Consider the following 57671-nt stretch of genomic DNA (forward strand, 5'->3'; position numbering starts at 1 on the left):
GCAGTAGCCGACCCGCAGCCCGGCCAGCGCGTACGCCTTGGAGAAGGTCCGCAGGACGACCACGTTCGGCCGGTCGCCGAAGAGCGCGAGCGCGTCCGGCACCACGGCCGGATCGGCGTACTCGTGGTAGGCCTCGTCGATGACGACCAGCACGTGCCCGGGCAACTCCTCGACGAAGGCCCGCAGGGCGGTCTCACCGATGGGCGTCGAGGTCGGGTTGTTGGGGTTGCAGACGAACACCAGCCGGGTCCGCTCGGTGACGGCCGCCGCCATCGCCGGCAGGTCCTGGACGTGGTCGCGCAGCGGCACCCGCACGGGTACGCCGCCGGCCACCGTGGTCAGGATCGGGTACGCCTCGAACGACCGCCAGCCGAAGACGACCTCGGCGCCCGGCGTGCACACCGTGAGCAGGATCTGCCCGCAGACCTCGGACGACCCCGCCCCGACGGCGACGCGGTCGGTGCTCACGCCGTGGCGGGCGGCGAGCGCCTCCAGCAGGCGGCGGGCGCCCATGTCGGGGTAGCGCGACAGGCCCCCGGTCAGCTCGCCGAGCCGGGCCGCGACGCCCGGCAGCAGCCCGTACGGGCACTCGTTGCTGGCCAGGACGACGGCCCCGGGCACCTTGCGGCCCGGGACGTAGGACTGCAGTTCGAGCAGGGACGGGCGTAGCCGCACCACGTGACTCTCCTTCTCTGCCGGTGCTCACACGTGGGCGAACAGGATCGCGGGGTCCTCGACGCAGTCGGCCACGAAGCGCAGGAACCCGCCCGCCGTGCCGCCGTCGCAGACCCGGTGGTCGAAGGTGAACGACAACTGGGTGACCTTCCGGGGCACGACCGCGCCGTCGACCACCCACGGCCGGTCGATGATCCGGCCGATGCCCAGGAGGGCCGCCTCGGGGTGGTTGATGATCGGGGTGGATCCGTCCACGCCGAAGACGCCGTAGTTGTTGAGCGTGAACGTGCCCCCGGTCATGGCCGCGGGCGGCAGCGCGCCCGAGCGGGCCAGGCCGGTGAGCCTGGCCAGTTCGGCGGCGAGCTGGGCGGTCGTCATCAGGTGCGCGTCCCGGACCACCGGCACGACGAGGCCGCGGTCGGTCTGGGCGGCGAACCCGAGGTTGATGTGCCCGTGCCGGACGATCTCGGCCCGGCCGGTGTCGACCGAGGAGTTCAGCTCGGGGAACCGCCGCAGTCCGGCCACGCAGACGCGGGCCAGGAGGGCGAGCAGGCCGATGCCCAGGCCGGGGCTGGACCGCCGCAGGGCGTCCCTGACCGCGAGCAGGCCGGTGGCGTCGGCGTCCACCCAGGTGGTGGCGTCGGGGATCTCCGTGCGGCTGCGGCTCAGCTTGTCGGCCACCGCCCGGCGCACACCGCGCAACGGAATCCGCTCCCCCACCGCTTCGAGTGACTCGGGGGTCTCGGGGGTCTCGGCGGCCGTGGTGATGGCCTGCTCGACGTCGCGGCGCAGGATCACACCACGAGGGCCGGTAGGGCTGATGGCGGCGAGATCCAGGCCGTGCTCCCGGGCGATCTTGCGGACGAGCGGCGAGATCACACGAGGCGCCTGATCAGGTGCGGAGGGCACGGCTTCGGGGATCTGCCGGGGGCGGGTGCGGCGGCGGCGAGAGCCCGTGGCGTGGGTGGTGCCGTATCCGATGAGGACATTTCCGGATCCGGCCTGTTCCTCCTCCCGGTAGCGGTCCGCGGCGGACGAGACGTCCGCCGGGCCGACCTCGATCAGCGGACGGCCCACCGCCAGCACGGCGCCCACCTCGGCGTGCAGCCGCAGCACCGTCCCCGCGTACGGGACCGGCACCTCCACGGCGGCCTTGGCCGTCTCGACCTCCACCACGATCTGGTCGACCTCGACCGTGTCACCGACGGCGACCTTCCAGTCGATGATCTCGGCCTCCGTCAGCCCCTCACCGAGATCGGGCAGCCGGAACACCTGAGCGGCGGCAGTGGTGGCCGTCATGACGCCTCCCCGGCCAGGTGCATGAGATCGGGCTCGTCCCCGAACTGCAGCCGATCGACCGCGTCGAGGACCCGGTCCACGTCCGGCAGATGCGAGTGCTCAAGGATCGGCGGCGGATAGGGGATGTCGAACCCGGCGACGCGCAGCACCGGCGCGGCCAGCGAATGGAAGCACCGCTCCTGTACGCGGGCCGCGATCTCCGCCCCCACCCCCGCGAACCCCTGCGCCTCCTGGATCACCACGCACCGCCCCGTCTTCCGTACCGACGCCACGACGGTCGCGTCGTCGAACGGAACGATCGTGCGCAGATCCACCACCTCCAGCGAGAGCCCGTTCTCGGCGGCGGCGGAAGCGGCCTGGAGCGCGACCTGCACGCTCGGCCCGTAGGCGACCAGCGTCGCGTCGCGGCCCTCGCGCCGCACCGCCGCCCGCCCGAACCCCGCCGCCCGCCGGTCCCCGAGGGCGGCCTCGTCCTTGGACCAGTACAGCCGCTTGGGCTCCATGAAGATCACCGGGTCGGGGTCGGCGATGGCGTCGCGCAGCAGCCAGTACGCGTCGTCGATCGTCGCCGGGGTCACGACCTTCAGCCCCGGCGTGTGCGCGTAGTACGCCTCGCTGGAGTCACAGTGGTGCTCGACCCCGCCGATGCCCCCCGCGTACGGAATCCTGATCACCATCGGCAGCGACAACCGCCCCCGGGTACGGTTACGCAGCTTGGCCACGTGCGACACGATCTGCTCGAAGGCCGGGTAGGCGAAGGCGTCGAACTGCATCTCGATCACCGGCCGCAGCCCGCCCATGGCCATGCCCACGGCCAGCCCCACGATCCCCGCCTCGGCCAGCGGCGTGTCGAAGCACCGCTCCTCGCCGAACTCCTTGGTCAGCCCGTCGGTGACCCGGAACACGCCGCCCAGCGGGCCGACGTCCTCGCCGAACACGAGCACCCGCTCGTCCTCGCGCAACGCGTCCCGCAAGGCGGCGTTCAGCGCCTGGGCCATGGACAACGTCGTCGTGCTCATGTCAGTCCTCCGTGGCGGTCAGCTCGGCCGCCAGCAGCGCCCGCTGCTCGCGCAACTGGGGTGTCGGCTCGGCGAAGACGTGGTCGAACAGCTCGAACGGGTCCGCCGCCGGGTCGGCGTTCATCCGCTCGCGGACACGCGCGGCGAACTCCTCGGCCACCTTGTGCGCCGACTCGACGGCCTCCGCGTCGAGCAGGCCGCGCCCGCGCAGGTAGGTCTCCAGGCGGGCGAGCGGATCGGCCGACTCCCACTGCTCGACCTCCTCGCTCTCCCGGTAGCGGCTGGCGTCGTCGGCGTTGGTGTGGGGGTCCATCCGGTACGTGTGCGCCTCGACCAGGAACGGGCCGCCGCCCGTCCGCGCGTTCCGCACGGCCGCGCTCAGCACGGCCAGCACCGCGACGAGGTCGTTGCCGTCCACCTGCTCGGACGGGATGCCGTAGCCGATCCCCTTGTACGCCAGCGCGGGCGCGGCGCTCTGCTTGGCCAGCGGCACCGAGATCGCGTACTTGTTGTTCTGCACGAAGAACACGACGGGGGCGTGCAGGACGGCGGCGTAGTTGAGCGCCTCGTGGAAGTCGCCCTCGCTGGTGCCGCCGTCGCCGATGAAGGCCATGACGACGGCGTCCTCGCCCTTGCGGCGCAGGGCCTCGGCCATGCCGACCGCGTGGATGGTCTGGGTGGCCAGCGGGGTGCACTGGGGCGCGACGCGCGTGGCGGCGGGGTCGTACCCGCAGTGCCAGCCGCCGCGCAGCAGCGTGAGCACCTCGACGGGGTCGAGGCCGCGCGCGACCAGCGCCACGGAGTCGCGGTAGGTGGGGAAGAGCCAGTCGCCGGCGCGCAGCGCGAGCACGCCGGCGACCTGGCAGGCCTCCTGGCCGCGGCTGGACGGGTAGACGGCGAGCCGGCCCTGCTTGGTCAGCGCGGTCGCCTGCCGGTCGAAGCGGCGGCCCACGACCATCTGCCGGTACGCCTCCAGCAGCCGCTCATCCTCCGGGACCGCGTAACCGGCGGGCGGCTCCACCTCCGTGCCGTTCTCGGCGACGAAGCGCACCGGCTCGGGTGACGGCAGAAGACCATCCACCACCTGGGTCCTCGTGGACATGACGACGCCTACTTTCCTTGGACGTTTGACACCCAAAGCGTCCGCCCAGGTCACCATCTGTTCAAGACATCAGGCATGATGAGCGACAAATGGGTTTCTTGCGGGCTTCGGGAGGTCCGATTGTCGATCGAAGAGGGCGCTGAGGGCGGTTGGCCGGGACAATCGGCCAGCCGGCTGGACGGCGTTGATCGCGCGATCATCGCCGAGCTGCTGCGCGACGGCCGGATCTCGATGCGCACCCTGGCCGAGCGCGTGCACGTCTCCCGGGCCAACGTCTACGCCCGGATCACGCGGCTGATGGACGACGGGGTGATCACCGGCTTCACCGCCGAGATCGCCCCGCACAAGGCGGGCCTGGGCACGAGCGCGTACGTTTCGGTCACCATCGAGCAGAACTCCTGGCGCGCGGTGTCGGCCAGGCTGAAGGACACCCCGTACGTCGAGCACTTCGCGCTGGTCGGCGGCGACTACGATGTGCTGGTGCTGGTCAGGACGCCGGACAACGTGGTGCTCAGGCACGTGGTGCTGGAGCGCATCCAGGACATTCCGGGCGTGCGCGCCACCCGTACGTGGCTGGTGTTCGAGGAGGCTCGCGGCCGGGGCGTGGAGTGGCGGGCGTGAGGGTCAGCGCCCGCGCGACTCCTTGTACTCCCCGAGGAGCGCTTCGAGGCGCCGGACCATGAAGGTGTAGTAGTCGCGCATCTCCGCCAGGCGGGCGCGCTGCAGCTCGGGGAGATCGGCCGCGCGCTCCTGCGCGTTCTCGGCGAGAGCCAGCAGCTCGGTGGTCTGTTCGAGCTGGTGCTGCAGGCAGCCGATCCAGGCGTCTTCCCGCCATTCGTACACGTACTGGCGTGAACCCGGCTCCTTGAACCGGCGCACGGTCCCGCTGACCATCAGCAGGCGCGTCGTCTCCGACACCGAGCCCTTGCTCGCGTCGAGGGCGCTCTGCAGGTCGGCCATCGTCATCGGCGTCCGGCTCAGCATGAGGACGCCCGCGGCGCGGCCGGCCATCGGCGGCCAGCCCATCGCGCGGCCGATGTGCAGCCCGAAGTCGTCGATCAAGGGATTCACACCAGCCGACCTCCATTGTTCAGAAAAAAATGAATGTTCACTATTGACTGAACTTTCTGCCAGGGGCAGTCTACCGGCTAACAGCGGTTCGGGTCTGTCCGGAGCCGCGCTCCCTGAGCCGAACTCTGGAGGTTCGCCGTGACACGCACGGGCTGGGACATCATCGTCGTGGGAGCGGGGTCCGCCGGCGCCGCGCTCGCCGCTCGCTCCGCCGGGCGGGGCAGGCGCGTCCTGCTGCTGGAGGCCGGGCCGGACTATCGGCCGGCGGGGTTGCACGAGGCGTGGCGGTCGCCGAACCCCGTCCGCGCGCTGCTGGATCCGCAGGCCACCGAGGGCCTGGTCTGGATGGGCGTCAACTCCTCCCGCACCGACGAGCAGGCCCAGGCACCCTACTGGCGGGGACGCGGCGCGGGCGGCAGCTCGACCATCAACGGGCAGATCGCGATCCGGCCGCCGATGGAGGACTTCGACGACTGGGCCGCGGCGGGCTGCGCCGGCTGGTCGGCCAAGGACGTGCTGCCCTTCTTCGCGAAGCTGGAGGACGACGAGGAGTTCGGCGACGAGCCATACCACGGGCGGGGCGGCCCGACCCCGATCTTCCGGATGCCGCGCGAACGGTGGGGCGCGGTGGACGCGGCGCTGAGCGCCGCCGCGCAGGCCGCCGGGCACCCCTGGGCGCCGGACGTGAACGCGCCGGGGGCGATCGGGGTCTCGCCCTATCCGATCAACTCCCGCGACGGGCGCCGGGTCACGGTCAACGACGGCTACCTCGAACCGGCGCGGGCGCTGGCCGGCCTCACCGTACGCGGTGACGCCCTGGTCGACCGGGTCGTGTTCGCCGGTGACCGCGCCGTCGGCGTCCAGGTGATCGTGGACGGGACGGCGGTGACCGAGTACGCGGACGAGATCGTGCTCAGCGCGGGCGTCATCCACTCCCCGGCGATCCTGCTGCGCTCGGGCATCGGCCCGGCGGACGACCTGCGCCGCCTCGGGATCACCGTCCGCCAGGACCTGCCGGTCGGCCTCGGCATGCAGGACCACCCCATGGCCGTCGTCGAACTGCCGCTGACCGAGGAGGCCGCCATCAAGACGGCCGACGACCGCCACACCAACGTCTGCGTCCGCTACAGCAGCGGGCCCGGCGCCCCGCCGTCCGACATGATGTTCGTGTCGCTGAACCAGAACGTGCTGTCCATGGAGGCCGCCGACACCCGCTTCCCGGCGGGCGGCTTCGGCGTGTGGCTGAACCAGAACTTCTCGCGCGGCGTCCTGCGGCTGACCTCCGCCGACCCCCGCGACCAGCCCGAGGTCAGGGAGCGGATGTTGTCCGACGCCCGCGACCTGGAGCGGCTGCGCGCGGGCGTCCGCGCCCTGACCGAGCTGGCGCGCGGCCCCGAGGCCACCCCGATCCTCGCGGGCTCGGTCGAGCGCGGCAACAGCCGCCTGTTCGCGGTCCTGGACGACGACGCCGCGCTCGACGCCCACCTGCTCGCCACCGTGGTGGACGCCCAGCACGGCACCAGCACCTGCCGGATGGGCGCGCCCGGCGACGCCGCCACCGTCGTCGATCCGTCGTGCCGCGTCCTCGGCGTCGCCGGCCTGCGCGTCGTCGACGCGTCGATCTTCCCGTCCGTTCCGCGTGCCAACACCAACCTGGCGTCGATCATGGCCGGCGAGCTCATGGCCGACCGCATCTGAGGAGCCTTCCCGTGCGAACCCTGCGAAACCTGATCGGCGGCACCTGGGAGGACTCCCGGGGTGCCGAGTTCCACGACGTGATCGACCCGGCGACCGAGGAGGTCGCCGGCCGCTGCCCCAGCGGTTCACCCGAGGACGTCCGCCTGGCCGTGGACGCGGCCCTCCAGGCGCAGCCTGCCTGGGCCGCGCTCCCGGTCGCCGAGCGCGTGGACCGGCTGTCCCGGTGGGCGGACACCATCGCCGCGCACGCCGGCGAGCTGGCGGAGATCGAGTGCCGCGAGATGGGCAAGCCCGTCCCCCTCGGCCAGGCCTTCATCGGCGGCGCGGCTCAGTCGCTCAAGGTGGCGGCGGCCGAGGCCCTGGACTACGCGTTCGAGGAGACCATCGCGGAGAGCGGCACCACGATCGTGCGCTCCCCCGTCGGGGTGGCGGCGGTCATCGTGCCGTGGAACTTCCCCGTGCCCATGATCCTGGGCGCGCTCGGCCCGCTGCTGGCCGCCGGAAACACCGTCGTGCTCAAGCCGTCCGAGCGCTCGCCCATGTCGGCGGTGCGGCTGCTGGAGCTGATGGACCTGCCGCCCGGCGTGGTCAACCTGGTCCTGGGCGACTCCAGGGCCGGCGAGCCGCTGGTCGCGGACGAGCGGATCGGGCTCGTGCACTTCACCGGCTCCGTCGCGGCCGGTCGCCGGGTGGGCGCGCTGTCCGGGGGCCTGCTGCGCCGGTCGATCCTCGAACTCGGCGGCAAGGACCCCGTGGTCGTCGACGCGGGCGTCGATCCGGTCGCGACCGCCGCGGCCGTCGCGTTCGGCGCCTTCGCGAACTCGGGCCAGATCTGCACGTCCATGGAACGGATCTACGTGCATCAGGACGTCGCCGGCGCGTTCATCGACGCTCTGGTGGCGGCCGCGGGGACGTACACGCTGGGCGACGGGCGCGACGCGGGCACCGTGCTCGGGCCGCTGGTCGACCGGCGGCAGCGGGACATCGTCGTCCGGCACGTCACCGACGCCGTCGAGCGCGGCGCGACCGTCCTCGCCGGCGGGACCGTGCCCGAGGGCAGGGGCTTCTTCTACCCCGCGACCGTGCTCACCGGCGTGGACGACTCCATGCTGGTCATGACCGAGGAGACCTTCGGGCCGCTCGCCCCGGTCGTCGTGGTGTCCTCCTTCGAGGAGGGGCTGGAACGCGCGGGCGCGACGCCGTACGGGCTGGCCGCCACCGTGTACACCGGCGACCCCGCGCACATGGCCGCGGCCCGCCGCATCCCCGCCGGGGTCGTGTGGGTGAACCAGTGGCAGGGCGGCGGACCCGAGCGGCTGTACGAGCCGGCCGGCGACAGCGGCATGGGGGCGACCGGCGCACGCGCGGCCTACGACGCGGCCACCCGCCCCACCTCGATCCACACCTCGTAAGGCAGCCACACCTCGTAAGGCATCCACCTCGTAAGGCTCAGCGCCCTTCGAAGACCGGCTTGCGCTTGGCCAGGAACGCCTCGACCGCCCCGGCGTGGTCGGCGCTCCTGCCCAGGCGGGCCTGGGCCTGCGCCTCGGCCGTGAGCACCGTACCGAGATCGTGCTCCCATGCCTGGGCGAGCAGGAGCTTGGACTCGGCGTAGGCGGCGGTCGGCCCGGCGGCGAGCCGGGCCGCCAGCTCGCGGGCCGCCCCATCGACCTCCGCGCGCGGGACCACGCGGCCCGCGATCCCCCACTCGACCGCCTGCCGGGCGCGGAAGGACTCGCCCAGCAGGACGAGCTCCTGGGCCCGGCTCGCGCCGACCGACCGCGTGAGCGTCGTGGACAGCCCCGAGTCGCACGTCAGCCCGATCGCCGTGAACGCCGTGGCGAACACCGCCTCCTCCGCGAGGACCCGCAGGTCACAGGCCAGCGCGAGGGCCAGCCCGGCGCCGGCGCAGGTGCCGTTGACGGCGGCGACGACCGGCTTGCCCATCGTGGCGAGCAGCCGGATGATCGGCGCGTAGTCGGCCTCGACGGTGTCGAACGCGTGGCCCGCGTCGGCGCGCAGGGCGGCCGCGTGCTCGGCGAGGTCCTGACCGACGCAGAAGGCGCTCCCCGCGCCGGTCAGCAGCACGGCCCGGACGGTGTCGTCGGACGCCGCCGCCTCCAGTTCCCGCCGCAGCGCCGCCTTGAGGCCGGTGTCCAGCGCGTTGCGGCGATCGGGGCGGTTGAGCGTCAGCACGGCCACCGCCCCGTCACGCTCGGCGATGATCTCCATGTCAGGCCCCCGGCCAGGTCTTGGCGACGAGCGTCAGGACGTCGTACGTCGCGACCGTCTGGCCGTCCTGGTTGGTCACGAGCGCGTCCCAGCGGACCTCGCCGTAGTCGGCGCCGCCGCGCGGCGTGATCTGCTTGACGGTCAGCGTCACGTCGATGGCGTCACCGGCCTTGACCGGAGTGAGGAAGCGCAGCGCGTCGACCCCGAAGTTCGCCAGCACCGGCCCGGGAGCCGGGTCGACGAAGAGCCCGGCGGCCAGCGACACGACCAGATAGCCGTGGGCCACGATGCCGCCGAACAGCGGGTTGCGCGCGGCGGCTTCGGCGTCGGTGTGCGCGTAGAAGGTGTCCCCGGTGAACTCGGCGAAGTGGTCGATGTCCGCGAGCGACACCGTGCGCCTGGCGGAGGCGATCGTGTCGCCCACGCGCAGCTCCGCCAGCGACTTCCTGAAGGGGTGGACGTCCGACTGGGCGCGCGCGGCCCCCGTCGTCCACCGTCCGGTGATCGCGGTGAGCTGGTCGGGTGAGCCCTGTACGGCGGTGCGCTGCATGTGGTGCAGCACCCCGCGCACGCCACCGAGCTCCTCCCCGCCACCGGCCCGCCCGGGACCGCCGTGCACCAGGGTCGGCAGCGGCGAGCCGTGCCCGGTGGACTCCTTGGCGTCGTCACGATCCAGGACGAGCACGCGGCCGTGCCAGGGCGCCAGCCCGAGCACCACCGACCGCGCGACCTCCGGGTCGTGGGTGGCGAGGGAGGCGACGAGGCTGCCCCTGCCCCGGGCGGCCAGGGCGATCGCCGACTCGACGCCGTCGTAGGCGAGCACGGTGGCGACCGGGCCGAACGGCTCGACGTCGTGCGGTTCGGCGGCCCCGGAACGGGCGCGCAGCACGAGCGGAGCCATGAAGGCGCCCCGCTCCCCATCAGCCGGGGCCGCGCCGCTGAAGGCCACCTCGGCGCTCGACCGCAGCGCCTCGACGGCCTTGCGCACCTCGTCGCGCTGACCGAGGCTCGCCAGCGGGCCCATCCGCACGTCGGGGTCGCGCGGGTCGCCGACGGCCACCTTCTCCAGGCGGGCGGCGAGCGCCTCGACCACCTGGCCGGCGACGGTCTCGGGAACGAGCACGCGGCGGATGGCCGTGCACTTCTGTCCCGCCTTGACGGTCATCTCAGTGACGACGCCCTTGACGAACAGGTCGAACTCCGGGTCCTCCGGCCGTACGTCCGGCCCGAGAATCGAGCAGTTGAGCGAGTCGGCCTCGACGCCGAGCACGACGCCGCCGTCGAGCACGTTCGGGTGGCGCCGCAGGATGCCGGCGGTGTGCGCGGAGCCGGTGAAGGCGACGGAGTCCTGGATCGTCAGCTCGTCGAGCAGCGCGCCCGCGCCGCCGGCGACGAGCTGGAGCGTCCCTTCCGGGAGGATCCCCGAGGCGATGATCTGCCGGACGGCGAGCTCGGTGAGGTACGCGGTCTGGCTCGCGGGCTTGACGATCGTCGGCAGCCCGGCGAGGAAGGCCGGGGCCAGCTTCTCCAGCATGCCCCAGACCGGGAAGTTGAAGGCGTTGATCTGCACCGCGACGCCCGGCCTGGAGGTGTAGAGGTGCTGGCCGACGAAGGTGCCGCCCTTGCCCAGGCGCTCCAGGCCGCCGTCCAGGAAGACCGTGTCGTTCGGCAGCTCGCGCACGCCCTTACTGGCGTAGCTGAACAGGGTGCCGAAGCCGCCGTCCACGTCGACCATGGTGTCGCGCGCGGTGGCGCCGGTCCGTACGGACAGGGCGTAGAGCTCGTCCTTCCGCTCGACCAGGTGCTTGGCCAGCGCCTTGAGCAGGGCCGCCCGCTCGTGGAAGGTCAGGGACCGCAGCGCGGGCCCGCCGGCCTCGCGGGCGTGCCGGACCATCGCGCCGACGTCCAGCCCCCGGCTGGAGATGCGCGCGACCTCCTCCCCCGTGGCGGCGTCGAGCAGAGGTGCGCCGTCGCCGGCCGCCCGGAACCATCGTCCGGCGGCGTAGCTCTCCAGCAGTGCGCTCACATCGTCTCCTCTCGGCGGGGAGCTATTGCGCAACAGCCCCGACCCGTGCAACCGTAATACTGACCGAGCGATAAGTAAATATGACCCGACCGTCTCGGAGGCAAAGATGACGACGACTCCGGCGGAGCCGGAAGTGGACGAGCGGCTGCTGGCGGCGTTCGACGCGACCATCGCGCGGCACGACCGGATCGAGCCGCGTGACTGGATGCCGGACGCCTACCGCAGGACGCTCGTCCGCCAGATCGCCCAGCACGCGCATTCCGAGATCATCGGCATGCAGCCCGAGGGCGCCTGGATCGGCCGCGCCCCGTCCCTGCGCCGCAAGGCGATCCTGCTGGCCAAGGTGCAGGACGAGGCCGGGCACGGCCTCTATCTGTACTCGGCCTGCGAGACCCTCGGCGTCTCCCGCGCCGAGCTGACCGAACTGCTGCTCGCCGGGCGGCAGAAATACTCCTCGATCTTCAACTATCCGACGCCGTCCTACGCCGACGTGGGCACGATCGGGTGGCTCGTGGACGGGGCCGCGATCTGCAACCAGGTGCCGCTGTGCCGCACCTCGTACGGGCCGTACGGGCGGGCGATGATCCGCATCTGCAAGGAGGAGTCCTTCCACCAGCGGCAGGGCTACGAGCTGCTCATGACGATGATGCGCGGCACCGACGCCCAGCGCGCGATGGTCCAGGAGTCGGTGGACCGGTTCTGGTGGCCGGCGCTGATGATGTTCGGGCCGCCGGACGCCGAGTCGCCCAACAGCGCGCGGTCGATGGCGTGGGGCATCAAGCGCAACTCCAACGACGAGCTGCGGCAGCGGTTCGTCGACATGACGGTCCCGCAGGCCGAGGCGCTCGGGGTGACGCTGCCCGATCCCGACCTGCGCTGGAACGAGGAGCGCGGGCAGCACGACTTCGGCGAGCCGGACTGGGAGGAGTTCGCGGCGGTCGTGCGCGGGGACGGGCCGTGCAACGCCCAGCGCATCCGCCACCGCCGGGCCGCCCACGACGACGGCGCCTGGGTACGCGAGGCGGCGACGGCGTTCGCCACCCGGTCCAGCGAGGTGGCGGCCCGATGAGCGCCGACCGGCGGGAATGGCCGCTCTACGAGGTGTTCGTCCGTGCCAAGCGCGGGCTCAACCACGTCCACGTCGGATCCCTGCACGCCCCCGACGACACGATGGCCGTGCGGCACGCGCGTGACGTCTACACGCGGCGCAACGAGGGCGTGAGCATCTGGGTCGTCCGGGCCGACGCCATCACGGCCTCCAGCCCGGACGAGAAGGATCCCCTGTTCGCGCCGAGCGGCGACAAGGTCTACCGGCACCCGACGTTCTACGAGATCCCCGAGAACGTGCCCCACATGTGAACACCGCAGAAAGGCTGACCATCGTGAACGACGATCATGGCAGCATCTACGACGGCCTGATCGGCGGAGACTCCTCCCAGTGGGCGTTCGGCACCGATTTCGAGGACCCGCTGGCCGGTGTCGACACGACGGTGCCGGACGGCGTCGACCATGCCGAGCTGGCCGCGTACTGTCTCATGCTCGGCGACGACGCGCTCGTCCTGTCGCAGCGCCTGTCGGAGTGGTGCAGCCGCGCGCCGGACCTCGAAGAGGACATCGCGCTGGCGAACATCGCCCTCGACCTGCTCGGGCAGGCGCGCCTGCTGCTGGCGCGGGCGGCCGCCGCCGACCCGGGCGTCGTGCCCGCCCTCCCTGAGGGCTCGCCGGTGCCGGCTGAGGACGCGCTGGCGTTCTTCCGTGACGCCGGCCGGTTCCGCAACGTGCGCGTCGCCGAGGTGCCGAACGGGGACTTCGCGCACGTCGTCGTACGGCTGCTGCTGTTCTCGGTGGCCCGGCTGGCGCTGCTGGAACGGCTGCGGGCGAGCAAGGACACGGTCCTGGCCGCGGTGGCGGGCAAAGGGGTCAAGGAGTTCACCTACCACCGGGACTGGGCGGCCCGCTGGTTCCTCACGCTCGCGCGGGGCACCGACGAGTCGCACCGCAGGCTCCTCAGCGCCCTCGCCGCGCTGTGGCCGCTGCAGGCGGAGCTGGTCGCGCCGCATCCGGTCGAGCTGTCGCTGGCGCGCGCCGGTGTCGCCGTCGATCCCGCCGCCACGCGGGACGAGGTGGACGCGGTCCTCGACCAGGTCTTCGCCGCGAGCGGCGTCGCCCGCCCGGACCATCCGCCGCTGCCGGGCGGTGGCCGTACGGGGACGCACACCGAGGACCTCGGCAGCCTGCTCGCCGACATGCAGATGGTCGCCCGCGCACACCCGAGCGGGCGCTGGTGAGCCCCCGGGACCGGGCCACCGCGGTCGCCCGGGAGGTGCGCGATCCCGAGATGCCCATGCTCACCCTCGCCGACCTCGGCGTCCTGCGCGGGGTCGAGGTGGAGCGGGCGGCGGACGGCGGTGAGATCGTGGTCGCCGCGATCACCCCGACCTACACCGGCTGCCCGGCCATGGCGACCATGCGCGACGACCTCGTCCACCGCCTGAACGACGCCGGCTTCCCCCGCGTCGAGGTACGCGTCGTGCTCGACCCGCCCTGGTCCAGCGACTGGATCTCCGACCGCGGCCGCGCCGCCCTGCGCGAGGCCGGGCTGTCGGCCCCCGGCCCGGCCCGCCGGATCTCCGGCCCCGTGGCGCTCACGCTCGGCCCGGCCAGGACCGCCCCGCCCTGTCCGCGCTGCGGCTCGGCGGCCACCCGGCTGACCTCCGAGTTCGGCGGCACCGCCTGCAAGGCCCTCTACACCTGTGCCGACTGCCTTGAGCCTTTCGAGCACGTCAAGGAGATCTGACATGACCACGCTCGCGCCAGGACCCGCGCGGACCCGGGCGGCCACCGCCTTCCACCCGCTGACGGTGGCGGCGGTCGACCACCTGTGCGACGACGCCGCGGCGATCACGTTCGCGGTGCCCGACGAACTGCGCGAGGCGTACGCCTTCCAGGCCGGGCAGTCGCTCACCCTGCGCCGCGTCGTGGACGGGCGGGAGCACCGGCGCTCCTACTCGATCTGCGCGCCGGCCGGCGCCGCGCCGCGGATCGGGGTCCGCGAGATACCGGGCGGCCTGTTCTCCTCCTGGCTCGTCCGCGACGTGGTGCCGGGCACGCGGATCGAGGTGCAGACGCCGACCGGCTCCTGGCGGGCCGACCCGGCGCGGGGCGAGCGGCACCTGTGCGTCGCCGCCGGGTCGGGCATCACCCCGATGATGTCGGTCGCCGCGACGGTGCTGTCCCATCCCGGTGCCCAGGTGTCGTTGCTGTACGGGAACCGTACGAGCCGTACCGTGATGTTCGCCGAGGAGCTCGGCGACCTGAAGAACCGCTACGGCGCCCGCTTCCAGCTCGTCCACGTGCTCTCGCGCGAGCCCCGCGACGTCGAGCTGTTCTCGGGCCGGCTCGACGCGGACCGGCTGCGCCGCATGCTGACCGACCTGGTGCCGGTCGAGGCGTTCGACCACGTCTGGCTCTGCGGGCCGCTGCCCATGGTCGAGGACGCGCGGGCGGTGCTCACCGATCTCGGTGTCCCCGCCCGGAATGTCCACGTCGAGCTGTTCTACGTGGACGAGCCCCCGCCACAGCCGCGACGGCCGGAGCCGGGACTGCCGACCGGCGCGACCACCGTGCTGACGACGGTGCTCGACGGGCTGCGGTCGACCTCGACCGTCTCCCGGCAGACGACGCTCCTCGACGGTGCCCAGGCGACGCGTTCGGACCTGCCGTTCGCCTGCAAGGGCGGCGTCTGCGGGACGTGCCGGGCCGTCGTCCGCGAGGGCACGGTGGACATGCGCCGCAACTACGCCCTCGAAGAGCCGGAGGTGGCCGCCGGGTTCGTCCTGACCTGCCAGACGTTCCCGGCCGGCGAGAACGTCACCATCGACTACGACGCCTGACCAGGAGATCTCTGTGACCCAAGCCTTCGTCGTCTCCGGCGTACGGACGCCGATAGGCCGCTACGGCGGCGCGCTCGCCCACGTCCGCCCCGACGACCTCGCGGCCCTCGTCGTGGGCGAGGCCGTCACCCGCGCCGGGATCGACCCGGCCCTGGTGGACGAGGTGGTGCTCGGCGCGGCCAACCAGGCCGGTGAGGACAACCGCAACGTCGCCAGGATGGCCGCGCTCCTGGCCGGCCTGCCCGACTCGGTGCCCGGCTTCACGGTCAACCGGCTCTGCGCCTCCGGCCTCACCGCCGTCGCGACGGCGCGCGCCCTGATCGCGGCGGGCGACGCGGACGTCGTGGTCGCGGGCGGGGTGGAGTCGATGACGCGGGCGCCGTGGGTGACCGAGAAGCCGGCCAAGGCGTTCGCCAAGCCCGGACCGTCGTTCGACACCTCGATCGGCTGGCGGTTCACCAACCCGCGCTTCGACGCCGAGACGACCGCGTCCATGCCGCAGACCGCCGAGACGGTGGCGCGCCGCTGGAGCCTGAGCCGCGACGAGCTCGACGCGTACGCGCTGCGCTCCCACGAGCGGGCCGTCGCCGCCACCAAGGACGGCCGGTTCACCGGCGAGATCGTCCCGGTGCCGGTCGGCGGCAACGTCGTGGACGTGGACGAGGGGCCGCGGCCGGACACGACCCTGGAACGGCTGGCGCGCCTGCGGCCGGTGAACGGCCCCGGCGGCGTCATCACCGCCGGCAACTCCAGCTCCCTGAACGACGGCGCCGCGGCCGTCGTCGTGGTCAGCGAGCGCTTCCTCGACCGGCACGGGCTGACCCCGCGGGCCCGGCTCGTGGCGGCGGCGAACGCCGGAGTGCCGCCGGAGATCATGGGGATCGGCCCGGTCCCGGCGACGCGCAAAGTGCTGGAGCGTACCGGGTGGGGCGTCGGCGACCTCGACGCCGTGGAGCTCAACGAGGCGTTCGCCGCGCAGTCCCTTGCCTGTGTCCGCGATCTCGGCCTGGACCTCGACCGCGTCAACGCCGACGGCGGGGCCATCGCGCTCGGGCATCCCCTGGGCGCGTCCGGGACCCGGATCCTCGTGACGCTGCTCGGCCGGCTCGAACGTACCGGCGGCCGTCGCGGGCTGGCGACCATGTGTGTCGGCGTCGGTCAGGGCAGCGCGCTCCTGGTGGAGCGGCCATGAGCCTGATCGTCGAGGAAGCGGCCGACCGGGTCGTCTGGCGGCTCGACCGGCCCGAGGTCCGCAACGCCATCGACCGCGAGCTGGTCGCCGCGCTGCACGAGGCGTGCGCCGCCGTCGAGGAGGAGCCGCGCGTCGTCCTGCTCACCGGCGAGGGCCCGGCCTTCGCGGCCGGCGCCGACATCGCCCAGTTGCGCGAACGCCGCCGTGACGACGCGCTGCGCGGCATCAACAGCAAGATCTTCGATCGGATCCACCGGCTGCCGATGCCGACCATCGCCCTCATCGACGGGTACGCCCTGGGCGGCGGGGCCGAGCTCGCCTACGCCTGCGACTTCCGGATCGGCACCCCGAGCGCGCGGATCGGCAACCCGGAGACCGACCTCGGCATCATCGCGGCGGCGGGCGCGGCCTGGCGGCTCGCCGAGCTCGTCGGGGAGCCGCTGGCCAAGGAGATCCTGCTCGCGGGCCGGGTGCTCACGGCGGACGAGGCGCGGGCCGTACACCTGCTCAACGACGTCGTCGAACCCGCAGACCTGCTCGCCGCCGGACATCGGCTGGCCGACCGCATCGCCGCCCGCGCGCCGCTGGCGACCCGGCTGACCAAGGCCGTCTTCCACGCCCCGAGGGGCGCGCACCCGTTCGTGGACGACGTCGCCCAGGCGATCCTGTTCGAGACAGAGGAGAAGCGGACGCGCATGACGGCATTCCTGGAACGGCGACGGGAGCGGAACTCATGACCCTACTCGCGACCCTGCCACAGGTGGTCGGCGTCTTCGGCGGCGGTCGGATGGGGTCGGGGATCGCGCACGCGTTCCTGGCCTCGGGCAGCCGGGTGATCGTCGTGGAGAACGCCCCCGAGACGGCCGACCAGGCCGGGCACCGGGTGAGCGACAGCCTGGCCAAGGCCGAGGCGAAGGGCAGGCTGGGGGTCCCGCTCAAGGACGCCCTCTCCCGGCTGCGTACGACGACGGACGCGGGCGAGCTGGCCCCGTGTGAGCTGGTCGTCGAGGCAGTCCCGGAGGACGCGGCGCTCAAGGCCGAGGTGCTGGCCCTGGTCGAGCGGCGGGCGCCGGGCGTGGTGCTCGCCACGAACACCAGCAGCCTGTCGATCGGCGGGCTCGCCGCCGCCCTCGCCGCGCCGGAGCGCTTTCTCGGGCTGCACTTCTTCAACCCCGTCCCGGTGAGCGACCTCATCGAGATCGTCACCGGGCCCCGTACCGATCCGGCCGTCGTGACGCGAGCCCAGGGCTGGGCGGCCGCGCTCGGCAAGACGCCGATCACCGTCGCGGACTCGCCGGGCTTCGCGAGCAGCCGGCTCGGCGTGCACCTGGCGCTGGAGGCGATGCGGATGCTGGAGGAGGGGGTCGCGAGCGCGGCCGACATCGACACGGCGATGACGCTCGGCTACCGGCATCCGATGGGGCCGCTGCGGACCACCGACGTGGTGGGGCTGGACGTGCGGCTCGCGATCGCCGAACACCTGGCCCGCGAGCTCGGGCCCCGCTTCGACCCGCCCCGGATCCTGCGCGACCTCGTCACCGCCGGCCACCTGGGCCGCAAGACGGGTCAGGGCTTCTACACGTGGTGAGAGCCTGACACCGGCTCACTCGACGTGGTCCGCGCGCGACACCGGCGTGGTCCGCGCCCGACACCGGCTCACGCGACGTAATTCGCGCGACGCCGGCTCTCGCGACGTGATGAGAGCCGGCGTCAGCTCTCGTGGCGGGCCAGGCCGTTGAAGGCGATGACGGTGATGGCGTCGGCGACCATCGCCCGGTCGTACGCCCCATCCGGCCGATACCACTCCACCAGCGAGTTCACCATCCCGAACACCAGCCGGCTCACCAGCGCCGGCGGCACGTCGTCGCGCAGGGCGCCCTCCGCGACGGCGTCCGCGACGAGCGCGGCCAGGCGTTCGTCGAGCCACCGGCGCCGTTCCAGCGCCGCCAGCTCGACCCCGCTGTTGCCGCGCACCCGCAGCAGGAGCGTGACGGAGGGCTGGTGCGCCACGAGCACCTCGACGCTGCGCCGCACCACCTCACGCAGCCGCTCGTACGCGGTCACCCCGGCCCCGTCCTCGAAGGCCGCGGTGACGGCGGCGGTCAGCTCGTCGAGCGCGTCGTCCAGCGCCTGACCGAGCAACTGCTCCTTGCTCGTCACGTGATGGTAGATGGCCGGCTTCGTGAGACCGAGCTCCTTGGCCAGGTCGCCCATGCTGGTGGCGTCGTAGCCCTTGCGGTTGAACAGCTCCACGGCGGTGCGCAGGATGGCGGCCTGATCGTATCCGGGACGGCCACGCCCACGGCGCGGGGTCGGTTGGGCGGGGCCGTTCGTCGTCACGAAAGCAGCATCTCACGGCAGATCAGACGACCTGCCAGGCGCCGCATCATCACGGTCAGTCGGTGCTGAGGGGCCGCCAGTCGAGTACGGTCGCCGCCAGGTCCCGGATCGAGGCGAGCAGCCCGAGCCGAGCCGCGCGGATCTCCGGCTCCTCGGCCATCACCAGGATCTGGTCGAAGAAGTCGGTCACCGGGCCGACCAGGGCCTCGGCCACGTCCGCGAACTCCGCCAGGGTCCTGTCCCGCCAGGCCATCGCGTCCAGGACGCCGTTGAAGGCGCCGACGAGGGCGAGTTCGGCGGGCTGCGTGAGCAGGGCCGGGTCGTAGCCGGCGGAGGTGCCCTCCGGGACGATCCGGTACACCCGTTGCAGGGCCACGATCAGCTCCGTGAACGCCGCGTCCCCCGTCCGGGCGGCGAGCTCGTCGAGGGTCTCGTCGGCGTTCGCGGGCGCGTCCGCCAGCGGCATCACGGCGCTGACGAGCCGGTGGTCGGCTCCCGCGTCGAGGAGCTGGCGTTCGTAGCGGCGCATGACGAACGTGTGCGCGTCACCGACGGCCTCCGCCGGCACCTCCACGCCGCCGGCGGCGAGCTGGGCGGCCGCGGCCGCCAGTCCGGCCGAGACGGTGACCTGCCGCAGCTCCGGCATCGCCCGCAGGATGGCGAGCACGCCGAGGGCCGCGCGCCGCAGGCCGAACGGGTCGGAGCTGCCGCTGGGGCTGACGCCCACCGCGAACAGGCCGGCCAGCAGTTCGAAGCGGTCGGCCAGGGACAGCACCGCGCCGGGCACCGTCGCGGGCAGGGTGCCGCCGGAGGCGTGCGGCAGCTCCATCTCGTACAGGGCCTGAGCGACCGGCTCCGGCTCGCCCGCGTGGCGGGCGTACTCGCGGGCCATGGTGCCGGCCAGGCTCGACAGCTCGATCACCATCTGGGAGGCGAGGTCGAACTTGGCCAGCCGGGCCGCGCTCGCCAGCACGCCCTGCTCGGCGTCGGACAGACTGAGCAGCCCGGTTCCGGGGCTGGTGACGGCCGTGTCACCTGCGCCGGTGATGGCCGTATCGCCGACGCCGGTGAGAGCCGTGTCGCCTGCGCCGGTGACGGCCATGTCACCTGCGCCGGTGATGGCCGCGGCCGTCGCCGCCACCCGGTTCGCCCGGTCGGCCATCGAGCCGAGACGTTCCTCGAAGGCCAGCTTGTCCAGGGCGGCCTTCATCGTTTCCGGCTTCACCTGCAGGTCGGCCCGCCAGAAGAAGGCGGCGTCCTCGTAGCGGGCGCGCAGCACCGCCTCGTTGCCCGCGCGGGTCGCGGCGTGGTCGCAGGACCCGTTGGCCACGGCGACGAAGTGGGGCAGAAGCCGCCCTTCCGCGTCGCGTACCGGCAGGTAGCGCTGGTGCTTGCGCATGACCGTCGTCAGGATCTCCTGCGGCAGCTCCAGGTAGCGGGCGTCGAAGCCGCCGAGGATGGGCTCGGGCTTCTCCACCAGGTCGACGATCTCCTCGACGAGAGCGGCCTCCAGCTCCAGGTCGATGAGGCCGCCGACCTCGGCCGCCAGCTTCTGCGCCCCCGCGACGATCTGCTCGCGCCGGGCCGCCCGGTCGAGCACGATGTCGTGCCCGGCGAGGAACTCCGCGTATCCCGTGGCGCCGGGGACCGTGACGACCGGCTCGGGCGCCGTACGGTGCACCCGGGTGGTACGGCCGCTGAGCAGGGCCGAGACCGCGACCGGGACCTCCACCTCGCCCAGCAGCGCGAGCAGCCAGCGCACGGGACGGCTGTAGGAGAGACCGGGGTCGTTCCAGCGCATGTTCTTCTCGCCGCGCAGGTCCGTCACGACCTCGGCCAGAACCTCGCTGAGCACCTCGACCGCGCCCCGGCCCACGTCGGTCTTGACCACGCCGACGTACTCGACGCCGTCGATGTCGATCCGCCGCAGGTCGGCGACGTCCACGCCCTGGCCGCGGGCGAAACCGGCGGCGGCCTTGGTCGGCCGGCCGTCGGCGTCGAAGGCGGCGCTGACGCGCGGCCCGCGTACGGTGCGCTCGGCGTCGAACTCGGCGGGCGCGACGGTGTCGACGATCGCGACCAGGCGGCGCGGCGTGGCGAAGGTACGGATCTCGCCGTGCGTCAGGCGGGTGCCGGCCAGCTTGTCCGCCAGCGACCGGCGTACCTCGTCGACCGCGCGGCTGACCTCGGTGACGGGCAGTTCCTCGGTGCCGATCTCCAGCAGCAGCGTGGCCGGCTCGGACACCGCAGGCAGGACCTCCGGGAGGGCGGGCCGCGGCAGCGGTTCGACCGTGCCCAGCGGGTGGCCCAGTTCCTGGCGGCGCTCCTGCCACAGGGCGGCGACCTCGCGGGAGAGGGCGCGCATGCGGGCGAAGGACTTGGCGCGCTCGGTGGTGGAGACGGCGCCCCGGGAGTCGAGGACGTTGAAGGCGTGGGAGCACTTGAGCACGTACGTGTGCGCCGGCAGCGGCAGCCGGGCGTCGAGCATGCGGCGGGCCTCGCCCGCGTATTCCTCGAACAGCCGCCGGTTCGCCTCGACGGACGCCTCATCCAGGTAGTAGCGGCTCATCTCGTACTCGGACTGGCCGAAGACCTCGTCGTAGGACAGGCCGGGCGCGTAGGCGATGTCACGGAAGTGCGTCACCTGCTGCAGCGCCATGATGATGCGCTCCATCCCGTACGTGATCTCGACCGACACCGGGTCGAGGACCGTGCCGCCGGCCTGCTGGAAATAGGTGAACTGGGTGATCTCCAGCCCGTCCAGCCACACCTCCCAGCCCAGGCCCCAGGCTCCCAGCGCCGGAGATGCCCAGTTGTCCTCGACGAACCGTACGTCGTGGGCGTCGATGTCGATGCCGAGCGCGGCCAGGCTGCCCAGGTAGAGCTCCTGCGGGTTGCCCGGGTCCGGCTTGAGGATCACCTGGAACTGCGTGTGGGTCTGCAGCCGGTTGGGGTTCTCGCCGTAGCGTGCGTCGTCAGGCCGTACGCTGGGCTCCACGTACGCGACCCGCCACGGCTCCGGTCCCAGAACGCGCAGAATGGTCGCGGGGTTGAGCGTGCCCGCCCCGACCTCGGTGTTGAACGGCTGCACCACCATGCAGCCGCGATCGGTCCAGTATTTCGTCAACGCGAGCAGCGCGTCCTGCATCGTCAGCACGACGTAAACCTCGATGTTCATGCTCAGGGGGCCGGTCGGCCCGTTGACAGAGCAGTCTAGGGGGCGGCCGGGGTGATCCACCCGTCTCCTGAACCGTCCTCTACAGGCTGTAGAGTGAGCCCGATATCGGGCGAAAGGGTTAAAGCGTGCTGCGCTGGTTTCGAGTCGTGGCGGTGGCCGAGGCGTGTTCCTGGGCGGGGCTGCTGGTCGGGATGTTCTTCAAGTACGTGGTCGCGACCGGTGAGCTCGGGGTGAAGATATTCGGGCCCATCCACGGGGCGCTCTTCGTGCTGTACGCGGTCGGCGTGATCCTCGCGGCCCGCGAGGCCGGCTGGAGCCGGGGCGCGGTGGTGCTGGGGTTGGCGTGCGCGGTGCCGCCGTTCACCTCACTGTGGTTCGAACGCCGGATGGCGGCCCGCACGGCTGCCGCCCAGCCCGCCTGACCCACAGCGCCCGCCGATCTTCGGCGCTCTCCGAACGCCCGGCGGGCGGCGGGCGGCCCGTCGCTCGCTCCGCACAGCCGACCTGACGCTCAGCGGTCCCTCGGGCTCCCCGGACGCCGGACGGGCGGCTTGCCGCTCAGCGCTCTTCCCGCACCCCCACTCGACCGACCTGACGCTCAGCGGTCTCGGAACACCGCGCGGCCGAGGGGCGGAATGGCGCCGCAGGTGCGGAAGAACCAGCGGGACGTGGCTCGTGTCAGGGTGCTCGTGGTGATCGCGGCTTCGGTGTTGCGCACCACCTCGCGTACCGTCTCGAACCCGTGGCGCAACATGTCCTCCTCGTAGGCATTCAGCGCCTGGCGCAGTGGTTGCTCGCCACGGTCGGCCGCGGTGAGTGCGGCGCAGAGGCGGTGGGCGTCGCGCAGCGCCGCGTTGCCGCCGAGCCCGCCGACCGGCGGCATGTGGTGGACGGCGTCCCCGAGGCCGGTGACGTTGCCGCTCTCCCACCGGCCGAGCGGCCGCGCGGCGCTGAACCCGGTCCGGTAGAGGGTGTCCGGGGTCGAGTCCGCCAGGAGGCGGCGCAGGTCGGGGTGCCATCCGGCCGTCCGCTCGGTCAGCAGTTTCCGGGTCGCGGCCGGGTCTTCGTCGGTGAAGTCGGCCGGGAGCAGGTCGCGGTGCATGATGTACGCCCACAGGATGTAGTCGTCGTCATGCGAGCCGGCCAGCAGGTGCTCCGGGTCGAGGCCGAGTTCCCGGATGCGGTCGCCGAGCCTGGCGGTGATGGCCTCGGGGTCTTCCCGGGGGCGGAAGATCGCGGTGAACAGGAAGTCCTTGCGCGGCCAGAAGACGTTCCGGCCGGCGAGCAGCCGGTCTGGCAGCCACCGTCGGTTCTCCTCGGTGAGGAACAGCTTGCCGGCGACGGCCATGGCCGGCAGTTCGGTACGGCCGGCCGCCGGATGGAGCTGCGACCACACCCGGGAACCGACGCCGTCCGCCGCGACCAGGACGTCGGCGGTCGCGGTGGTGCCGTCGGCGAACTTCGCCGTGACCGTCCCGTCGCCCGACCGGGCGAAACCGGTGAACTCCTTGCCGAAGCGGACGACGTCGTCCAGACCGGCCAGCAGCAGCTTGCGGAGTGTGACGCGGCTGACCGCGTGGTCGCCGGTCGCGGGGTCGAGCGGGTCGCGGGCCGGGCCGTCCTGACCGATGAGGATGAGGGGCCGCATCCGCTCGTCGAGGAAGCCGATCCCGGGCCCTGGGTCGCCGGCGGTGGCCACCAGCACCTCCCAGAGGGCGGGTGGCAGACAGCCGTGCAGGCCGGTGCTCCCGGCCGCGTCGATGTTCAGCCGGAAGCCCTGGAGTCGTGAGTCGGCGGTGCGGTCGCGTTCGTAGACCGTGACCTTCACGCCGGCGCGCTTGAGGCCCTGCGCCAGGCAGAGCCCGCCGATCCCGCCGCCGATCACGGCGACGTCCAACCGCTGAGACATCATCAGGTTCCCACCTTTCGATAACGAGCGCGCTCGCCCCCAGGTCAGCCGGGGCCCGGCCCGAGTCAGGCCAGCCCGGATCAGCCCGGGGCCCGGCCCGGATCAGGCCAGGCCCGAGTCAAGCCGGCCCGGATCAGGCCAGCCCGGATCAGCCCCGGGCCAGGCCCGGGGCCAGGCCAGGCCCGGGTCAGATCAGGCCAGCCCAGGCCGGATCAGGCCAGGGTCGCTCGGGTCCGTCCAGGTCGGGCCAGGTCAGCCTCGGTCCGCGTCAGGCGGGCGGGCGTCCGTTCACGTCCGCTCGCATCGGCCCAGAGCCGCTCAGGTGCGGTCGGTCGCGAGCTCCGCCAGGAGGCGGTCGTGCCAGGCGACCTCGGTGTCGAGTCGCATCAGGGTGTGGTCGAAGGCGATCGCCTCCAACCGAGTCAGGTACGGCCCCGCCTCGGTGCGCAGGGTGCGCCAGAAGCGGAGTTGCTCGGCGTAGGCGTCGCGCCGACGCTGGGCGGCCGTGCGTAGGTCGTCGATGCCGATCTGGCCGTCGTGCAGGAGCACGAGCTGGATCGGGTCCGGTCGCAGGCTCGTGTCGGCGAGTACGGACCTGATCACCGAGACCAGTTCGTCCCGGCCCTTGTCGGTGATGCCGTACACCGTCCGGGCCGGCAGGTTGCCCTCCTGTTCCGTGCGGACCACCTCGACCACGCCCTCGTCCGCCATCCGCCGCAGCGCCCCGTACAGCGAGCCGGGTTTGACGTCGGCCCAGAGCTCGACCCGGTCGAGTTGCGCTTCAGAGCGGATCTTGTGGCCGTGCATGGGGCCGCCGTCGGCCAGGGCGCCGAGGATGAAGAGTCGAGTTGCTCGCACATGAGTACTCAAACACGACTATGGCTTACTACGCAAGAGTGAGTACTCAAAGGAGAGTAGTCATATAGGGGAGCGCTGGTCACGGAAGGGTGTCGGTGGCGAATACGGCGCGTGGAACGGTCCTTACTGGACGTGAGCAATACTCAGGTGTGGGAGGTTTTGACACAGGGTTGTCACGATCGCGGTAACGATAGGTTGCCGTCCCCTCATGCTCTGTTATGGTCCCGTCTTGTCCCTAATTGGGACACCCTTTACTCAACTGAGGAGGAACATGAGGAGCACGAAGAGGGCCACCGTCCTCGCCGCGGCTGTGGTGACCGCGACCGCACCCCTGCTGGCCCTCGCGTCCCCGGCGATGGCCCAGCAGCCGGCCACGACCACCCAGGCGGCTCAGGTCCCAGTGCTGGACTGGCTGTCCCTTGACGCGCTCAGCGGTACGGCGTTGGTGCAGCGTGTCAAGGAACTGCTGGGCAAGGGTTACGTCCCCACATCGCTGAACGTGACGAACGCGGCCAACCCGCAGTACACGTCCCTGTGGGTCAAGGACACCGTCAGCAAGGTGAACGTGCTGCAGGGCCTGTCCGCCACGGATCTGCCCAAGACCATCACCGACCAGGTGAAGGGCGGCTTCCAGCCCAAGCTGATCACCGCCACCGGCTCCGGCCCGAGCGCGGTCTTCGCGGCGGTCTTCGAGAAGACCACGCAGCTGGCCAAGTCGCAGCTGGCCATGAGCAAGGAGACCTTCACCAAGGTCAACGCCGAGTTCACCGCCGCCGGCTACAGCATCGCGTCCCTGGACGTGTACGGCACGGTCGAGAAGCCCCTTTACGCGGCCGTCTGGGTGGCCGGCGCCGCCACGGGTGGCGTCCAGGTGACCCTTGGTCAGACCGTGGAGGAGCGCGGCAAGGAACTGCTGGCGAAGGCCAAGCAGGGCCTGCAGCCGGTCGTCATGGCCGTCGAGCCGGGCAAGCTGTACAGCACCGTGTGGAGCAAGGGTAACGCGACGGGCCTGAAGGAATACCTGAACCTGTCGAAGGTGACGTACACGCTCAAGTCGACCCAGCTCAAGACGCTGGGCTACACGCCGAAGATCGTGAGCGCCGAGGACGGCGTCATCGCGTCGGTGTGGAGCAAGAGCTAAGAACCTCGAGCGTCACCGGTCGCGGGCTGCGATCTTGAGCTGAGTCCGGCACAGGAACAGTGTGCCGGACTCAGCTCTACCATACTGTGGGCCGGTGCTCCGGCGTTCACTGTTCACGCCGGGAGGAAGGCGAAGCAGGAGCCGGATCGGAAACGGCCGTCCCACAGGTGCGGGCGGACGTGAGCGCCTTGTTCCTCGCGCGGCATCCGTGCCGAGACGTCCTTGAGTGAGTTGACCGCGCCAACCCCGCGTGCGGCTGGGCCGGCCATGCCGGCACCAACTCCGCGATCAATATCAAGAACGCCGTCGGAACGCCGGTGTCAGGACGTGGAGACCACGGGACCGCCGGTCTGCGAAGCGTCAACCCCCGCGCGCCGCTCAACCGCGACACGACGGGAAAGTCTCCGGCCTTCAGACCGGGGAGGCGTTCAAGGTAGTGCAGTTCCGCCGTGACCGCGCAGTCCGGCGTACACGCGCGCCGCGTTGCCCGCGAGCACCGCCCCGGCCACGTCGTCGGGGAGCAGCCCGGCGACCGCGCGGGCGTTGGCCGCGACCCCGGGAACGCCGGGCCAGTCGGTGCCGAAGATCCATTTGCGGGCCAGGCGGGTCAGGTCGTAGCGGGCGTAGTACTCGGGCAGCCGTTTGGGCGGCAGCCCGGACAGCTCCAGCCAGACGGTGTCGTGGGACAGGGCCAGGAACGCGGCGGCGTCGTACCACCAGCCGCGCCCGCCGTGCGCGAGCACGATGTTCAGGCCGGGGAAGTCGCGCACGACCGGGATGAGGAAGGCCGGGTCGGCGTTCTCGTTGGCGGAGCCGGGGAAAGAGCTGGTGCCGCAGTGCACGACGAGCGGCACGCCTTGCTCTTCGAGTACGTGGTAGGCCGGATAGAGGGCCGCGTCGTCGCAGCGGAACCCGCCGTGGACCGGGTGCAGCTTGAGCGCCGCGGCCCCGAGGCCGAGTTGGCGGCGCACCTCATCGGCGATCGGGAAGTGCAGGTGCGGGTTGACGTTGGCGACCGGGCGGAACCGGGCCGGGTTGTGCTCGACGATCGGCAGCAGGTCCTCGAACGACTGTGTGCCGGTGGCCTTGGGACTGTACTCGCAGAACAGCAGCGCCATGTCCACGCCCTGAGCGGCGAAGTGGGCGTCCAGCAGGGCGGGACGCGGCCGGCCCTGAGCGTCCCAGACCTCCTCCAGGAGACCGTCCTGACCGAAGTCGCGGGCCCACCGCACCCAGGCGGGCTTGAGGGTGCCGAGTAGCGGCACATGTACGTGCGCGTCGATGAGCGGGAGGCCGTCGATCATGCGCGACTCCCGGCGTCGAGCTCGGCCATGGCCGGACCCGTCCGAGCGGCCATGGCCCGATCCGTTCGAGTGGCCATGGCCCGATCCGTTCGAGTGGCCATGGTCAGACCCGTTCGACGTCGTAGTCGCCCTTGCGGCCGGTGCCGTAGCGGCGCAGGGCGCCGTCGGGGCCGGAGGCGTTCGGGCGGATGAAGATCCAGTTCTGCCAGGCCGTGAGCCGGCCGAAGATCTTCGTCTCCAGGGTCTCGGGGCCGACGAAACGGTGGTTGGCCTCCATGCCGGTCAGCGCGTCGGGCGACAGCGAGGCGCGTTCCTCCAGCACGATGCGCAGCTCCTCCTCGAAGTCGATGTCGTCCAGGGCCATGGTGACCAGGCCGAGCCCGGCCGCGGCGGCGGCGTCCAGCGGCTCGCCGATCCGGGCCCGGACGGCGGCGAGGTCATCGACGTGGCCCCAGTACCGCGACTCCAGCCGGGACAGGCCGTTGCCCATGGGAAAGTCGCCGTCGTTGGACGGGCCGAGGACGAGGGTGGCGGGGATGGCGTCGGGGTCGCGGTCCTCGTAGACGCCCTCCAGCATGTACTGGCGGTCGGCGGCCAGGGCCAGCTCGGCGAGCAGCCCGGCGAAGGCGGTGCCTGGCTCGATGACGGCGATGAGGCTGCGGCTGGTGACGTCGAGGCGTTTGAGCGTGCGCTTGTAGTAGTGGCGCACCTCGTTGGCGAACCAGTCGCCGGCGACGTGGACCTGGGCGTCGTAGGCCAGCACCCGTTCGTGGTCGCCGGTGGCGCGCAGGACCCAGATGCCGAGGTCCGGCTCGTTGGTCCGCAGGTGCAGGATCAGGTCGTCGAGCGCCCGCGTCATGGCGAGCGGCCAGTAGCCGGCCCCCTGGGCGACGGGATCGGCGGGCGGGGCGTCGTGCGGCCCGGTCACGGTGATCTCGACGACGCGGTTCGGCCGGTCGATCCGCGCGGACACGTACGGATAAGTGATGCTGTCACCGTCGTCCTTACGATCGAGCGGCGTCAGCACCACACCCTGGGCGCCCTCGGGACGGCGGGACGAGGCCGCGGCCGCGGTGGCGCGCCGGGCCACCTCCTCAGGGAAGGCGCCCCGCGGCACGGTGGCGTCCACCAGCCCCCACTCGACGGCGGTCCGGCCGCGGAAGCCCTCGGACCTGGTGGCGAACACGTCGGCGCGGTCCTTGCGCACATGCCGCTTGTCCACCACCCGGGTCAGCCCGCCGGTGCCGGGCAGCACGCCGAGCAGCGGCACCTCGGGCAGCGAGACGGCCGAGGAGCCGTCGTCGATGAGGACGATCTGGTCGCAGGCGAGCGCTAGTTCGTAGCCGCCGCCGGCGGCGGTGCCGTTGAGCGCGGCGATCCAGGTCTGGCCGGAGTGCTCGGTGGCGTCCTCGATGCCGCCCCGGGTCTCGTTGGTGAACTTGCAGAAGTTCACCTTCCACGCGTGCGAGGACTGGGCGAGCATGCGGATGTTGGCCCCGGCGCAGAACATCCGGTCCAGGCCGCCGGTCACCACGACGGCCCTGACGCCCGGATGTTCGAAGCGCAGCCGCTGGACGAGGTCGTACAGCTCGATGTCGACGCCGAGGTCGTAGGAGTTCATCTTCAGCTCGTAGCCGTCGACCAGGCCGCCGTGTTCGTCCACGCGCAGCGTGACGGTGGCCACCGCCCCGTCCACCTCCAGCGTCCAGTGACGGTAACGGTCCGGCGAGGTCGCGAAGGTGACAGTCAATGCGTGCTCCGTTGAGACGAAGGGCTCTCTTCAATATTCGACTTGTACGGGATTTAGCGTCAAGGCTTTGTAGTATTTAATGTCACCCAGGAGACCCGCGGCGCTGCAGGCGTACCTAACCTGGAAGAATGCGCGTCAGCAAAGCGTGGAACGATGGGAGAACGACGGTGGAGCAGCAGCGTGAGAGGGTCTCGCCCAGCGCCCGCTCGCTGCTGCTGACGGTGCTCGGCGAGTTCGTGCTCCCCCGCCAGGGCGAGGCCTGGACCGGCGCCCTCGTCAACGCGCTCGGCGCCCTGGGCGTCGAGGAGAAGTCGGCGCGCCAGGCGCTCTCGCGCGTCGCAGACGAGGGCCTGCTGGAGTCGGTGCGCCACGGCCGCAAGGTGCGCTGGCACCTGACCGAGGCCGGCGACCGGCTGCTGCGCGAGGGCACCGAGCGCATCTACGGCTTCATGCGCAGGCCGCACGCGTGGGACGGCCGCTGGCTCGTCCTGACCGCCGGCGTCCCGGAGACCCAGCGCCGGCTCCGCCACCGGCTGCGCACCAAGCTCACCTGGCTCGGCCTCGGCTCCCCCTCCCCCGCCCTGTGGGTGATCCCCGACGCCACCAAGGAGGCCGCCGTCCGCGAGGTGATCCGCGAGCTCGACCTGGCCGACCGCGCCTACGCCTGGACCGGTCCGTCGGCGCGGATCGGCGACACCGCCAAGCTGATCAACGCCGCGTGGGACCTCGACGACGTGGAGAAACGCTATCTGAGCTTCATCGACGACTTCGAGGGCCGCGTGGTCACCTCCGACCGGGAGGCGCTGGTCGCCCAGTTGCTGCTGATCCAGGAGTGGCGGCACTTCCCGTTCCTCGACCCGGATCTGCCGGCCGAACTGCTCGACCACGACTGGCCGGGGCCCCGGGCGGCGGCCGTCTTCCACGACCTGCGCAACCGGTGGCACCGGCGGGCGCAGGCCGAGTGGGACCGGCTGGACGAAGAGGCGGCCGCCCGGCACTAGAGCAGCCCCTCGTCGGCCAGGTGCACGTAGTCGAACTCGACGGGCTGGTCGTTGATGCCGGTCTTCGGCGGGGCGATCCAGCCGGCGAACCTGCCGTACTCGTACTCGGGGATCATGAGGGAGGCCACCTGCTCGCGGTCGGCGTCCGTGGGCAGCCATTCGTCCGCCCGCGCCCGCCAGGCCGCCTCGTCGACGACCTCGCCATCGGGAGTGACGTGGTGGCCGGCGTACACGCCGACCTTGCGGTTGAAGCCCTCGTGCGGCAGGTAGAGGCGCTCGGACAGGCCGGCGTCCGCCAGGGCCTGGTTCCAGCGGCGCACGCCGTGGGAGCAGTCGGCGACGTACTCGTCGCGCAGGTCGAGGTTGAGCGCGCTGAGCAGCGGCACGGTCGTGGTCGTGATCCGCCCGTCCTCCACGTACCGCAGCTCGCGGGTGTCCTCCAGCAGCACGTGGTCGTCCTTGCGGCGGGTCTCCATCCAGCGGCCCTTGAGCCCGGAGGTGAAGTAGTTGCCGGCGTTGGTGGACCGCTCGGAGCCGAACAGGTCCATCGAGACCGAGAACTGGAAGTTCAGGTAGCGCTGGATGACGGCGAGGGGGATGCCGCCGTGCGGCAGGATGTCGGCGGTGCCGTGCTCGCTCATCAGCTCGGCCGTGCGCTCCAGCACCCGCTGCACGCCGGTGGTGCCCACGAACATGTGGTGGGCCTCCTCCTTGAGCATGAACTGGCAGGTACGCGCGAGCGGGTCGAACGCCGACTCCTTCAGGGTGCCGAGCTGGTATTTGCCGTCGCGGTCGGTGAAGTAGGTGAACATGAAGAACTGCAGCCAGTCGGTGGTCTGCTCGTTGAAGGCGCCCAGGATGCGCGGCGCGTCGAGGTCGCCCGAGTTGCGCTTGAGCAGTTGCTCGGCCTCCTCGCGGCCCTCCCTGCCGAAGTAGGCGTGCAGCAGGTAGACCATCGCCCACAGGTGACGGCCCTCCTCGACGTTGACCTGGAAGAGGTTGCGCAGGTCGTAGATGCTGGGCGCGGTGTTGCCGAGGACGCGCTGCTGCTCCACGCTCGCCGGCTCGGTGTCGCCCTGGACGACGATCAGCCGCATCAGGTCGGCCCGGTGCTCGCCGGGCACCTCCTGCCAGGCCGGCTCGCCCTTGTGCTTGCCGAAGTTGACCTTGCGGTCGGGGTCGCGCTCGGCCAGGAAGATCCCCCAGCGGTACTCCTCCATCGGCACGTGCTCGAAATGCGCCCATCCGTCCCGGCCCACCGCCACCGCCGTACGCAGGTAGACGTCCTTCGTCGGCAGGGCGGGCCCGAGCTGCCTCCACCAGTCGAGGAACTTCGGCTGCCAGCTCTCCAGCGCCCGCTGCAGCCGCCGGTCACCGGCCAGGTCCACATTGTTGGGGATGCGCTCGCTGTAGTCCACGCGGCTGAGCGGGCCGGTGGGATCGGGAGCCGCGCCGGTACGGGGGTCGGTGCCCATCGCTGGTCTCCTTTCGACGTTCTCTCCAATCTGCCACAGTTCGCTTGCGGAACGAAATACGTCTGTAGAAAATCTCGACCTGGCTACCGGCCGTTCCGACCTGCAGTCCTTTTCGGATCGATTACAGACTATTGACGCCGCAACACAGGTCTGTAGATTCTGGGCCCACCAGCCAGCGTGTGGCGCCGACGTTCAACTGCCAGGAGTCGCCATGGGTGTCCGCTCCGTTGTCCCGCGCACGTTACGACCGGCCCTCCTCGCACTGACAGGCGTTCTCGTGCTGTCCGGCTGCGCGGGTTCGAGCCTCGACCAGTCCGGCGGTCAGCAGGCCGGCGGCACGGTGAAGATCGGGTTACTGGTGCCGCTGTCCGGCGTCTACGCACCGCTCGGGGAGGACATGCGCAACGGCTTCCAGCTCTATCTCACCGAGCACGGCGGCAAGCTCGGCGGGCGTACCGCCGAGGTGGTCAGCGCCGACGAGGGCGAGGGCCCGCAGACGGGCGTCCCCGCGGCGCAGAAGCTGGTCACCCAGGACCAGGCCGCCGCCGTCGTCGGCGTGGTGAACTCCGCCACCGCGCTCGGCCTGCGGGATTTCTTCCACGAGTCGAAGAAGCCGCTGCTGATCGCCAACGCCGGCGCCAACGACATCACCGGCGCCCGCAAGTCCGCGTACGTGTGGCGCACCAGCTTCGCCAACGGCAAGGTCAGCGCGGCACTCGGCCCCGCCGTGGCGAAGGAGGTCAAGGAGGGCGTCTACCTCATCGCCGCCGACTACGCCGCCGGGCGGGAGATGGTCGCCGGGTTCCGCAGGACGTTCGAGGCGGCCGGCGGCAAGGTCGCCGGGGAGAAGTACACGCCGTTCGGCAAGACCCAGGACTTCCAGCCGTTCCTGTCGGCGATCCGCGGCTCGGGCGCCAAGGCCGTCTACGGTTTCTACGCCGGCGCGGAGGCGGTCAGCTTCGTCAAGCAGTACCAGCAGTTCGGCCTGGCCGAGAGCATCCCGCTCTACGGCACCGGGTTCCTGACCGAGGGCGGCGTGCTGGACGCGCAGGGCGAGGCCGCGGTGGGCGTGAAGACGTCCCTGCACTACTCCACGGAGCTCGGCACGCCGCGCAACAAGGAGTTCATCGCCGCCTACCGCAAGGCCTACGACGAGGCGCCGACGGTCTATGCGGTGCAGGCCTACGACGCCGCCGCCGTGCTCGACAAGGCCCTGGCCAAGGCCCCCGGCGGGAGCGGCGAGGAGCTGGTCAAAGCGCTCGGCGGGGTCGGTCCCATCGACAGCCCCCGAGGACAGTGGAGCTTCGACGCCGACCACGACGCCCAGCAGAAGTACTACCTGCGCGAGGTGCGCTCCAGCGGCGGCGCCGTGGTCAACGCCGTCGTCAGCGAGCTGGGCTGATGGCCGCCTACCTGGTGAGCGGGCTGAACGGCCTGGCGATGGGCTCGTTGCTGTTCGCCATCGCGCTGGGCCTGTCGCTGGTGTTCGGCATGATGGACGTGCTCAACCTCGCCCACGGCGCCGTCTACCTGGTCGGTGCGTATGTGGCGGTCGCGCTGGCCGCCGACGGCGGGAGCATGACGGCCTTCGTCCTGGCGGTGCTGCTGGCCGCCGGGGTGGGCGCCGCGCTCGGCGGCGTGCTCGCGGGCCTGACCCGGGCCACGCCGCGCCATCTCGACCAGGCGCTGCTCACGCTCGGCGTGTCGCTCGTCGTCGCCGAGTCGTTGTCCGTGCTGTTCGGCGACGACGTGCACGCGATCGCGGCGCCCGCGCCGGTCGACGGGAGCGTCGCGCTGTTCGGCGAGCCGTATCCGCTCTACCGGCTGCTGGTGATCGGGTTCGGCGTGGTGCTGGCCGTGGCGGTCTACGCGCTGGTCGAGCGGAGCCGGCTCGGCTCGGTGATCCGCGCGATCGTCGCCGACCGCGACATGGTGTCGGCCCTGGGTGTCAACACCGGCCGGGTGCTCATGGGCGTCTTCGCGGCCGGGGCCGGGCTCGCCGCGGCCGGCGGGGTGCTGGCCGGGCCGATCCTCGGGGCGCAGCCGGGCCTGGACGAGAAGGTGCTGCTGCTGGCGCTCGTCGTCGTGGTGATCGGCGGGCTCGGCTCGGTGCGGGGCGCGCTGCTCGGCGCGATCCTCATCGGGCAGGTGCAGGCGCTCGGCACGTCGCTGCTGCCGGAGTACGCGTCGTTCCTCGTCTTCGCGGCGATGGCCCTGGTCCTCCTGGTACGCCCGGCCGGGCTGCTGCCGGCGGTCCGCGCATGAGGGCTGTGGCGGCCGGACGGACGCTCGTGCTGACCGGTGGGGTGGTGATCGTCCTGCTGGCGGCGGCGCCGCTGGTGCTGGGCGCCTACCCGGTGACGACGATGACGCGCATCCTGGCCTTCGCCGTCCTGGTGCTCAGCGTCGACCTGCTGACCGGCGTCACGGGCCTGCCCACGCTCGGGCAGGCGGCCTACTTCGGGACGGGTGCCTACACGGCCGCCCTCGTCGGCATCCACCTGACCTCCGACGCCCTGGCGCAGGCGGTCGCCGGGCTGGTGGCGGGCCTGGTCGCCGCCGGGCTGACCGGCTGGGTCGCCGTACGGGCCGGGGGCATCGTGTTCCTCATGCTGACCCTCGCGATCGGCGAGTCGGCGCACCAGGTCGCCGACACGTGGCCGGCCATCGGCGCCGGGAACGGCCTGGCCGGGATGCCGCCGATCAGCCTCTTCGGCGGCCCGCCGCTGCCCGCCGCCGGGTACGTCTACTGGTGGGTGCTGGCGGTCGCGGTCACCGTCTACGCGGCGGTGGCCCTGGTGGTGCGGTCGCCGTACGGCAGGACGCTGCGCGGCATCCGCGACAACGAGCCCCGGATGCGGGCGCTCGGCTACCGTCCCGCGCTCGCCAGGTACGGCGTGTTCTGCCTGGCGGGAGCCGTCGCGGGCGCGGGCGGCGCGCTGTGGGCGGCGCAGGCCAGGTTCGTCTCGCCCGGCGATCTGGGGTTCGAGGTGGCGGCGCTCGCGCTGCTCAGCGTGGTGATCGGCGGGGCGGGCAGCCTGTGGGGGCCGTGCGCGGGCGCGGCCCTGGTGCTGCTCGTCCGCGACAACCTGTCGGCCTCCATCGGCGGGCACGGCCCTCTGGTGCTGGGGCTGGTGTTCGTGGCGGTGGTCTTCCTGCTGCCGAGGGGCGTCGCCGGGATCCGGCGTGAGAAAGGGCGGCTCTCGTGGCGCGGGAAAGGGCGGCTCTCGTGACGCCTCTGCTGGAGCTGCGCGGGCTCACGCACGCCTACGGCTCGCTCAAGGCGGTCGACGGTGTCGATCTGACGGTACGGCCCGGCGAGCGGCACGCCCTGATCGGGCCGAACGGGGCCGGGAAGTCGACGCTGTTCGCCACGGTGGCCGGGACCCTGGCGGCCTCAGGTGGCAGCGTGCTGTTCGACGGCCAGGACATCACGGGGCTGCGCGAGTCAGAACGGGCCCGCCGTGGCCTGCTGCGCACGTACCAGCACTCCAGTCTGTTCCTGGACTGCTCGGTGGCCGACAACGTCGCGCTCGCGGTGCAGCGGGTGCACCGGGTGGCGCATCGGCTCGACCGGGCCGCGTGGCGCTTCCGGCGTACCGAGGCCGAGACCGCGCGGCACCTCGAGGCCGTCGGGCTCGCCGGGCGGGCGAACGACCGGGCCGCCGACCTGTCCCACGGCGAGCGCCGGCAGCTCGAAGTGGCGATGGTGCTGGCCGCACGGCCCGCCCTCGTCATGTTCGACGAGCCCACGGCCGGCATGTCGGCCGCCGAGACCGAACGCTTCGCGGAGCTGGTCGAGAGCCTGCCGAGCGCCCTGACCCTGCTCATCGTCGAGCACGACCTGGACGTGGTGTTCCGCCTGGCCGACCGGGTCACCGTGCTGTATCTGGGACGGGTGCTGGCCTCCGGCCCGCCCGAGCGGATCCGGGCCGACGAGGAGGTGCGGCGCGCCTACCTGGGCGCCGCCAGGACCGACGAGCTGTTCACCGGGGATTTCTCATGACGGACGTGCTCACCGTACGGGACCTGCGCGCCGGTTACGCGGGCACCACGGTGCTCGACGGCGTCGATCTCACCGTGCCCGCGGGCGGGGTGGTCGCCCTGCTGGGCCGTAACGGCGCCGGTAAGACGACCTTCGTCCACACCGTCATGGGGCTGCTGAAGCCGTACTCGGGCGGCATCCGGCTCGGCGGCCGCGAGCTCGCGGGCGCGCCCGCGCACACCGTCGCCCGCGCGGGCATCGCGATCGTCCCGCAGGGCCGCCGCGTGTTCGCACCCCTGACCGTGGAGGAGAACCTGCGCCTCGCGGCCGGCCGCCGGCCCCTCGACCGGGTGTACGCGCTCATGCCCCGGCTCGCCGAGCGCCGGAACCATCGGGGCGACCAGTTGTCCGGCGGCGAGCAGCAGATGCTGGCCATCGGCCGGGCGCTCCTGCGCGAACCTCGGCTGCTCCTGCTCGACGAGCCGTCCGACGGGCTCGCGCCCACGGTCGTCGACCAGGTCGCCGGCGTGCTGGAGGGCCTGCGCGCGGAGGGCATCGCGGCCGTGCTCGTGGAGCAGGACCTGCACCTGGCCTTCCGGCTGGCGGATGAGGTCACGGTCATGCGGAAGGGCCGGATCGTGCACCGGTCCCCGACCGACGAGTTCCGGGCCGACCGCGCCCGCGCGCACGCCCTCCTCGGCGTCGGCTGACACCGGAGCGCCGAACCACGAGCGCTACCTGGCCGCCCTGGAGGCGGGAGTTGACCGGCCGCTTCCCGTCGGGTGAACTGAGATCGGGAGGGTCATGTCGCTGCGCGCACACGCGGTCCTGGTCGACCTCGACGGCGTGATCATCAATTCGTTCCCCACGACCAGCGCCGCCATCGCCGCGGTGGCCAGCGCCGAGCTCGGCCGGCTGATCTCGGCCGCCGACTGCCACCCCTACGCCGGTGGGCCGCCGCCCGACGCGCTGCGGCTGCTCGGGGTGGCGGATCCCGATCTCGCGTACGAGCGCGGCTTCGACGCCGCCATGCGGGCCGCGCTGGCGGAGACGGTCATCTTCACGGACGTCGTGGCCGCGATCACCGAACTGGCGCGGGCCGGCGCGTCCATCGCGGTGGTGACCGCGCAGGCGCGGCGGCGCGTCGGCATGCTGTTGCCGCCGGACCTCGCCGATCACATCGGCGTGGTGATCGCCCACGAGGACGTCGACCGGCCCAAGCCCGCACCGGACGGGGTACGGGCCGCGCTGCGGACTCTGGGCGTCCCGCCGGAGCGGGCGGTGTTCGTGGGCGACGCCCCGAAGGACATGCTGGCCGGCCGGGCCGCCGGGGTGTGCAGCCTGGGGGTGACGTGGGGCTTCCACACCGAGGAGGAGCTGGTGGAGGCGGGGGCGGACGGGATCGTACGAGATCCGACCGACCTCACCGCCCGGATCGTCCACCACCTCGGCCCGGCGTCCGGCGGGTAGTCACCGCCGTCCCCGCGCCCAGTCGTCGAGCGCGTCGATCAGCCAGCCGGCGTCGCCCGCGACCACGACCGACGTGCTCAGCATGGCCTCCCGCAGGTCCAGGCCGTGCGCCTCGGCGGTCGCCCCGGTGTGCCAGCTGTCGAACACCGCGTCGAGCAGCCCTTCGACCACCCACGCCTCCCCCGCCCCCGCGATGCGCCGCACCGGTTCCGTCCGGCGCAGCACGGTGTCGGCGAGGTCGCCGTACTGGGATCCGACGCGCCCGCCCCACCCGCCGACCAGCCCGAACAGCAGGGGCCGCAGCCCCGTGTCCAGCACGGGCGTCAGCCCGGTGCCGGCCAGCACGTCACTGCCGCAGACGATGACGTCGACGGCGCCCTCGGCGAGCAGCACCGGCAGGTCGGCGGACCTCGCCAGCACCACCCGCAGGTCGGGCTCGGCGAAGGAGTGCACCAAACGCCGGTCCGTCGGCAGCCGGTGGCCGAAGGCGTCGGCGAGAAACCGCCCGATCAGCCTGCGGTACGGCGAACCGGCCGAAACCCCCAGCCGCAGGGGACGATCCCGTGCCGCGCCGCTCCGGGTCCACACCGCGCCCCCACGATCGGCGGCATGGGCCGCGGCGACCGCCCGCAGGGCCCGGCCGAGCTGGACGCGGGCGTGCTCGTGCTGCTCGGGCGACAGCAGCGAGCCCCGGTTGCCCTCGATGTTGATGACGCGAATTCCGTTCTCACGGACCCACCCGACCAGGGCGCCGGGCAGCGAGTCGTCCGGAATGCCGGTCAGGTCCAGCCACGGCCGCCCCAGGATGCCGGCCGCCTCGCGCGCGGTGGCCGACCCCTCGGAACGGCGCGGATCCCAGGTCACCGTGCCGTCGGCGATGTACACCGTGGTCCAGGTGCGGTGCCGGTAGCTGTGGCCGCCGAGCACGGTCAGGTGGGCGTCGCCGAAGTCGTCCACTCCGCCGAGGATCCGCTCGGTGCGCTCGGTACGCCGCCCTTCGGGCAGCACGCAGAAGCTCGGCAGCCCCAGCTCGGCCGTCACGCTCAGCACGAGCTGGTTGACGCCGGTCTGCCCGCCCACCACGATGACCGGCCCCGCGGCCCGGCGTACCCGGTCGAACAGCCTCCCTTCCCGCTCGTCCGCGCTGGTGCGGCCGGTCAGGTGGCTGAAGACGGCGTTCAGATCGTCCTCGTGAGGGGGACGCGTCTCGCCTTCCGCCTTCCCGGCGGCGATCTCCGCCTCCCGTGCGGCCAGGTCGGCCGGGGTGCCCGCGAGCCGCGCCAGCAGGTACGCGGCGGCCGCGGCGGGCAGTCCGGCCACGTCCATGGGCAGCCACTCCGCGCCGCCGGTGCCGGTGTCGAGCCGGGCGAGGGCGGCGGGGTCGCCGATGACGTACGTGACGCGCCCGGCCGCCAGTTCGTCACGCAACCGGCCGCACGCGACGTCCGGCCCGCCGACCAGCACCGCCACCGGCACGCCGGGCGGTACGGGCGAAGCGAGCGCACCCGGCTCGACCAGCAGCAGATCAGGAGATCCCGGCACATCGAGGACCGCATCGAGGGCCACGCCGACGGCCGGCGGGGTCAGCGGATAGTGGTCGATCAGGCGTTGCCGGTGGATGGCGATGCCCCTGCGGCGCAGGTCGTCCACCGGAGAGGTGAGCGGTTCGCCGGGGTGGCGGCGGCGGGCGATCGCGCCGCTCCACCCCACCGTGCGGGGACGGGGCACCGGCCCGAGCCGGTCCACGATCTCGGCCAGCACGTCGCCGATGAGCCCGCCGGGCACCCACTGGCCGCCGTCGGGCCCGTTCTCCAGGCGCCAGGACAGTTCCCCGATCCCCAGGATGGAGCCCGCCACCTCAGCCCGCCCTTCCGCGTTCGATGGCGGCGCCCACCCGCCGGTCAGGAGGCAGCGCCCACCGGGCGGGGCCGGCCAGCAGCCGGCCCAGCGATTCCACTCCCGGGTCGTCCAGGAAGGTGGTGTCGGTGGTCAGGACCACGACGGCGGCGTCCGGCAGCAGGTGGACGCCGATCTGCAGGGCGAACCCACCCGTCGAGAAGCCGGCCCGCCAGGCGCCCTGCGCGGCCTCTTCGGCTCGCTCCGGCGCCTCCGTGCGCACCGCTTCCGATCCCGACTCCCGGAAGTGGAAGTCGACGACGGACTGCGCGGGCGTGTCGGCGGCGATGGCGGCGGTGCGCAGGGCGGCGGAGTCGTACCGGCACTCGCGAGAGGCGGCCCACAGCTCCCGCCCGCACCCGGCCGCCAGCTCGGCCACCGTCTGGTCCGCCTTGATGTCGACAAAGGCCGATCCCCTGCACATCATCAGCCCGATGTGGCGGAGTTCGTCGCGGGTGCGCCGGTTGGCGGCGAGCACCGCGGTCCATACGGCGGGCTGCCCGGTGACGGCCGACAGGGCCAGGCAGCTCAGCGTGAAGGCGGCCGCGGCCCGGGACACCCCCAGCGACGAGGACAGCGTCCGGATCACGGTGGCGAGCTCAGAGCTTCGCAGCACGAACGACGCGTTGGGCCCATCGGGCCAGATCGGATCGGGGTAGCGGCCCAGGGCGGCGACGGCGCGGCGGGAGCGTTCGACGACGGCGGTGATCGCGCGATCCGACCGGGCGACGCCCTCGGGCGAGGACTCCTCGGCCGTGAGCCGATCATGCAGGTCGAGCGCGCGGGACCGTCCGTCAAACTCCCGTCTCAGCTCCGCGGTCGCCCACCCGTCGAGCAGCCCATGGGCCACCTGGACGCGATGGAGATCGCCGCCCAGGGAAAGGAGCCGGACATTGCAGAGGGAGTCCGGCGGCGGTTCCGCCTCGCACGTCCGGAACTCGGCGACCGCGTCGTCCGCCGGGTGCACGTGGCGGAGAACGGCTTCACCCTCACCTCGGACGACCGTGGTACGGAGTGCGGTGTAGCGCCGGATCGCCGCCGTGACGCGCTCCATGATCTCGCCCCGGCCGCCGCGGAGGTCGATGTCCATCCTGGAGCGCCACTTGCTGTCGAAGACGATCCCGCGGGGCAGGTGCGCGGGCGCGTACCAGGCCACGTACGGCCAGTTGGCCCTAATCACCGGACTCGTCCCTTTCGACCGCATCGGCCAGGAACGCCGCCAGGTCGCCGGCCACCGGATGCAGCAGCACCCATTCCGGCGGCACCGTGATGGGCAGCCGGTCGCCGAGTTCGTCCGCGACGAGGACGGCGAGCATGGAGTGACCGCCCAGGTCGTAGAAGCTCGATTCAGGCGTGGCAGGGACCTCCAGCACCCGCTCAAAAACCTCCACGACCACGGTATTCATGATTTTTCGGGAAATGACCGATGATGGCATGGTGCATCCGATCTTCATCTCATGGAAGAACTGGCCGCGCGCTCGCGCGGAACTGGCCACGATGCTCGACGACGATTCCCTGACCCTGGTCGAGACCGCCTTCGACCTCGCGGAAACCTGGCAGGCCGGCCAGCGCCGGCCAGGCGGCGAGCCCAACACCGAGCACCTGCTGGAGGTCCTGGAGATCCTCACCCGCGGGGCCGGCGAGCGGGACGGTGAGGTGCTGGCCGCCGCCGCGGCCCACGACGTCATCGAGGACAGCGCGTGCACCCTGGACGTCCTCGAACGCGCGCTCGGCCCCGGCCCTGGCCGGCTGGTCGCGCTGCTGACCGACCCGGAGCCGCGGCCCGGCGAGAGCCCCGCCGACACCCGGCTGCGCTACCTGCGCGGGATCTCCACGGGGCCCGGGGAGGCGATCCGGATCAAGCTGGCCGACCGCTACAGCAACGTCCAGCGGCTGCACCTGCACCCGGATCCGGCCTGGCGGCGCCGCTACTACGCCGAGACGTGCGAGCACATCGTGCCGCTCGCGGCCGCTCACCCCTGGTTCGCGCGATGCTTCGACTCCTGGCGACGCCACTATTCCTCCTCGCTGGAAGCCTGACCTCAGACGCCCGGGCCCTTCATGGCGGCCTGGAACGCCGGGCCGAGACGGGCCGTGATGTCTTCGGCCGGCAGCCCGTGGCGTTCCATCGCCTGGCTCAGGAGGACGAGCGAGAAGTCCTGCCAGTACGGCGGCAGCTCGCCGTCGATCCGGCGCAGCAACTCGCCCACCGCGCGGCGGTCCAGCGTCACGGCGGCGCGCATCGTACGCTCGTGGTCGAGCAGCACGGCGACGTCCCGCAGCGCCGAGCCGCGCGGCATCGCGGCCATGACCGCGCGCGCCCGCCCCGGCTCGCTGCCGACGATCGCCTCCGCCAGCTCCACGTCCTCGTCGTAGATGTGCGACGAGATCGCGAACTGATGGTAGGAGCCCGGCTCCACCCCGACCTCAGCCGCGACGATCTCCGACACCAGCGAATAGAGGAACAGGTCGGCGGGCAGCACGCGGGCCGCGTTGCTGGAGCGCAGCACGGTCGTGGTGTGGAGCAGCCCGTCGCGGATGTGGAAGGTCGTCGACAGGATGCACGGAATGTCCCTGGACTGCCGGACCGCGTCCTCGGGATGGTAGATCGCCATGGTGGCCCGGCGCGAGGTGGCGTCCTCGCGCAGCGCCCTGATCACGCCGCGCAACTGGTCGACGCCCCGCCGGGGGTACAGGATGCGGGCGCCGTCGCACGATCCCGGCACGGTGAGCCCGTCGTCGGTGAAGCGCCGCGCGTTGGGGTCGTAGTACATGATGTCGGCCAGCCGGTCACTGCCGGACATCATCCAGGCGAACCGCCCGACCGCCGCCCGGAGGTTGAACCGGGTGTCGAAGAGCAGGCGGTCACGGGTGTCCGGCACGGTGAATCCGTGGTTGCGCAGCTCGGTCGTGCCGCGTTCGCTGCCGATGGACAGTCCGGTGCCGAGGACCACGCGGTCCCCCGACTTCAAGATGGTCTGCAGGACGTCGCGGAACACGGCGTCGAACGTCTGGTCGTCGGTCTGGTTCACGATCCTCACGTACCTCTCTGTCTCACCGGACCTGATCCTGTTCACACGGTCGCGCCAAGGATCGCGTCCACCACCCTGCCTGCCGTCACGCTCTCCATCAGCACGTGCGGCCGCACGTCGACACCCAGCCGGGCGCTCAGGCGTTCGGCGATCCGCACGGCCGACAGCGACGTGGCGCCCAGGTCGAACAGGTCGTCATCGAGGCCGGCCGGGACGCCGAGCTCCCGCGCCACCTCCTCCCGCACGGCCGCGACGACTCCGTCCCGGGTCAGGGGCCCAGGGCCGCGGGTACGGGGTGCGGCGGCCGTCAGCCGGTCCTTGATCTCGCCGAGCCGCACCTTGCCCAGTTCGGTACGCGGCAGCTCCGCCACCGGTAGCACCCGGCGCGGCACCTGGAGGTCGGGAAGCCGCCGGCGCAGGTCGTCCAGGAGAGCGGGCACGTCGCCGGGCCGGGCGAAGACGACGGCGGCGGCCACCTCGGTGCCCAGGACGGGATGGTCGAGCCCGACGACCGCCGCCTCCCGTACCGAGGGATGCTCTTCGAGGGCCTGGACGATCTCGCGCGCCGACACCTTCACCCCGCCCACGTTGAGGATCTCGTCGGCCCGGCCGAGCACGTGGACGATGCCGTCCTCGTCCACCCGTCCGACGTCGCCCGTCCGGACCTCCTCGCCGAGCCGCCGCAGGACGAGCTCGCCGGCCGAATGGGCGGGCGCGGGGGCGCCGCTCTCGTCGAGGACCACGACCTCGACCCCCGGCGGTACGGGACCGACGGCGGTGGGCTTGCCGGGGTCGTGTACGCCGCAGATGTTGGCCCACCGCGCCTCGGACAGGGTGTAAACGTTGAGCACGGTGGCCCCGGCGAAAAGCGCGGTGAGGTCGCGGAAGGTCGCGGGCGCCAGCGGGGCGGCGGAGCAGAACACGTGCTCGACGCCGTGGTCGCCGAGCGTACGGCCCCGGGTCGTGTCCACGAGCAGCCGCGCCATCGCCGGCACGAGTCCGATCCTGGCCGGCCGCAGGAACTCCACGAGTGCGGCGAACGCGCCGGGGTCGAACCTGCGCTGGGCCACGATCTCGACCTCGCCGCGCAGCGCCGCCCTGACGAGGGTCTGCGCCCACGCGCTGCCCGGCGGCAGCGCGTGCAGGTAGCGGGAGCGGCGCGGCGGAGGCGGGCGCTCGACGAGATCGGGCCCGAGCTCCGCGGCGATGACGCCCCGCGCGGAAACGGGCACGGGCCGGGGGGCTCCGGTGGTGCCGGAGGTGAACATGAGATCGGCGAGCTCATCCCGCGCCGCGTACGCCCTGCCCCCTGTCACTTGGATGCCCGTGTCCGGCGTGATGACGAGGGCGCAGCCGACGCTCGCCGCCGCGTCGGCGGGGGCGTCCTTGTGGATCGGTACGCAGACGAACCCCGCCCGGTAGACCGCGGCCACCGCCACCGCGTAGCCGAGCCAGTCCCGGCCGGTGTACGAGAGGCCGGCCGCGTGCCCGGTGCCGGGAGCCGCGGCGGCCAGTTCGCCGGCGAGCGCGCGGGAGGCGGCGTCCCAGCCGGCGTAGGTCAGCGTTTGGCCGTCGTCGGTCCTGAAGGCGACCTCCTCGGGCATCGTGGCGGCGCGCGCGACGAGTGCCCGGTCGACGAGTTCCGCGAAGCGGGTCATGAAGGAAGCCTCCTCAGCAGGGCGAGCACCGCCGGTTCCGCGCCGGCGAAGCGGTGGTCGCCGCGATACGGGTGCACCTCCAGGCCCGCCCCGGCGTGACCGGCCCAGCCCGTCAGGTCACCGCCCGGGAGCTGGGGATCGTCGGAGCCGGCGAAGAGTCGCACGGGGCGGTCCAGGGGAACGTGGCTCGCGGGCGTGTAGGAGTTGGCGACGTCCAGGTCCGCCCGTACGCCGCGCAGCACCAGGTCCAGCAGGCCCGGCGAGCGCAGGATCTCCGGCGGCGGGGCGACCAGGGCCTGGTAGACGCCCAGAGGGTCGTCGGCGGGAAACTTCACGGCGCCTCCTGGGCCTGGATGGCCGATGACCCACACCTCCCGCAGGTCGTGACCGCGACGCCGGAGCGCCCGCGCCACCTCGAACTGGACCAGCCCGCCCAGGCAGTGGCCGAGCAGGATCGTCGGCGCCGGGGGCAGGGCCGCCACCGCGCCGGTCAGCCGCTCGGTCAGCTCGGCGAAGTCGTGGATCGGGGGCTGCCCGATCCGGCTCTCCCGGCCCGGCACCCGCACGCCGCGCACGGCCGCTCCGGCGGGAGCCCGCCGGGCCAGCCCGGTGAAGACCGCCGCCCCGGCGCCGAGTCCGGGCAGGCAGAGCACGCGGCACGTGGCGGCCGCCTCGTCGCAGGGCGAGAACCAGCCGGCGTCAGGCATGGGCGCCGGCCTTCAGGGAGAAGGCGGGAACGCGGCCCATCAGGGCGGCCGGGCCGAACCTGCGGGCTCTGCGTTCGAAGTCCGCCTCGGTGATGAACCCGCGGTCCATGAGGGTCAGCGCGTCCACCCGTCCCCACCGCCGGGCGAAGAATTCTCTCAGCGCGGGCCAGGAGATCCGCTGCTCGGTCACGCCCGCCCGGGTGGCGAGGTCACGGCCCAGGCGCAGCGCCCCGGCCGTGCGATGCCGTAGGTCCTCGAACGCCGTCTCCCGCCGCAGCCCTTCGATGAGCGGTTCGACGAGGGGGATGCCCGGCGGCCGTCGCGCGGCCCGTACCAGGATGCGGGCGGCCATGGCCTCGTAGGGCCCGTCCCTTTCCTCCTCGTGCGTCCAGTCGGCGAGGTTCGCGACAGGCAGGATGCCGAGGCTCTCCGCCCGCGCACAGGCCAGGCGTTCCAGCCGCGCCACGTCCACAGTGGGCTCTCCGGCGAGCGCGGCGAGGGTGTGGCGGTGGTGGAAACGCGGGTAGTCCGCGGCGAAGAGCCGGCAGTAGGTGAGCACGTCCACGTCCGTCACCGGGACTCCCCCGACGTCGGTCTCCCTGGCCTCCTGCAGCCATTCGTGCAGGAATGAGGTGACGGCGACGGAGGACGGCCTGGCCGTTACGGCGGGGACGAGGCGGAGCAGCCGTTCGGCGTCCGCGCGCTTGACGTCGGTGGCGAAGCTCATGAACCCGTGCGCCGCCTCGGCCAGCACGCCCCGCCGCATCGCGGCCTCGGCGATCGACGCGTAGGCCCGGTCGCCGAAGGGCAGGCTCCGCGCCGCCTCGACCAGCGCGCACTCGTCCGTACGGCTCAGCGCCCCACGCCACCGAGCCCGCCGGGCCGCGAACCGTACGTTGACCAGAGCGACGCTGTGCTGCGCGTAACCCGTCTCGGCGGGCCCGTGGAGCACGGCCACCTCGTCATCGGCCTCCAGCAGCCCGAGCGAGAACAGCCGGTAGACCACCCCCACCCCCCGCATCCCGAAGGAGTCGAGCTCGGCCGCGCGCAGGGCGCCCATGCTGCCGGCCCCCAGCACCGCGACGCCCCGCGACAGCAGGTAGAGGATCTCCTTGTGGCGCACGGCCGCCGACCGGTAGAAGACCCCGTCGATGATGGCCACGACGTCACCGGGGTCGAGGTCGAGCCGGAGCAGGTCGCCGTGCGCGACCGGCGGGTGCACCCGTGCCCCGGGCAGGAGGGCCTGGACGCGGGCGGCCGGCACCGTGGGGCCGGCGAACACGTGGTGACGCGTCAACGCTTCACCCCTCTCTCTGCGGCCGGGTCTCCTCGGCGCCCAGGGGGTTGCGCATCCCCTGGACGACCACCTTGACGACCGAGACGGGTTCCGCCGGCAGGTCGACCACGATCGGCTCGACGTGCCGCACCCGGGCCAGGCGGTCGGTGAGCAGCGCGACGTCGTCCGCCAGACGAGCGGTCGAATCGTCGGACAGGCAGAAGGGAACCCGGGGACCCGGCGGGTCGGCGGGCGGGCGGGGTGCGCGGTCGGCCTGCAGGGAGTAGACGCGCGCCGACAGGTCCTCGCGGCTGCCGCTGATCGTGGCCAGCCGCACCTGGGCGGCCTCGGTGAGAGCGCGGGAGAGCGCGACCGCGGGGTCGAGGTGACAGCCGGACCCCCGGAACAGCACCGGCAGGGACGGGCTCCAGATGTGGGCCTCGTAGCAGGGGACGCCCAGGTCGTGGGTGGCGTCGAACACGAAGACCGCGTTGGAGCCGCTCCGATACCGCTCCAGGAGCCACCGGCAGCCGGGATCGCCGACGGTGCCGAGGTCGAGCCAGGGCCGCCGGTCGAAGGGCAGGTCGTGCGAGCGCGCGACGGCGTCCCGCTCGATGATCTCGCACAGCGCGTGCACGATGGCCTCGTCGCGGGAGTTCCCGCCGGCCAGGCCGGTGCTCGAACTGCGGAACAGCGGGACCGTCCAGCCGGGCCCGACGAGGCTGGAGATCCGTACGTAGTCGAGCGGCACCCAGGTGGCACGCCCGGACCGCAGCCACCGGGCCGCCGTCCAGTCCAGCGGGAGCCGGTCGGAGACCAGGGAGGGGCGGGCCAGGTCCAGGTCGGTGAGCCGGTACCCGAGCTCTGGCAGCGCGCTCGCCGGTGCGCGGAGATCGGGAACGGCCTGCTCCGCGTGGCTGACCTCGATGGCCTCCATGGCCGCCGAGACGCGGGCGAGTTCGAGCGTGAGCCCCTTGCCCTGGGAGACGGACAGGCTGTGCGCGTCCGGCCGCACGGCCAGGCAGACGGGGATGCCCACGTCGTCCAGCCCGGTGACGTCGGCCACCCGCGTGATGCCGCGTTCGGCGAACGTCGGCTCAATGCGCCGCCACGTCTCCTCGGGCGGGACCAGGCGGTGGGTGCCCCGGGTGAGCGTCTTCTCGCTCACCGGCAGGCCGGTTTCGTGACGTGCCAGGAGCGTGAGACCGTACGGAGCCGGAAGCCGAGCCCGGCGTTCAGCCGTTCCATGGCCGGGTTGTCTCCCTCGATGGTCGTGGTGAGCGTCCGCACGGACGAGTGGTCGCGCAGGTCGCGGATCAGGTGTTCCTTCAGGTACCTGGCCAGGCCGCGGCCCCGCCGGTCGGGGGCGACCACGGTGGAGTCGACGTGGCCCAGCTCGGGTGCGGCACCGGTGAGCAGCACCTCGTGGAGGGCGACGGGCTCGTCCGCCACCAGCACCAGGGCGCGCCGTTCCAGCCCGGGCCGGGTCAACGCCCGTTCGATCTCCTCCGGGTCCACTCCCCTGCCGGCGTAGAGGGGCAGCTTCAGCCTCGACACGGCGGGCCACCACGAGGCGGGGTAGCGGCCGCGGACCTCGTGGAGGGTGAGGCCGGCGGGCGGGCGGGGCGGTCGCAGGGTGGCGTGCGACAGGTCCAGGCGATATTCGCGGCTCACGCCCGCCGGTTCCGCGCCGAGCCGGCGCATCACGGCCGCGCCGCCGGCGATGTCGTCCTGGGTGACGAAACGCAGGTCCGCGACGTCGTACGCGGCGGGCTGCCCGAGCAGCGTGCCGAGCAGCAGCCGGGCGAGTCCCTGACGCCGGGCGGCGGGCCTGACCTCGATCTGGCAGTCGGCCGTCCCCCGTTCCAGCGGGCGCAGGAACCCCCAGCCGCCCGCCGGAGAGAAGAGCAGGGCGCCCTGGGACGCGGCGTGCCGCAGCCCGCCGGCGGCGAGCGCGTCCGGCACCTCGGGCGCCGCCCGCTCGCGCCGCAGCTCGTTGCGCAGGGCGTTGAGCCGGGCGAGCAGCGCGTCCGGAGCGTCCGGGGCGAGCACCTGGATCGGGTGAGCCGTCATGGCCCGTCTCCGAGGCCCGAGGCGGCGTGCAGGGCGAACAGTTCCGCGTAGGCGCCGTCGCGGTCCATCAGCTCCGCGTGGCGGCCCTCCTCCACGATCCGCCCGTCCTTGAGCACGTAGATGCGGTCCGCCATCTGCACGCTCGACATGCGGTGGGAGATCACCATGACGGCCTGGTCGGGCGCGGCCCGCGCGAGCCCGGCGAACAGGTCGTGCTCGGCCCGGCCGTCCAGCGCGGCGCTGGGCTCGTCCAGGATCATCAGCGGCGCCTGACGGAACATCGCCCGCGCCAGCGCGACGCGCTGCCACTGGCCCACCGACGGCTCGTGCGCGCCGGCGAACTCGGGCCCGAGGACCGTGTCGTACCCGTCGGGCAGGACGGACACGAAGTCGTGCGCCCCCGCCTCCCGCGCGGCGGCCACCATGCGCGGCTCGTCGGAGAGCGCCGTGACGTCGCCGAACACGATGTTGTCCCGGGCCGGCAGCTGGTAGCGCACGAAGTCCTGGAAGACGACCGACACGTTCTCCCGCAGCCGGGCCGCGTCGATGTCCGAAAGGTCGCGGCCGTTCCAGCGGACGGCGCCGGTGTCCGGTTCGTAGAGGCCGCACAGGAGTTTGGCGAGCGTCGTCTTGCCCGCGCCGTTCTCGCCGACGAGGGCGACGATCTCGCCGGGGCGTACCTCCATCGACACGTCCACCAGGACGGGCCGGTCGGAGCCCGGGTAGGTGAAGGAGACGCCGTCGAGCGTCACATGGGCGCCGTCGCCGGACGGGGCGGCCTTCGTGCCGGTGGGAGCGGCGGGCAGGTCCATGAACCACCAGAAGTTCTCCACGAACACCGCGTTCTCGTAGAAGCGGCCGGCGGAGCTGGCGAACTGGTGCCCCTGGATGATCAGGAAGAGCAGCGCGCCGACGGCGGCGACCGCCGCGCCCAGCGTCATGGAGCCGAGAGAGTACTGCCACAGGGTGTAGACCAGCCCGCACGCTCCCATGACGGCCGTCCAGAGACCGCCGATGAGGTAGCGCCTGGCCCACTGCCGTCCCACGGAGCGCAGGTCGGTGACGCTGTCCGCCTGCAGGAGCCGCAGGCGGCCGAGCAGGACGTCGGCCAGGCCGAAGCAGCGCACCTCCTTGGCGGCGTCGATGTCGGCCATCAGGGTGGACAGGTAGCTCAGCTTGCGATCCCGGTCCATGCTGGTGACGAAGTAGGTGTAGATGGCGTGCATGGCGCCGGCCGTACGCCGCAGCATCAGCGCGTACGCGACCACGACGAAGACGGCGAGCACGGGCTGGACGACCACGAGGAGCACCAGCAGCCCGGCGATCGTCACACCGGAGCTCACCAGCAGGATGAGGTCGGCGCACATCCGCAGCGGCCGCCATTCGATGTCGCGCTGGGCCTGGGCCAGGCGCGTGCGCGTGTCCGGCGCCTCGATCACCGGCAGCGGCAGGGCGGCGGCCTTGGCCGCGAGCATCTCCGTGGCCGCGTAGCTGACGAGCTTCGGCAGGACCAGCCGCAGGCCCATGGCCACGGCGAGCAGGATCCTGGTCAGCGCGAAGACCGCGAAGATCGCGATGATCGGCACCACGATCTCCCCGAGCGTGGTCTGGCCGCCGACGCCGACCACGCGGCCGATCACCCATCGGACGAGCAGGAGCTGCAGCGGGATGCTGAGGGCGATGAGCGCTTCGAGGCCGAAGGTGAGGGCGGCCTCCTTCGGGCTGGTCCGGCGGATGAGCCGGATCGCCGATCGGGTCATCGCGCCGTACCGGCCCGGCGACAGGTTGGGCGGGCGGTCCATGGCCACGGGGCCGGCGTTGTCGATCATCTGGCCTCCCGGGCGAGCTCGACGGTGATCCGGTAACCGGACTCGGCCGGGTGGACCACGGGGACCAGCTCGCCGAAGCCGGGCCGCCCGGCCGCTCGCCAGGCCCCTAACAGGTCGCGCAGCTCGTCGTCGGAGCCGCAGCGGAAGTAGCCGCTCTGCCGGGTGGGCACCAGGGCGACGCCGGCGGGCGAGCCGGCGCCGACGCACATCCCGAGGCCGGGGACGAAGGCGGTGGTGAGCGGGGCCGGGTTCACGGCCATGAGGTAGGCGTGGAACGCCTGGACGTTCTCGTCGTCGGTCACCGGGGAGTGCACGTCGGATCGGTCGCGGAGGAAGGCCCGCGCGATGGCCCGCCGTTCGTCCGGGGCGATCTCGGTCAGCCAGTGTCCGCTGAGCCAGAACGGCGGCTCGTCCTCGTCCTCGTCCTCGTCGCCGGCCTCCAGGACGACGTCCGCCTGCTCGGCGGGGCCCGACCAGGAGCGCCGGGGGGCGTGGTCGAGCGGCGCGAACGTGGCGCCGGTCACCGCCTCACCGATCAGGTCGCCGCCGGGCGTGCGGCGCAGCCGTACCGTGGCCGCGCAGGCGGCCTGGGGCAGCAGCCGGACGGGCGCGACGATGACGCCGTCCGGCGCGAGCTGTCGCGCCCAGGACTCCGGTACGAGGTCCGCCGTGGCCCACGCCATCACCCGGTCGAACGGCCCACCACCTGGCCAGCCCGCCCGCCCGTCGCCGGCCATGAGCTCGGCGTTGGCGACGTCGTGGCTCTTGAGCAGGGCGGCGGCCCGGTCGATCAGCTCGGGCACGATGTCGACGCTGCGTACCAGGCCGGTGGGGCCTGCCAGTTCCGCCAGCACGGCGGTGCTGTAGCCGGATCCGGTGCCGATCTCCAGGATCCGCGCCCCGGGCGGGGGCGCCAGCAGGCGCAGGAGCGCGGCGATGACGGGCGGGGCCGAGACCTGGGGCAGGCGGCCGCCGTCGTCCGTGGCGGCGTAGTCGTCCCATGTCACCGCGGCCATCGCCGACGCGACGCCGTCGGGTGTTTCGGTCTTCATCGGGGTGGTCCTTCCTTCACGGGTCCCGGCCGGGCGGGCGTCGAGCGTGCGGAGCAGGTGGAGGGCGTCCAGCCGTTTGACGTCGAACAGCGCCCGGCCGCGCCGGAGCAGGCGCACGACGGAGTCGGTGGCCGCCGCGCCGGTGAGCCGCCGGTAGTGCGCGGCGGCCTGGGTGAAGTCGCGCTCGGGGTAGAACAGGTCGCGCTGGCCGGCGAGCAGCCTTTCGCCGATCCAGGCGGGTACGAGGCCCGCCCCGACCAGCCGGGTGATCGCGAACTCGACGTTGACGAGGGGGTCGGAGCGCGGCTCGTACGGCGGTTCCGGCGAGTGGACCAGCGCCACCTCGTCGTCGCCCCGGCCCGGCTCGGTGAGGTAGCGGCGGTAGACCCAGCCGTGCCCGGCCATGCCCTGGTCGCGCAGCTCCACCGCGCGCAGGGCGCCGAGCGACGAGCACCCGTACACGCGCACCCCGGCCCGGAGCGCGGCCAGGATCTCGCGGTGACCGACCGAGAGCGCGTGGTGGAAGTAGCCGTCCACCAGGCACACCGCGTCGGGCGGGTCGTCTTCGGCGAGCAGGGCGGGCAGGTCGCCGCGCCGGACGGGCGGCCTGACGGCGAACGCGGGATTGCGCAGCCTGATCCCCCGCAGCGAGGGACCGGCGAACACGACCGTACGCGGGCCGCTCATGCGGTGCGCGTCCTCCGGAGACGGGCCGCTCACGCGGTGCGCACCTTCCGTACGCGGGCCGCTCATGCGGTGAGCACTTTCCGGAAGCGGGCCGTGACGTCGGTGACCTCGTTGACCGGGCGGCCCTCGACCTCCACCCACGCGTGCGCCTCGAAGGGCCGCATCGCCACGCCCATGCACCAGGTCGCGTCGGTCCTCCTGAACAGGCAGAGCAGCACCATCGCCAGCGACAGCTCCATGCACCCCGGCCGGCCGAAGAAGACCACGCTCGGGCGCTGCGCCGCCGCCCAGGCCCGCTGCGCCTCCTCGGGGGTCGGCGGCCGGCGCGCCGCCCGCGCCTTCATGCGAGAGACGACCGCGCGCACCCGTCTGAGGGGCAGCAGCCGGATCAGCCCGGAGGCGACGACGACGGCGCACACGCCCGCGAATCGGTCGCGCCGGGGCAGGACCTGGCCGTCCTGCGCCGACAGGGCCGCTCGTCTGTTCACCGCTGCTCCTTCCCTGCCGCCACCTGAAGGGAGCGGCGCAGTGCTCTCGGGCCGAGCCGGACGCCCTTGCGGACGAGGGGTTGCAGGTGCGGCACCAGCACGCGGACCACGTGCACGGGGTAGCCGGGCGGGGCCAGCGAGGTCATGTACGCGTCGGGATACCCGGCCGCCGCCAGCGCCCCCAGGAGGTCACCGCCGTCCGCGACCGCCGTCCAGGGAACGCTGCCGTCCGGGGAGTCGAAGACGTTGTCGAGGTGGGCCCGCCGGTCGGCGTACGTGGGCCACAGCAGGAGGCGTTCGGCCTTCTCGTCCAGGTCGTCCCTGCTGCCGCTGATGAAGCCCAGCCGGCTCTGGGCGGCTTCGAGCAGCGCCCCCAGCAGGGCCCGCCGTTTGTCGGGATGGCAGCAGTAGCCGTTGTTGATCAGCAGGGCGTTGTCGCTGCCGGGGTCGGCGATCGTGCAGCCGATGACGCACACGCCGAGGTCGGTGGTGAGGTCGTACACCGCGACTTCGAGACCGGCCCGGCGCATGGCCTCGATGTACCGCCACGCGGGGGCCTCCGCGCGCAGCGACCCGATCTCGATCATCGGGGCCCGGCGCGCCATGTGGAACAGCGCCCGCGCGTCGTGCTCGACGACCTCGCACAGCCCGTGCAGGATCGCCTCCTCCTCCGTCGCGCCCACGGCGAGGCCGCAGGTCTCGGTGCCGTAGAGGTAGAACTCCTGGCCGTGCAGGGGGTGAAAGACCGCCTCCGCCGGCGCCCAGCGCACGTGCCCGTCGCCGAGGTGGCGGACCTCGGTCCATCCGTACGGCCGGTCCAGGTCGATCTTGCGGCCGGCGTACGGGGTCAGGGACTTCAGGTCCAGGACGTCGTCCCGGCCGAGCATGGAGCGGATGGGCAGCCGGCGGATCCGGTCCGCGTGATGCCGTCCCTCCGCCCAGTGGTGCTCCACGGCCTCCATCGCCGCGCTCATCCAGGCCTGGGCGGGTGTGGTGCCCTTGCCCGAGTGCACGCACAGGCCCAGCTCTTCGGCCTCGGGGCGGATCGCCAGGAACACCGGGAAGCCCAGGACGTCGAGCCCGGTGATGTCCGCGACGCGCGACACGCCGATGCCGTCCAGGAGCTCAGCCGTGGCGGCGAGCCTTTCGGCGGTGATCCTGGCGTCCGGGGTCAGGCGCACGGCGGGCTCACCTCCTCCCGCGCCCCGGCCAGCACCGCGTACACGGCGGCCTCCTGGCCGGGCAGGCAGCCCAGTGCGGCGTCGAGGTCGGCGTCGTAGAAGCCGCCGACCGGGCAGGCCGCCAGCTCGTACGCGGTGGCGGCCAGCAGCAGATTCTGTGCCATGTGACCGACTTCGAGCAGCAGGAACCGGTAACCGCGCCCCTGGTATTTCGCGGTCGTCTCCGCCGGCCTGATCGTGAAGACGAAGGCGCACGAGCAGCGCAGCGCCATGCCCGCGTCCACGAAGAGGGCGGGCCAGATCCGGCCGGGCGCGCCCCACGGACGGCGCTCCAGCGCATGCGACTCCGGCACATACCGGTACACGCCGTCGTCCAGCCCGTCCGCGTCGAACACCGCCACCCAGAGGGCCGTCCCCGGCAGCGCGCCCGCCGACGGGTGGGTGTGCCGCCCGGACTCGGTACGGCCGGCCGCCGCCCAGCACAGGCCGCCCAGCTCGGCGAGGGACAGCCCGCCCTGGAACCGCCGCCGGGATCGGCGCCGGCCGATCAGCTCCCGCAGATCGACGGGCATGGCCGAGGGCTGTTCCAGCCGGACGACGTCGCGCTCGTCCGGCAGCAGCGGCGGCAGGGACTCATGAACGGCCCCCGCCGGGCTCTTCGGGCCGAGCAGGCGGGTGTTGGAGGTCTCCTCGTGCATCGCTCGCCAGGACATATCGCCTCACCAGTACGGATGGGGTGCCGGGTGGTAGGTGAACGAGGGCGGGACGGGCCGGCCGGTCATCAGCTCGCCCACCCTGACGAGCCGGTCCGAGCCGAGGTAGCGATGCGTCTCCTCCTGGATCAGCGGCTGGGTGTCGGTGACGATCGTCTTGACGGCGTGCAGGCCGTGCCTCCTGGTGGCGTCCCCGCCGAGGTCGCACACGATCACCTGGTGTCCCTGCGCGCCGAGGACGCCGACGAGGTGGTCCAGCAGCTCGCGATCGCCGGACACCGGCAGATCCGGCACGGGCGGCGGGCCGGGCGGCGCGTCGTACAGGAAGCGGAGGTGACGCTGATTTGGTTCGTGCAGGTAGTAGGCCGGGTGGTCGGCCAGGCGCCGGGGCAGGGGCCGGGGCCGCCGCCGGTCTCGTCGCACGGCGGCCAGCCGCCTGACCGCGCAGAAGGTGCCGGCGGCCTGGCGCAGCGCGGCCTCCGCCGCCGCCCGCTCGGAGGCGGCGGCCGCGCAGCCAGCGGCGAGGAACGGGCCGTAGGCGTCGCGGGCGCTGAGGAGCGCCAGGCAGACAGGAACGGGCAGGGGGCCGCGCAGCGCGAAGAGGGCGACGTCGCCGGGGAACGCGCGCAGCGGCGCCAGCGGCCCGCGCAGCCGCCCGTCCTCGACGGGCCTGCGTACGGGGATGGCCGCGTACAGCCAGGTCAGCATGAGCGCGTCGCGGGCGATGACCTCCAGCAGGCCGCGCACGATCGCGCGGTCCCTGCCGGGGCTGCACGCGCCGCCGGTGCTGGCCGGCTCGACCAGCCGATACGGGAGGGGCTCGGGGTCGGCGTCGAGCAGGACCGCGTCGCCGGGGACCCAGATGTCCTCGTCGTCCGGGAGGGTCCGCCCGCGCACCCATTTCAGGGGGAGGTCGTCGGAGTACGGCACGAGCCCGCAGCCGGGCCGGGCGTATTCGCCGGGCGCCAAGGGGGTCAGCCTCCGGGGGTCCAGGGTCGGGCCGGGCACGCCCGCACGGGCCAGGGGTGCGGTGACCTGCGTACCGACCGGGTGGGTGAGGCAGTAGCGCTCGACGAACTCGCCGAGCGCGCGACCGGTCGCCGTCAGGGCGGAGGTTCCGGTGCCCAGCCCGGCGATCGGTGTGCCCGGCGCGCCGGCGCGGGAGGAGCCGAGGGCCCGCACCCGATGCACGGCCGGGTCGCCCATCGTGCCGTCCCTGAGCGTCACCGAGACGCGCAGGCCGTTCTCGGCGAAAAATCCCAGCGCGGACCCGATCGTCGACAGCGCCTCCTCCTCCGGGCCGAGACCGGGAGGGGCGCTCAACACGGTGGCCGAGGTGCTCGACACGGTGGCCGGGGTGCTCAGCGCCGTGACCGGGGCGCTCAGTGCCGTGACCGGGGCGCTCAGTGCCGTGGCCGGGGGTGGCGACTGGCAGGTCAGGCAGCCGGGCCGCCGGCTCACCCGGCCCGATCGCGGCGACGCCCCGGCCACCACATAGGCGCCCGGCTGCCGGCGCGACACCAGCGTCAGCGCCGCCTGAGCCGCCCGCGCGGCGGTGTCCGCGTCCACGGCGGAAACCGGCTCGTCCAGCCCCGCCAGGTACGCCCCCACCCCGTCCCCCGGCGACCGATGCTCTCCCAGCTCGGCCACCAGACAGGAGTGGCAGGGCCCACGACCCGGCAGGAGGAGCGGCCCGACCAGCACGTCGGCGCCGAGCCCGCGAATCGGCAGCCACGGCCGCGCCCGCCGCCTGGCCCAGAGGTTCACCTGCTCCAGCTCGGCCACCGGCGCGGCGACGACCAGAAGCGCCCCGCTCACCAGATCCCGCCACGCGGCGACCCGGCGAGCGGACAGCAGTCCGGCGACGGCGTCCGCGACGACACCCTCCCCGGCGACGGCCACCGACGACACCTTGGCCGGGGCGGCCCGCGCCTGTGTGATCACGCGTTCTCCCCGTCGGCGAGCAGCAGCCGCGCGTCGATGAGCTGGCGTACCAGGCTCCTCATGTCGGACTCGATCACCTCGCGGGGAGCGTCGAAGAGGTCGCAGACATGGGCGACGGCGGCGTCCACCGTGTCGCCCTTCGCGAGCGCCGACCAGAACTCGCCGCCGGTCTCGTTCAGCGCGAAGTAGACGTCGTTGCGGGTGTCCAGCAGCACGGCACTGTCGTCGAACATGGTCGTCACGACGTGCTCGGGGATACGAATCATGATCTTCAGCTCCAGAAATCCACGCTCTGGTCCCGCAGGGCGCGAAGCCAGACCTCCATGCCGACGATTCCGTTGACCAGCCACGAGTTCATGGGCAGCCCGAGGCGCATCCGGTTCAGGGCGGCGGCGAGCCGGGCGCCGTCGACCAGGCCCAGTTCCACGACCCGGGCGCCGGAGACGAGGTCGAGGACGCGGTCCATGTTGTGCGCGAGCCCGGCGTAGATGTCGGCGTTGTAGTCGCCCTTGGTCGAGCGGTCGAAGGGGTGGTGCGGGAACTCGGCGGCGAGGGCGTCGCGCAGCAGCGGTTTGGCGGCGAACGGGCTGCCCCGGTAGGCGATCCGGCTCGCGAGACACGCCTCGATGACCGCCGCGTCCAGGAAGGGGTAGTGGACGGAGACGCCGTTCGCCTGGGCCGCCTCGCGCAGCGTCTGGCAGATCCGGCCGATGAACCAGATCTCGACGATCGAGCCGTGCTGTCCCGGGGTGTCGGCGTACGGCTCGGCCCGCGCCGCCAGGGCGCCGACCTCCTCGCTCAGCGCCAGCCGGGCCTCCGGCGTGAACCAGTCGGCGCTCTGCGAGGGCAGCGACCAGCCGACGTACGACCGCTGGCGGTGCGCGGGGCTCAGCCAGTCGACGGGGTCGCGCAGCGCCTCGCGCTGACCGGCCACCCAGCGGCGGTACGGCCGCGCGCCGAGCCCGGCGGCGGTCGCGAACAGGTGCAGCGTGGAGAAGCTCTTGACCTGCGCCCAGCCCCGGGCCTGGGCCAGCGCCGTACGGAGTTCGCGCCGCCTGATCAGGTCGGCCAGATAGCCGAGCGGCGGCACGAGGACGGCGTCGCCGCCCTCACCGTCGAGGTGCATGTCGGACCCGGCGGCCCGCGCCACCTCCATGACCGTGCGGAACCTGCCGTAGGAGTAGGCGAACAGCGCGGGCTCGCCGGTGAGGGGCACGGCGTCGAGGTCGCTGAAGTGGCGCGGGAACAGCTCGGCGGGCAGGAACGTGCTGTCGATGTTGGGGTGCCCGGCGGCGGCCCGGCGCGCGAGGGCGAGGTCGTCGTCGGATCCGTTGGCGGCGCTGCCGTAGGTCACGGTGGTCAGGGAACGCCCGTCGGCGGCCAGGCGGCGCGCGGCGAGCAGGGTGAGGGCCGTGGAGTCCATGCCCCCGCTGAGGTCGGCGGTGGGCTGCCGGCTCCCGTCGGCCCGCGCCTCGACGGCGTGCGTGAGCCGCTCGCGCAGCAGCCGGGCCGCCTCGCCGGGCTCCGTCTCGGGGCCGGGCGGCCGCCAGTACGGCAGGCAGCGCACCGTGCCGCCGCCGATTTCGAGGTAGCCGCCGGCCGGCACCCGGCGGACCTCGCGGAACGGGGAGCGCTCGGCCAGGAGGTCGGGCAGCCACGGGCACATGAGGCTGCCGGTGAACCAGCCGAGGTCGAGGTCGCTCTCCTCCAGCCAGGCAAGGGGCAGCGTGGAGTTGGCGAACCAGCAAGTGTCCCCCAGGCGCCGGTAGTAGATCGCCCGCTGGCCGGACACGTCGGAGTAGGCCCGTAAACGGCCCGGTTCGCGTATCAGGAGGTTGAAGTCTCCGGGTGCCGAGGTGAGCAGGTCCTCGTGGCGCCCCGACCTGAGCACTTCGGCGGCTTTCCTGCGGAGTACGGCGGGACCCGAGATCCAGTCGCCCAGCACGACGAGATCGCCGGCCGTCCACACCTGCCGGGCCGGCCATTGCGAGCCCAGCCAGAGCCTCGACGGCCCGTTCCAGACGACTTTCCCGGCCCGCGGCCCGCGAACGGGCGGCGGTTCATTTGTTATCGGCGCGCACCCGACGAACCAGCGATCGGCCGGCTCCCGCACTCTTTCCACGAGACGATTCCTCACCGAAGCGTGAATGAAGGGGGGTCTGGCCGGTCGTTCATTCATGCGTTGACCGGCCAGACGCGGCGTCTACCAGTAGTAGGCGCCCTTGTCCGCGGTGTCGCAGCAGTTACCGCTCAGGGTCAACTCCACTGCGTCGCCCAACTTGAACAGCATCGGCGGTTCGTACTTGCGTTTCTCCATTTTCCACCTCCCTTGCAGCTAGACAGCCTTGTGGAACGCGCGCCGGCAGACGGGCGCGCGCGAATCAGGTGGATTTTCGACGAGGGGAATTACTCGTCAGAAGAGGCTGGAGAGGTCTCGTATGACCAAGTGGACAGCATCAACCTTCTGGGGACGCATGCACATATGTCGAGACTTATAGATCTCGGCCCGCGAGTCAA

53 protein-coding genes (1 of these 53 cut by a window edge) are annotated in these 57671 nt (G+C 72.7%); 21 read left to right on the plus strand and 32 right to left on the minus strand.

The window, feature by feature from the left end; all coding sequences use genetic code 11:
- The 4 genes in view from hisC to pdhA are tightly spaced (at most 24 nt apart) and all read right to left on the minus strand, a layout consistent with a single transcriptional unit that may run on beyond the window.
- Positions 1-678, minus strand: the 5' portion of a protein-coding gene (gene hisC, locus C4V41_RS40565) for a histidinol-phosphate transaminase (RefSeq protein ID WP_103961331.1). It extends 369 nt beyond the left edge of the window; the window shows 678 of its 1047 coding nt (coding positions 1-678); its start codon is at positions 676-678; its stop codon lies beyond the left edge, outside the window.
- Between the two features lie 24 nt (positions 679-702).
- Complete coding sequence (locus C4V41_RS40570) at positions 703-1974, minus strand: dihydrolipoamide acetyltransferase family protein (RefSeq protein WP_103961332.1); 1272 nt, start codon at positions 1972-1974, stop codon at positions 703-705.
- A complete protein-coding gene (locus C4V41_RS40575) occupies positions 1971-2993 on the minus strand; it encodes an alpha-ketoacid dehydrogenase subunit beta (RefSeq protein WP_103961333.1) in 1023 nt (340 codons plus the stop codon). Before C4V41_RS40575 ends, C4V41_RS40570 begins: the two co-directional genes overlap by 4 nt.
- A 1-nt stretch (position 2994) precedes the next feature.
- On the minus strand, positions 2995-4095 hold the full coding sequence (gene pdhA / locus C4V41_RS40580) for a pyruvate dehydrogenase (acetyl-transferring) E1 component subunit alpha (RefSeq protein ID WP_103961334.1): 1101 nt from the start codon (positions 4093-4095) through the stop codon (positions 2995-2997).
- A gap of 120 nt (positions 4096-4215) precedes the next feature.
- Between pdhA and C4V41_RS40585 the strand changes: the two genes are divergently transcribed.
- Complete coding sequence (locus C4V41_RS40585; RefSeq protein WP_235030691.1) at positions 4216-4716, plus strand: Lrp/AsnC family transcriptional regulator; 501 nt, start codon at positions 4216-4218, stop codon at positions 4714-4716.
- 3 nt (positions 4717-4719) lie between these two features.
- Here C4V41_RS40585 and C4V41_RS40590 read toward each other — a convergent pair whose 3' ends face one another.
- On the minus strand, positions 4720-5166 hold the full coding sequence (locus C4V41_RS40590; RefSeq protein ID WP_200824551.1) for a GbsR/MarR family transcriptional regulator: 447 nt from the start codon (positions 5164-5166) through the stop codon (positions 4720-4722).
- Between the two features lie 138 nt (positions 5167-5304).
- On the opposite strand from C4V41_RS40590, the gene C4V41_RS40595 reads away from it, so the two are divergent.
- Both C4V41_RS40595 and C4V41_RS40600 read left to right on the plus strand, forming a co-directional pair.
- A complete protein-coding gene (locus tag C4V41_RS40595; RefSeq protein WP_103961336.1) occupies positions 5305-6864 on the plus strand; it encodes a GMC family oxidoreductase in 1560 nt (519 codons plus the stop codon).
- Positions 6865-6875: 11 nt separating this feature from the next.
- Positions 6876-8276: an aldehyde dehydrogenase family protein gene (locus C4V41_RS40600; RefSeq protein WP_103961337.1), complete on the plus strand. Its 1401-nt coding sequence runs from the start codon at positions 6876-6878 to the stop codon at positions 8274-8276.
- A 37-nt stretch (positions 8277-8313) separates the two neighbouring features.
- On the opposite strand, the gene C4V41_RS40605 is transcribed toward C4V41_RS40600, so the two are convergent.
- Together C4V41_RS40605 and paaZ are read right to left on the minus strand one after the other, a co-directional pair.
- Positions 8314-9096: an enoyl-CoA hydratase/isomerase family protein gene (locus C4V41_RS40605; RefSeq protein ID WP_103961338.1), complete on the minus strand. Its 783-nt coding sequence runs from the start codon at positions 9094-9096 to the stop codon at positions 8314-8316.
- Between the two features lies 1 nt (position 9097).
- Positions 9098-11122: a phenylacetic acid degradation bifunctional protein PaaZ gene (gene paaZ, locus C4V41_RS40610; protein WP_103961339.1), complete on the minus strand. Its 2025-nt coding sequence runs from the start codon at positions 11120-11122 to the stop codon at positions 9098-9100.
- A 106-nt stretch (positions 11123-11228) separates the two neighbouring features.
- Between paaZ and paaA the strand changes: the two genes are divergently transcribed.
- From paaA to C4V41_RS40650, 8 genes are read left to right on the plus strand one after another with little or no spacing between them, the layout of a single operon-like run.
- On the plus strand, positions 11229-12191 hold the full coding sequence (gene paaA, locus C4V41_RS40615) for a 1,2-phenylacetyl-CoA epoxidase subunit PaaA (RefSeq protein WP_103961340.1): 963 nt from the start codon (positions 11229-11231) through the stop codon (positions 12189-12191).
- Positions 12188-12481: a 1,2-phenylacetyl-CoA epoxidase subunit PaaB gene (paaB, locus tag C4V41_RS40620; protein WP_103961341.1), complete on the plus strand. Its 294-nt coding sequence runs from the start codon at positions 12188-12190 to the stop codon at positions 12479-12481. Before paaA ends, paaB begins: the two co-directional genes overlap by 4 nt.
- A 23-nt stretch (positions 12482-12504) precedes the next feature.
- Positions 12505-13410, plus strand: a complete 906-nt coding sequence (paaC, locus tag C4V41_RS40625) for a 1,2-phenylacetyl-CoA epoxidase subunit PaaC (RefSeq protein WP_200824552.1) — start codon at positions 12505-12507, stop codon at positions 13408-13410.
- Positions 13407-13919: a 1,2-phenylacetyl-CoA epoxidase subunit PaaD gene (gene paaD / locus C4V41_RS40630; RefSeq protein ID WP_268808772.1), complete on the plus strand. Its 513-nt coding sequence runs from the start codon at positions 13407-13409 to the stop codon at positions 13917-13919. Before paaC ends, paaD begins: the two co-directional genes overlap by 4 nt.
- Before the next feature lies 1 nt (position 13920).
- Positions 13921-15015, plus strand: coding sequence for a 1,2-phenylacetyl-CoA epoxidase subunit PaaE (paaE, locus tag C4V41_RS40635; RefSeq protein ID WP_103961342.1), 1095 nt, complete (start codon positions 13921-13923; stop codon positions 15013-15015).
- 13 nt (positions 15016-15028) lie between these two features.
- The gene (locus C4V41_RS40640; RefSeq protein ID WP_103961343.1) at positions 15029-16207 is read left to right on the plus strand and encodes a thiolase family protein; all 1179 of its coding nucleotides are present in this window, start codon (positions 15029-15031) and stop codon (positions 16205-16207) included.
- Entirely contained in the window at positions 16204-16944 is a 741-nt protein-coding gene (locus tag C4V41_RS40645) for an enoyl-CoA hydratase/isomerase family protein (RefSeq protein WP_103961344.1), read from the plus strand. The genes C4V41_RS40640 and C4V41_RS40645 overlap by 4 nt, the downstream gene beginning before the upstream one ends.
- A complete protein-coding gene (locus tag C4V41_RS40650) occupies positions 16941-17795 on the plus strand; it encodes a 3-hydroxyacyl-CoA dehydrogenase family protein (protein ID WP_103961345.1) in 855 nt (284 codons plus the stop codon). The genes C4V41_RS40645 and C4V41_RS40650 overlap by 4 nt, the downstream gene beginning before the upstream one ends.
- A 122-nt stretch (positions 17796-17917) precedes the next feature.
- On the opposite strand, the gene C4V41_RS40655 is transcribed toward C4V41_RS40650, so the two are convergent.
- Entirely contained in the window at positions 17918-18547 is a 630-nt protein-coding gene (locus tag C4V41_RS40655) for a TetR/AcrR family transcriptional regulator (RefSeq protein WP_103961346.1), read from the minus strand.
- Positions 18548-18602: 55 nt separating this feature from the next.
- A complete protein-coding gene (gene glyS, locus C4V41_RS40660) occupies positions 18603-21725 on the minus strand; it encodes a glycine--tRNA ligase subunit beta (protein WP_235030692.1) in 3123 nt (1040 codons plus the stop codon).
- Positions 21726-21850: 125 nt separating this feature from the next.
- On the opposite strand from glyS, the gene C4V41_RS40665 reads away from it, so the two are divergent.
- The gene (locus C4V41_RS40665; protein WP_103961347.1) at positions 21851-22147 is read left to right on the plus strand and encodes a DUF3817 domain-containing protein; all 297 of its coding nucleotides are present in this window, start codon (positions 21851-21853) and stop codon (positions 22145-22147) included.
- A 176-nt stretch (positions 22148-22323) separates the two neighbouring features.
- Here C4V41_RS40665 and C4V41_RS40670 read toward each other — a convergent pair whose 3' ends face one another.
- Entirely contained in the window at positions 22324-23637 is a 1314-nt protein-coding gene (locus tag C4V41_RS40670; protein WP_103961348.1) for an FAD-dependent oxidoreductase, read from the minus strand.
- A gap of 315 nt (positions 23638-23952) precedes the next feature.
- Positions 23953-24492 (minus strand): PadR family transcriptional regulator, encoded by a 540-nt coding sequence (locus C4V41_RS40675; RefSeq protein WP_103961349.1) that lies wholly within the window; start codon positions 24490-24492, stop codon positions 23953-23955.
- Positions 24493-24763: 271 nt separating this feature from the next.
- On the opposite strand from C4V41_RS40675, the gene C4V41_RS40680 reads away from it, so the two are divergent.
- Positions 24764-25633, plus strand: a complete 870-nt coding sequence (locus C4V41_RS40680; protein WP_103961350.1) for a hypothetical protein — start codon at positions 24764-24766, stop codon at positions 25631-25633.
- A 428-nt stretch (positions 25634-26061) separates the two neighbouring features.
- Here C4V41_RS40680 and C4V41_RS40685 read toward each other — a convergent pair whose 3' ends face one another.
- Entirely contained in the window at positions 26062-26937 is an 876-nt protein-coding gene (locus tag C4V41_RS40685) for an amidohydrolase family protein (protein WP_103961351.1), read from the minus strand.
- Positions 26938-27040: 103 nt separating this feature from the next.
- Entirely contained in the window at positions 27041-28687 is a 1647-nt protein-coding gene (gene boxC / locus C4V41_RS40690; protein WP_103961352.1) for a 2,3-epoxybenzoyl-CoA dihydrolase, read from the minus strand.
- 128 nt (positions 28688-28815) lie between these two features.
- On the opposite strand from boxC, the gene C4V41_RS40695 reads away from it, so the two are divergent.
- Positions 28816-29688, plus strand: a complete 873-nt coding sequence (locus tag C4V41_RS40695; RefSeq protein WP_103961353.1) for a PaaX family transcriptional regulator — start codon at positions 28816-28818, stop codon at positions 29686-29688.
- Here the strand turns inward: C4V41_RS40695 and boxB are convergent.
- On the minus strand, positions 29685-31163 hold the full coding sequence (boxB, locus tag C4V41_RS40700; RefSeq protein WP_103961354.1) for a benzoyl-CoA 2,3-epoxidase subunit BoxB: 1479 nt from the start codon (positions 31161-31163) through the stop codon (positions 29685-29687). The genes C4V41_RS40695 and boxB overlap by 4 nt on opposite strands.
- 211 nt (positions 31164-31374) lie before the next feature.
- On the opposite strand from boxB, the gene C4V41_RS40705 reads away from it, so the two are divergent.
- From C4V41_RS40705 to C4V41_RS40730, 6 genes are all read left to right on the plus strand, one after another.
- Complete coding sequence (locus C4V41_RS40705; protein ID WP_103961355.1) at positions 31375-32565, plus strand: ABC transporter substrate-binding protein; 1191 nt, start codon at positions 31375-31377, stop codon at positions 32563-32565.
- Positions 32565-33428, plus strand: a complete 864-nt coding sequence (locus C4V41_RS40710; RefSeq protein WP_103961356.1) for a branched-chain amino acid ABC transporter permease — start codon at positions 32565-32567, stop codon at positions 33426-33428. Before C4V41_RS40705 ends, C4V41_RS40710 begins: the two co-directional genes overlap by 1 nt.
- Positions 33425-34396 (plus strand): branched-chain amino acid ABC transporter permease, encoded by a 972-nt coding sequence (locus C4V41_RS40715; protein ID WP_103961357.1) that lies wholly within the window; start codon positions 33425-33427, stop codon positions 34394-34396. The genes C4V41_RS40710 and C4V41_RS40715 overlap by 4 nt, the downstream gene beginning before the upstream one ends.
- A complete protein-coding gene (locus tag C4V41_RS40720) occupies positions 34393-35169 on the plus strand; it encodes an ABC transporter ATP-binding protein (protein WP_103961358.1) in 777 nt (258 codons plus the stop codon). Before C4V41_RS40715 ends, C4V41_RS40720 begins: the two co-directional genes overlap by 4 nt.
- Positions 35166-35858, plus strand: coding sequence for an ABC transporter ATP-binding protein (locus tag C4V41_RS40725; protein WP_200824553.1), 693 nt, complete (start codon positions 35166-35168; stop codon positions 35856-35858). The genes C4V41_RS40720 and C4V41_RS40725 overlap by 4 nt, the downstream gene beginning before the upstream one ends.
- 94 nt (positions 35859-35952) lie before the next feature.
- A complete protein-coding gene (locus C4V41_RS40730) occupies positions 35953-36618 on the plus strand; it encodes an HAD family hydrolase (protein WP_103961359.1) in 666 nt (221 codons plus the stop codon).
- Here the strand turns inward: C4V41_RS40730 and C4V41_RS40735 are convergent, their stop codons facing one another.
- Genes C4V41_RS40735 through C4V41_RS40745 form a run of 3 tightly spaced genes read right to left on the minus strand, consistent with a single transcriptional unit; the run spans position 36619 to position 39911 of the window.
- A complete protein-coding gene (locus C4V41_RS40735; RefSeq protein WP_103961360.1) occupies positions 36619-38475 on the minus strand; it encodes a YpsA SLOG family protein in 1857 nt (618 codons plus the stop codon).
- Position 38476: 1 nt separating this feature from the next.
- Positions 38477-39694: a condensation domain-containing protein gene (locus tag C4V41_RS40740; RefSeq protein ID WP_146103964.1), complete on the minus strand. Its 1218-nt coding sequence runs from the start codon at positions 39692-39694 to the stop codon at positions 38477-38479.
- Positions 39687-39911, minus strand: a complete 225-nt coding sequence (locus tag C4V41_RS40745; RefSeq protein ID WP_200824554.1) for an acyl carrier protein — start codon at positions 39909-39911, stop codon at positions 39687-39689. Before C4V41_RS40745 ends, C4V41_RS40740 begins: the two co-directional genes overlap by 8 nt.
- A gap of 22 nt (positions 39912-39933) precedes the next feature.
- Here C4V41_RS40745 and C4V41_RS40750 point away from each other — a divergent pair, with 22 nt between their 5' ends.
- Positions 39934-40554: an HD domain-containing protein gene (locus C4V41_RS40750; protein WP_160150556.1), complete on the plus strand. Its 621-nt coding sequence runs from the start codon at positions 39934-39936 to the stop codon at positions 40552-40554.
- Positions 40555-40556: 2 nt separating this feature from the next.
- Here C4V41_RS40750 and C4V41_RS40755 read toward each other — a convergent pair whose 3' ends face one another.
- The 15 genes from C4V41_RS40755 to C4V41_RS40820 form a co-directional block, all read right to left on the minus strand.
- On the minus strand, positions 40557-41555 hold the full coding sequence (locus C4V41_RS40755; RefSeq protein ID WP_103961363.1) for a thymidylate synthase: 999 nt from the start codon (positions 41553-41555) through the stop codon (positions 40557-40559).
- Positions 41556-41587: 32 nt separating this feature from the next.
- Positions 41588-43204 carry an AMP-binding protein gene (locus tag C4V41_RS40760; protein WP_103961364.1) on the minus strand — a complete coding sequence of 539 codons (1617 nt, stop codon included), beginning with the start codon at positions 43202-43204 and terminating at the stop codon, positions 41588-41590.
- On the minus strand, positions 43201-43911 hold the full coding sequence (locus C4V41_RS40765) for a thioesterase II family protein (protein ID WP_103961365.1): 711 nt from the start codon (positions 43909-43911) through the stop codon (positions 43201-43203). The genes C4V41_RS40760 and C4V41_RS40765 overlap by 4 nt, the downstream gene beginning before the upstream one ends.
- Entirely contained in the window at positions 43904-45208 is a 1305-nt protein-coding gene (locus tag C4V41_RS40770) for a TfuA-like protein (RefSeq protein WP_103961366.1), read from the minus strand. Before C4V41_RS40770 ends, C4V41_RS40765 begins: the two co-directional genes overlap by 8 nt.
- Before the next feature lie 4 nt (positions 45209-45212).
- Positions 45213-46355: a YcaO-like family protein gene (locus C4V41_RS40775; RefSeq protein WP_160150557.1), complete on the minus strand. Its 1143-nt coding sequence runs from the start codon at positions 46353-46355 to the stop codon at positions 45213-45215.
- Positions 46352-47260 (minus strand): GNAT family N-acetyltransferase, encoded by a 909-nt coding sequence (locus C4V41_RS40780; RefSeq protein ID WP_103961368.1) that lies wholly within the window; start codon positions 47258-47260, stop codon positions 46352-46354. Before C4V41_RS40780 ends, C4V41_RS40775 begins: the two co-directional genes overlap by 4 nt.
- Positions 47257-49089 carry an ABC transporter ATP-binding protein gene (locus tag C4V41_RS40785; protein ID WP_103961369.1) on the minus strand — a complete coding sequence of 611 codons (1833 nt, stop codon included), beginning with the start codon at positions 49087-49089 and terminating at the stop codon, positions 47257-47259. Before C4V41_RS40785 ends, C4V41_RS40780 begins: the two co-directional genes overlap by 4 nt.
- Entirely contained in the window at positions 49086-50861 is a 1776-nt protein-coding gene (locus C4V41_RS40790) for a TfuA-like protein (protein WP_160150558.1), read from the minus strand. Before C4V41_RS40790 ends, C4V41_RS40785 begins: the two co-directional genes overlap by 4 nt.
- A gap of 29 nt (positions 50862-50890) precedes the next feature.
- Positions 50891-51316 (minus strand): lasso peptide biosynthesis B2 protein, encoded by a 426-nt coding sequence (locus tag C4V41_RS40795; protein WP_103961371.1) that lies wholly within the window; start codon positions 51314-51316, stop codon positions 50891-50893.
- Positions 51313-52497: a YcaO-like family protein gene (locus tag C4V41_RS40800; RefSeq protein WP_160150559.1), complete on the minus strand. Its 1185-nt coding sequence runs from the start codon at positions 52495-52497 to the stop codon at positions 51313-51315. Before C4V41_RS40800 ends, C4V41_RS40795 begins: the two co-directional genes overlap by 4 nt.
- On the minus strand, positions 52488-53210 hold the full coding sequence (locus C4V41_RS61075; protein WP_146103966.1) for a SagB/ThcOx family dehydrogenase: 723 nt from the start codon (positions 53208-53210) through the stop codon (positions 52488-52490). Before C4V41_RS61075 ends, C4V41_RS40800 begins: the two co-directional genes overlap by 10 nt.
- Positions 53211-53216: 6 nt before the next feature.
- On the minus strand, positions 53217-55154 hold the full coding sequence (locus C4V41_RS40805) for a YcaO-like family protein (protein WP_103961373.1): 1938 nt from the start codon (positions 55152-55154) through the stop codon (positions 53217-53219).
- Positions 55151-55420: a PqqD family protein gene (locus C4V41_RS40810; RefSeq protein ID WP_103961374.1), complete on the minus strand. Its 270-nt coding sequence runs from the start codon at positions 55418-55420 to the stop codon at positions 55151-55153. Before C4V41_RS40810 ends, C4V41_RS40805 begins: the two co-directional genes overlap by 4 nt.
- A gap of 5 nt (positions 55421-55425) precedes the next feature.
- Complete coding sequence (locus C4V41_RS40815) at positions 55426-57276, minus strand: albusnodin/ikarugamycin family macrolactam cyclase (protein ID WP_160150560.1); 1851 nt, start codon at positions 57274-57276, stop codon at positions 55426-55428.
- An 81-nt stretch (positions 57277-57357) separates the two neighbouring features.
- Positions 57358-57471: a lasso RiPP family leader peptide-containing protein gene (locus tag C4V41_RS40820; RefSeq protein ID WP_103961376.1), complete on the minus strand. Its 114-nt coding sequence runs from the start codon at positions 57469-57471 to the stop codon at positions 57358-57360.
- Positions 57472-57671: the final 200 nt, after the last annotated feature.

The organism is Nonomuraea solani (assembly GCF_900108335.1).
GTDB lineage: Bacteria > Actinomycetota > Actinomycetes > Streptosporangiales > Streptosporangiaceae > Nonomuraea > Nonomuraea solani.

Coding starts and splice junctions, on each gene's coding strand:
- C4V41_RS40570 (WP_103961332.1), bottom strand. CDS start 1,974: ATGACGGCCACCACTGCCGCCGCTCAGGTGTTCCGGCTGCCCGATCTC.
- C4V41_RS40575 (WP_103961333.1), bottom strand. CDS start 2,993: ATGAGCACGACGACGTTGTCCATGGCCCAGGCGCTGAACGCCGCCTTG.
- pdhA (WP_103961334.1), bottom strand. CDS start 4,095: ATGTCCACGAGGACCCAGGTGGTGGATGGTCTTCTGCCGTCACCCGAG.
- C4V41_RS40605 (WP_103961338.1), bottom strand. CDS start 9,096: ATGGAGATCATCGCCGAGCGTGACGGGGCGGTGGCCGTGCTGACGCTC.
- paaA (WP_103961340.1), top strand. CDS start 11,229: ATGACGACGACTCCGGCGGAGCCGGAAGTGGACGAGCGGCTGCTGGCG.
- paaB (WP_103961341.1), top strand. CDS start 12,188: ATGAGCGCCGACCGGCGGGAATGGCCGCTCTACGAGGTGTTCGTCCGT.
- paaE (WP_103961342.1), top strand. CDS start 13,921: ATGACCACGCTCGCGCCAGGACCCGCGCGGACCCGGGCGGCCACCGCC.
- C4V41_RS40645 (WP_103961344.1), top strand. CDS start 16,204: ATGAGCCTGATCGTCGAGGAAGCGGCCGACCGGGTCGTCTGGCGGCTC.
- C4V41_RS40650 (WP_103961345.1), top strand. CDS start 16,941: ATGACCCTACTCGCGACCCTGCCACAGGTGGTCGGCGTCTTCGGCGGC.
- glyS (WP_235030692.1), bottom strand. CDS start 21,725: ATGAACATCGAGGTTTACGTCGTGCTGACGATGCAGGACGCGCTGCTC.
- C4V41_RS40670 (WP_103961348.1), bottom strand. CDS start 23,637: ATGATGTCTCAGCGGTTGGACGTCGCCGTGATCGGCGGCGGGATCGGC.
- C4V41_RS40680 (WP_103961350.1), top strand. CDS start 24,764: ATGAGGAGCACGAAGAGGGCCACCGTCCTCGCCGCGGCTGTGGTGACC.
- C4V41_RS40685 (WP_103961351.1), bottom strand. CDS start 26,937: ATGATCGACGGCCTCCCGCTCATCGACGCGCACGTACATGTGCCGCTA.
- C4V41_RS40695 (WP_103961353.1), top strand. CDS start 28,816: ATGCGCGTCAGCAAAGCGTGGAACGATGGGAGAACGACGGTGGAGCAG.
- boxB (WP_103961354.1), bottom strand. CDS start 31,163: ATGGGCACCGACCCCCGTACCGGCGCGGCTCCCGATCCCACCGGCCCG.
- C4V41_RS40705 (WP_103961355.1), top strand. CDS start 31,375: ATGGGTGTCCGCTCCGTTGTCCCGCGCACGTTACGACCGGCCCTCCTC.
- C4V41_RS40710 (WP_103961356.1), top strand. CDS start 32,565: ATGGCCGCCTACCTGGTGAGCGGGCTGAACGGCCTGGCGATGGGCTCG.
- C4V41_RS40715 (WP_103961357.1), top strand. CDS start 33,425: ATGAGGGCTGTGGCGGCCGGACGGACGCTCGTGCTGACCGGTGGGGTG.
- C4V41_RS40725 (WP_200824553.1), top strand. CDS start 35,166: ATGACGGACGTGCTCACCGTACGGGACCTGCGCGCCGGTTACGCGGGC.
- C4V41_RS40730 (WP_103961359.1), top strand. CDS start 35,953: ATGTCGCTGCGCGCACACGCGGTCCTGGTCGACCTCGACGGCGTGATC.
- C4V41_RS40750 (WP_160150556.1), top strand. CDS start 39,934: ATGACCGATGATGGCATGGTGCATCCGATCTTCATCTCATGGAAGAAC.
- C4V41_RS40760 (WP_103961364.1), bottom strand. CDS start 43,204: ATGACCCGCTTCGCGGAACTCGTCGACCGGGCACTCGTCGCGCGCGCC.
- C4V41_RS40765 (WP_103961365.1), bottom strand. CDS start 43,911: ATGCCTGACGCCGGCTGGTTCTCGCCCTGCGACGAGGCGGCCGCCACG.
- C4V41_RS40780 (WP_103961368.1), bottom strand. CDS start 47,260: ATGACGGCTCACCCGATCCAGGTGCTCGCCCCGGACGCTCCGGACGCG.
- C4V41_RS40785 (WP_103961369.1), bottom strand. CDS start 49,089: ATGATCGACAACGCCGGCCCCGTGGCCATGGACCGCCCGCCCAACCTG.
- C4V41_RS61075 (WP_146103966.1), bottom strand. CDS start 53,210: ATGTCCTGGCGAGCGATGCACGAGGAGACCTCCAACACCCGCCTGCTC.
- C4V41_RS40810 (WP_103961374.1), bottom strand. CDS start 55,420: ATGATTCGTATCCCCGAGCACGTCGTGACGACCATGTTCGACGACAGT.
- C4V41_RS40820 (WP_103961376.1), bottom strand. CDS start 57,471: ATGGAGAAACGCAAGTACGAACCGCCGATGCTGTTCAAGTTGGGCGAC.